The 55,875-nt window shown below is 73.8% G+C and carries 55 protein-coding genes and 1 tRNA gene (2 of these 56 cut by a window edge); 17 read left to right on the plus strand and 39 right to left on the minus strand.

The window, feature by feature from the left end:
* The 3 genes from ACLQ2V_RS04620 to ACLQ2V_RS04630 all read left to right on the plus strand — a co-directional run.
* Nucleotides 1-420 carry the 3' portion of an osmoprotectant NAGGN system M42 family peptidase gene (locus ACLQ2V_RS04620; RefSeq protein ID WP_425717105.1) on the plus strand. Its footprint begins 771 nt before the window's first position, so 420 of the gene's 1,191 nt are visible here — the last part of the coding sequence; its start codon lies beyond the left edge, outside the window; its stop codon occupies nucleotides 418-420.
* 377 nt (nucleotides 421-797) lie between these two features.
* Nucleotides 798-1,727: a ribonuclease Z gene (locus tag ACLQ2V_RS04625; RefSeq protein ID WP_425717720.1), complete on the plus strand. Its 930-nt coding sequence runs from the start codon at nucleotides 798-800 to the stop codon at nucleotides 1,725-1,727.
* Nucleotides 1,724-2,236, plus strand: a complete 513-nt coding sequence (locus tag ACLQ2V_RS04630; protein WP_425717106.1) for a GNAT family N-acetyltransferase — start codon at nucleotides 1,724-1,726, stop codon at nucleotides 2,234-2,236. The genes ACLQ2V_RS04625 and ACLQ2V_RS04630 overlap by 4 nt, the downstream gene beginning before the upstream one ends.
* Nucleotides 2,237-2,292: 56 nt before the next feature.
* On the opposite strand, the gene ACLQ2V_RS04635 is transcribed toward ACLQ2V_RS04630, so the two are convergent.
* Nucleotides 2,293-3,663 carry a cystathionine beta-synthase gene (locus ACLQ2V_RS04635; RefSeq protein WP_425717107.1) on the minus strand — a complete coding sequence of 457 codons (1,371 nt, stop codon included), beginning with the start codon at nucleotides 3,661-3,663 and terminating at the stop codon, nucleotides 2,293-2,295.
* A gap of 77 nt (nucleotides 3,664-3,740) precedes the next feature.
* Nucleotides 3,741-4,097 carry a YkvA family protein gene (locus ACLQ2V_RS04640; RefSeq protein WP_425717108.1) on the minus strand — a complete coding sequence of 119 codons (357 nt, stop codon included), beginning with the start codon at nucleotides 4,095-4,097 and terminating at the stop codon, nucleotides 3,741-3,743.
* Between the two features lie 130 nt (nucleotides 4,098-4,227).
* Here ACLQ2V_RS04640 and ACLQ2V_RS04645 point away from each other — a divergent pair, with 130 nt between their 5' ends.
* The 3 genes from ACLQ2V_RS04645 (at nucleotide 4,228) to ACLQ2V_RS04655 (ending at nucleotide 7,615) form a co-directional block, all read left to right on the plus strand.
* Nucleotides 4,228-5,280, plus strand: coding sequence for an SGNH/GDSL hydrolase family protein (locus ACLQ2V_RS04645; RefSeq protein ID WP_425717109.1), 1,053 nt, complete (start codon nucleotides 4,228-4,230; stop codon nucleotides 5,278-5,280).
* Nucleotides 5,277-6,086: an SGNH/GDSL hydrolase family protein gene (locus ACLQ2V_RS04650; protein ID WP_425717110.1), complete on the plus strand. Its 810-nt coding sequence runs from the start codon at nucleotides 5,277-5,279 to the stop codon at nucleotides 6,084-6,086. The genes ACLQ2V_RS04645 and ACLQ2V_RS04650 overlap by 4 nt, the downstream gene beginning before the upstream one ends.
* Before the next feature lie 266 nt (nucleotides 6,087-6,352).
* A complete protein-coding gene (locus tag ACLQ2V_RS04655; protein ID WP_425717111.1) occupies nucleotides 6,353-7,615 on the plus strand; it encodes an acetyl-CoA C-acetyltransferase in 1,263 nt (420 codons plus the stop codon).
* Between the two features lie 144 nt (nucleotides 7,616-7,759).
* Here ACLQ2V_RS04655 and ACLQ2V_RS04660 read toward each other — a convergent pair whose 3' ends face one another.
* The 5 genes from ACLQ2V_RS04660 to ACLQ2V_RS04680 form a co-directional block, all read right to left on the minus strand.
* Entirely contained in the window at nucleotides 7,760-8,080 is a 321-nt protein-coding gene (locus ACLQ2V_RS04660) for a hypothetical protein (protein ID WP_425717112.1), read from the minus strand.
* A gap of 82 nt (nucleotides 8,081-8,162) precedes the next feature.
* Nucleotides 8,163-8,921: a Bax inhibitor-1/YccA family protein gene (locus ACLQ2V_RS04665; RefSeq protein WP_425717113.1), complete on the minus strand. Its 759-nt coding sequence runs from the start codon at nucleotides 8,919-8,921 to the stop codon at nucleotides 8,163-8,165.
* 159 nt (nucleotides 8,922-9,080) lie between these two features.
* A complete protein-coding gene (locus tag ACLQ2V_RS04670; RefSeq protein WP_425717114.1) occupies nucleotides 9,081-9,899 on the minus strand; it encodes a Bax inhibitor-1/YccA family protein in 819 nt (272 codons plus the stop codon).
* A 116-nt stretch (nucleotides 9,900-10,015) separates the two neighbouring features.
* A complete protein-coding gene (gene bla, locus ACLQ2V_RS04675; RefSeq protein WP_425717115.1) occupies nucleotides 10,016-10,990 on the minus strand; it encodes a class A beta-lactamase in 975 nt (324 codons plus the stop codon).
* A 1-nt stretch (nucleotide 10,991) separates the two neighbouring features.
* Nucleotides 10,992-11,072 (minus strand) — tRNA-Leu (locus ACLQ2V_RS04680).
* Nucleotides 11,073-11,170: 98 nt separating this feature from the next.
* Here ACLQ2V_RS04680 and ACLQ2V_RS04685 point away from each other — a divergent pair.
* Nucleotides 11,171-13,066, plus strand: coding sequence for a hypothetical protein (locus tag ACLQ2V_RS04685; protein WP_425717116.1), 1,896 nt, complete (start codon nucleotides 11,171-11,173; stop codon nucleotides 13,064-13,066).
* Between the two features lie 19 nt (nucleotides 13,067-13,085).
* On the opposite strand, the gene ACLQ2V_RS04690 is transcribed toward ACLQ2V_RS04685, so the two are convergent.
* The 12 genes from ACLQ2V_RS04690 to eccB all read right to left on the minus strand — a co-directional run bounded on the left by ACLQ2V_RS04690 (nucleotide 13,086) and on the right by eccB (nucleotide 24,614).
* Nucleotides 13,086-14,414: an NAD(P)/FAD-dependent oxidoreductase gene (locus tag ACLQ2V_RS04690; RefSeq protein ID WP_425717117.1), complete on the minus strand. Its 1,329-nt coding sequence runs from the start codon at nucleotides 14,412-14,414 to the stop codon at nucleotides 13,086-13,088.
* A gap of 102 nt (nucleotides 14,415-14,516) precedes the next feature.
* Nucleotides 14,517-15,086, minus strand: coding sequence for a hypothetical protein (locus tag ACLQ2V_RS04695; RefSeq protein WP_425717118.1), 570 nt, complete (start codon nucleotides 15,084-15,086; stop codon nucleotides 14,517-14,519).
* Between the two features lie 85 nt (nucleotides 15,087-15,171).
* Nucleotides 15,172-16,572: a DUF58 domain-containing protein gene (locus tag ACLQ2V_RS04700; RefSeq protein WP_425717721.1), complete on the minus strand. Its 1,401-nt coding sequence runs from the start codon at nucleotides 16,570-16,572 to the stop codon at nucleotides 15,172-15,174.
* The gene (locus ACLQ2V_RS04705; protein WP_425717119.1) at nucleotides 16,569-17,576 is read right to left on the minus strand and encodes an AAA family ATPase; all 1,008 of its coding nucleotides are present in this window, start codon (nucleotides 17,574-17,576) and stop codon (nucleotides 16,569-16,571) included. Before ACLQ2V_RS04705 ends, ACLQ2V_RS04700 begins: the two co-directional genes overlap by 4 nt.
* Nucleotides 17,576-18,157 carry a hypothetical protein gene (locus ACLQ2V_RS04710; protein ID WP_425717120.1) on the minus strand — a complete coding sequence of 194 codons (582 nt, stop codon included), beginning with the start codon at nucleotides 18,155-18,157 and terminating at the stop codon, nucleotides 17,576-17,578. Before ACLQ2V_RS04710 ends, ACLQ2V_RS04705 begins: the two co-directional genes overlap by 1 nt.
* Nucleotides 18,154-18,906 carry a DUF4129 domain-containing protein gene (locus ACLQ2V_RS04715; protein ID WP_425717121.1) on the minus strand — a complete coding sequence of 251 codons (753 nt, stop codon included), beginning with the start codon at nucleotides 18,904-18,906 and terminating at the stop codon, nucleotides 18,154-18,156. Before ACLQ2V_RS04715 ends, ACLQ2V_RS04710 begins: the two co-directional genes overlap by 4 nt.
* Nucleotides 18,907-18,918: 12 nt before the next feature.
* Entirely contained in the window at nucleotides 18,919-19,632 is a 714-nt protein-coding gene (locus ACLQ2V_RS04720; protein WP_425717722.1) for a uracil-DNA glycosylase, read from the minus strand.
* Between the two features lie 19 nt (nucleotides 19,633-19,651).
* Nucleotides 19,652-20,332 (minus strand): dienelactone hydrolase family protein, encoded by a 681-nt coding sequence (locus ACLQ2V_RS04725; RefSeq protein ID WP_425717122.1) that lies wholly within the window; start codon nucleotides 20,330-20,332, stop codon nucleotides 19,652-19,654.
* Between the two features lie 188 nt (nucleotides 20,333-20,520).
* Nucleotides 20,521-21,138 carry an LppU/SCO3897 family protein gene (locus tag ACLQ2V_RS04730; protein WP_425717123.1) on the minus strand — a complete coding sequence of 206 codons (618 nt, stop codon included), beginning with the start codon at nucleotides 21,136-21,138 and terminating at the stop codon, nucleotides 20,521-20,523.
* A gap of 154 nt (nucleotides 21,139-21,292) precedes the next feature.
* Nucleotides 21,293-22,570 (minus strand): WXG100 family type VII secretion target, encoded by a 1,278-nt coding sequence (locus ACLQ2V_RS04735; RefSeq protein ID WP_425717124.1) that lies wholly within the window; start codon nucleotides 22,568-22,570, stop codon nucleotides 21,293-21,295.
* Nucleotides 22,563-22,931 (minus strand): hypothetical protein, encoded by a 369-nt coding sequence (locus ACLQ2V_RS04740; protein ID WP_425717125.1) that lies wholly within the window; start codon nucleotides 22,929-22,931, stop codon nucleotides 22,563-22,565. Before ACLQ2V_RS04740 ends, ACLQ2V_RS04735 begins: the two co-directional genes overlap by 8 nt.
* A gap of 81 nt (nucleotides 22,932-23,012) precedes the next feature.
* Nucleotides 23,013-24,614, minus strand: a complete 1,602-nt coding sequence (eccB, locus tag ACLQ2V_RS04745) for a type VII secretion protein EccB (protein ID WP_425717126.1) — start codon at nucleotides 24,612-24,614, stop codon at nucleotides 23,013-23,015.
* Nucleotides 24,615-24,786: 172 nt separating this feature from the next.
* On the opposite strand from eccB, the gene ACLQ2V_RS04750 reads away from it, so the two are divergent.
* Nucleotides 24,787-25,959, plus strand: a complete 1,173-nt coding sequence (locus ACLQ2V_RS04750) for a type VII secretion protein EccE (protein WP_425717127.1) — start codon at nucleotides 24,787-24,789, stop codon at nucleotides 25,957-25,959.
* Here the strand turns inward: ACLQ2V_RS04750 and eccD are convergent.
* Nucleotides 25,949-27,337 (minus strand): type VII secretion integral membrane protein EccD, encoded by a 1,389-nt coding sequence (eccD, locus tag ACLQ2V_RS04755; RefSeq protein ID WP_425717723.1) that lies wholly within the window; start codon nucleotides 27,335-27,337, stop codon nucleotides 25,949-25,951. The two genes, ACLQ2V_RS04750 and eccD, sit on opposite strands and share 11 nt — an antisense overlap.
* Nucleotides 27,338-27,511: 174 nt before the next feature.
* Here eccD and eccCa point away from each other — a divergent pair, with 174 nt between their 5' ends.
* Nucleotides 27,512-31,471 carry a type VII secretion protein EccCa gene (eccCa, locus tag ACLQ2V_RS04760; RefSeq protein ID WP_425717128.1) on the plus strand — a complete coding sequence of 1,320 codons (3,960 nt, stop codon included), beginning with the start codon at nucleotides 27,512-27,514 and terminating at the stop codon, nucleotides 31,469-31,471.
* 330 nt (nucleotides 31,472-31,801) lie between these two features.
* On the opposite strand, the gene ACLQ2V_RS04765 is transcribed toward eccCa, so the two are convergent.
* Genes ACLQ2V_RS04765 through ACLQ2V_RS04780 form a run of 4 tightly spaced genes read right to left on the minus strand, consistent with a single transcriptional unit; the run spans nucleotide 31,802 to nucleotide 33,411 of the window.
* A complete protein-coding gene (locus tag ACLQ2V_RS04765; protein WP_425717129.1) occupies nucleotides 31,802-31,927 on the minus strand; it encodes a hypothetical protein in 126 nt (41 codons plus the stop codon).
* 21 nt (nucleotides 31,928-31,948) lie between these two features.
* Complete coding sequence (locus ACLQ2V_RS04770; RefSeq protein ID WP_425717130.1) at nucleotides 31,949-32,377, minus strand: YbaB/EbfC family nucleoid-associated protein; 429 nt, start codon at nucleotides 32,375-32,377, stop codon at nucleotides 31,949-31,951.
* Nucleotides 32,378-32,412: 35 nt separating this feature from the next.
* Entirely contained in the window at nucleotides 32,413-33,075 is a 663-nt protein-coding gene (locus ACLQ2V_RS04775; protein ID WP_425717131.1) for a WXG100 family type VII secretion target, read from the minus strand.
* 30 nt (nucleotides 33,076-33,105) lie between these two features.
* Entirely contained in the window at nucleotides 33,106-33,411 is a 306-nt protein-coding gene (locus tag ACLQ2V_RS04780; protein WP_425717132.1) for a hypothetical protein, read from the minus strand.
* Between the two features lie 328 nt (nucleotides 33,412-33,739).
* Here ACLQ2V_RS04780 and ACLQ2V_RS04785 point away from each other — a divergent pair, with 328 nt between their 5' ends.
* The 5 genes from ACLQ2V_RS04785 (at nucleotide 33,740) to ACLQ2V_RS04805 (ending at nucleotide 37,912) form a co-directional block, all read left to right on the plus strand.
* Nucleotides 33,740-34,048: a WXG100 family type VII secretion target gene (locus ACLQ2V_RS04785; RefSeq protein WP_320065900.1), complete on the plus strand. Its 309-nt coding sequence runs from the start codon at nucleotides 33,740-33,742 to the stop codon at nucleotides 34,046-34,048.
* A gap of 27 nt (nucleotides 34,049-34,075) precedes the next feature.
* Nucleotides 34,076-34,354, plus strand: coding sequence for a WXG100 family type VII secretion target (locus tag ACLQ2V_RS04790; RefSeq protein ID WP_425717133.1), 279 nt, complete (start codon nucleotides 34,076-34,078; stop codon nucleotides 34,352-34,354).
* 84 nt (nucleotides 34,355-34,438) lie between these two features.
* Entirely contained in the window at nucleotides 34,439-35,956 is a 1,518-nt protein-coding gene (locus tag ACLQ2V_RS04795; protein ID WP_425717134.1) for a S8 family serine peptidase, read from the plus strand.
* Between the two features lie 48 nt (nucleotides 35,957-36,004).
* Nucleotides 36,005-36,565: a hypothetical protein gene (locus ACLQ2V_RS04800; RefSeq protein ID WP_425717135.1), complete on the plus strand. Its 561-nt coding sequence runs from the start codon at nucleotides 36,005-36,007 to the stop codon at nucleotides 36,563-36,565.
* Between the two features lie 15 nt (nucleotides 36,566-36,580).
* Nucleotides 36,581-37,912, plus strand: coding sequence for a WXG100 family type VII secretion target (locus tag ACLQ2V_RS04805; protein ID WP_425717136.1), 1,332 nt, complete (start codon nucleotides 36,581-36,583; stop codon nucleotides 37,910-37,912).
* Between the two features lie 56 nt (nucleotides 37,913-37,968).
* Here ACLQ2V_RS04805 and mycP (ACLQ2V_RS04810) read toward each other — a convergent pair whose 3' ends face one another.
* On the minus strand, nucleotides 37,969-39,156 hold the full coding sequence (gene mycP, locus ACLQ2V_RS04810; RefSeq protein ID WP_425717137.1) for a type VII secretion-associated serine protease mycosin: 1,188 nt from the start codon (nucleotides 39,154-39,156) through the stop codon (nucleotides 37,969-37,971).
* 233 nt (nucleotides 39,157-39,389) lie between these two features.
* On the opposite strand from mycP (ACLQ2V_RS04810), the gene mycP (ACLQ2V_RS04815) reads away from it, so the two are divergent.
* Nucleotides 39,390-40,547 carry a type VII secretion-associated serine protease mycosin gene (gene mycP / locus ACLQ2V_RS04815; RefSeq protein ID WP_425717138.1) on the plus strand — a complete coding sequence of 386 codons (1,158 nt, stop codon included), beginning with the start codon at nucleotides 39,390-39,392 and terminating at the stop codon, nucleotides 40,545-40,547.
* A 19-nt stretch (nucleotides 40,548-40,566) separates the two neighbouring features.
* Here the strand turns inward: mycP (ACLQ2V_RS04815) and ACLQ2V_RS04820 are convergent, their stop codons facing one another.
* From ACLQ2V_RS04820 to ACLQ2V_RS04850, 7 genes are all read right to left on the minus strand, one after another.
* Nucleotides 40,567-42,057, minus strand: coding sequence for a hypothetical protein (locus ACLQ2V_RS04820; protein WP_425717139.1), 1,491 nt, complete (start codon nucleotides 42,055-42,057; stop codon nucleotides 40,567-40,569).
* 111 nt (nucleotides 42,058-42,168) lie between these two features.
* Nucleotides 42,169-43,251 carry a glycoside hydrolase family 26 protein gene (locus ACLQ2V_RS04825; RefSeq protein WP_425717140.1) on the minus strand — a complete coding sequence of 361 codons (1,083 nt, stop codon included), beginning with the start codon at nucleotides 43,249-43,251 and terminating at the stop codon, nucleotides 42,169-42,171.
* The gene (locus ACLQ2V_RS04830; RefSeq protein ID WP_425717141.1) at nucleotides 43,244-44,569 is read right to left on the minus strand and encodes a glycosyltransferase family 2 protein; all 1,326 of its coding nucleotides are present in this window, start codon (nucleotides 44,567-44,569) and stop codon (nucleotides 43,244-43,246) included. Before ACLQ2V_RS04830 ends, ACLQ2V_RS04825 begins: the two co-directional genes overlap by 8 nt.
* Nucleotides 44,570-44,609: 40 nt before the next feature.
* Nucleotides 44,610-46,169 carry a glycosyltransferase family 39 protein gene (locus tag ACLQ2V_RS04835; RefSeq protein ID WP_425717142.1) on the minus strand — a complete coding sequence of 520 codons (1,560 nt, stop codon included), beginning with the start codon at nucleotides 46,167-46,169 and terminating at the stop codon, nucleotides 44,610-44,612.
* 290 nt (nucleotides 46,170-46,459) lie between these two features.
* Entirely contained in the window at nucleotides 46,460-47,509 is a 1,050-nt protein-coding gene (locus ACLQ2V_RS04840; RefSeq protein ID WP_425717143.1) for an HAAS signaling domain-containing protein, read from the minus strand.
* Nucleotides 47,506-47,838 carry a PadR family transcriptional regulator gene (locus tag ACLQ2V_RS04845; RefSeq protein ID WP_425717144.1) on the minus strand — a complete coding sequence of 111 codons (333 nt, stop codon included), beginning with the start codon at nucleotides 47,836-47,838 and terminating at the stop codon, nucleotides 47,506-47,508. The genes ACLQ2V_RS04840 and ACLQ2V_RS04845 overlap by 4 nt, the downstream gene beginning before the upstream one ends.
* Nucleotides 47,839-47,920: 82 nt before the next feature.
* The gene (locus ACLQ2V_RS04850) at nucleotides 47,921-48,205 is read right to left on the minus strand and encodes a hypothetical protein (protein WP_425717145.1); all 285 of its coding nucleotides are present in this window, start codon (nucleotides 48,203-48,205) and stop codon (nucleotides 47,921-47,923) included.
* A gap of 192 nt (nucleotides 48,206-48,397) precedes the next feature.
* Between ACLQ2V_RS04850 and ACLQ2V_RS04855 the strand changes: the two genes are divergently transcribed.
* On the plus strand, nucleotides 48,398-48,595 hold the full coding sequence (locus ACLQ2V_RS04855; RefSeq protein ID WP_425717146.1) for a hypothetical protein: 198 nt from the start codon (nucleotides 48,398-48,400) through the stop codon (nucleotides 48,593-48,595).
* Nucleotides 48,596-48,699: 104 nt separating this feature from the next.
* On the opposite strand, the gene ACLQ2V_RS04860 is transcribed toward ACLQ2V_RS04855, so the two are convergent.
* From ACLQ2V_RS04860 to eno, 6 genes are all read right to left on the minus strand, one after another.
* A complete protein-coding gene (locus ACLQ2V_RS04860; protein ID WP_425717724.1) occupies nucleotides 48,700-49,641 on the minus strand; it encodes an exopolyphosphatase in 942 nt (313 codons plus the stop codon).
* Nucleotides 49,642-49,649: 8 nt separating this feature from the next.
* Nucleotides 49,650-50,945: a hypothetical protein gene (locus tag ACLQ2V_RS04865; protein ID WP_425717147.1), complete on the minus strand. Its 1,296-nt coding sequence runs from the start codon at nucleotides 50,943-50,945 to the stop codon at nucleotides 49,650-49,652.
* A 237-nt stretch (nucleotides 50,946-51,182) separates the two neighbouring features.
* Nucleotides 51,183-51,695 (minus strand): amino-acid N-acetyltransferase, encoded by a 513-nt coding sequence (locus ACLQ2V_RS04870; RefSeq protein WP_425717725.1) that lies wholly within the window; start codon nucleotides 51,693-51,695, stop codon nucleotides 51,183-51,185.
* 2 nt (nucleotides 51,696-51,697) lie between these two features.
* Nucleotides 51,698-52,303, minus strand: coding sequence for a DUF501 domain-containing protein (locus ACLQ2V_RS04875; protein ID WP_425717148.1), 606 nt, complete (start codon nucleotides 52,301-52,303; stop codon nucleotides 51,698-51,700).
* Between the two features lie 61 nt (nucleotides 52,304-52,364).
* Nucleotides 52,365-52,997, minus strand: coding sequence for an FtsB family cell division protein (locus ACLQ2V_RS04880; protein ID WP_425717149.1), 633 nt, complete (start codon nucleotides 52,995-52,997; stop codon nucleotides 52,365-52,367).
* 40 nt (nucleotides 52,998-53,037) lie between these two features.
* Nucleotides 53,038-54,321 carry a phosphopyruvate hydratase gene (eno, locus tag ACLQ2V_RS04885; protein WP_425717150.1) on the minus strand — a complete coding sequence of 428 codons (1,284 nt, stop codon included), beginning with the start codon at nucleotides 54,319-54,321 and terminating at the stop codon, nucleotides 53,038-53,040.
* Between the two features lie 210 nt (nucleotides 54,322-54,531).
* On the opposite strand from eno, the gene ACLQ2V_RS04890 reads away from it, so the two are divergent.
* Complete coding sequence (locus ACLQ2V_RS04890; RefSeq protein ID WP_425717151.1) at nucleotides 54,532-55,224, plus strand: hypothetical protein; 693 nt, start codon at nucleotides 54,532-54,534, stop codon at nucleotides 55,222-55,224.
* An 18-nt stretch (nucleotides 55,225-55,242) separates the two neighbouring features.
* Here the strand turns inward: ACLQ2V_RS04890 and ACLQ2V_RS04895 are convergent, their stop codons facing one another.
* On the minus strand, nucleotides 55,243-55,875 hold the 3' portion of the coding sequence (locus ACLQ2V_RS04895; RefSeq protein ID WP_425717152.1) for a DUF885 domain-containing protein. It continues 987 nt past the right edge of the window; the window shows 633 of its 1,620 coding nt (coding positions 988-1,620); the start codon falls outside the window, past its right edge — the gene reads right to left on this strand; it ends in the stop codon at nucleotides 55,243-55,245.

Here is a 55,875-nt window from a genome sequence, read left to right on the forward strand (position 1 = left end):
CCCGGCCAGCAGTCCCGGGAGAACGCGGCCACCCTGGCGATGGGCGACGGCGTCGGCCCGTTCGACTACCACCTCACCCGCAACCTCGCCGCGATCGCCCGCGAGCACGACATCGACCTGGTCCGCGACGTCTTCGAGTTCTACCGCTCGGACGTGGCGGCGGCGGTCGAGGCGGGCGCGCACGCCCGGGTGGCCCTGCTCGGCTTCGGGGTGGACGCCACCCACGGCCACGAGCGCACCCACCTCGACGGGCTCAGCCAGCTCACCCAGCTGCTCTGCCTGTACCTGCAGAGCGACCTCGTCTTCCCCGAGTGGGACGCCGAGCCGGAGGGCGACCTGGCCGACTTCCCGTCGCTGGCGGTGCAGCCGGCCAGCGACGAGGGCCCCCGCGAGGGCCCGATCGGCATCGCCGACGCGTAACCGCCCGCACTGGTCCCGACCGCCGCCGGCCCTCGCGCCCCACGGCCGGGCCGAGTCCGGCACCGGCCGCGCGGGGTTGTGATCGAAATCCGTTGCCGAGGGGCCGTGGAAGTGGTTAACGTGGCGGTACACGTGAAGGGAGGTGGTCCAGACTTGTATAGCAATCGGACTCGTGAGGTGGCTGTCCGCTAGCCGCTGTCCTCGACAGTGAAAACTCGTCCGCCGCGAGGCGGACATGCACGATCGTCGAGACCGTGTGGCAGCGGTGCGGCGAATCCACGACAGCCACCCGACCCCCGGGGTGCCGGCCAAGTCCAGCCGGCCCGCGCGCGAGCGCGGAGAACCCCGGGGGTCGCTCCATGCTCACCGGGGGCACCGTGTCGATGCGCGAACTGGTGGTCCTCGGGACGGCCAGCCAGACGCCGACCCGGGCCCGCAACCACAACGGGTACGTGCTGCGCTGGGACGACGAGGTGATCCTCTTCGACCCGGGCGAGGGCAGTCAGCGCCAGCTCCTGCACACCGGCGTCACCGCCACCGACCTGACCCGCATCTGCGTCACCCACTTCCACGGCGACCACTGCCTCGGCCTGCCCGGCACCATCCAGCGGCTCTCCCTGGACCGGGTGCCGCGCCCGGTGGCGGTGCACTTCCCGGCCGGCGGGGCGGAGTACTTCGCCCGGCTGCGGCACGCGTCGAGCTTCCACGAGACCGCCGAGCTGGCCGTCGAGCCGATCAGCGCCGACGGGCAGCGGATCGCCCTGGGCGTCGGCACGCTGGAGGCCCGCCGGCTGCGGCACCCCATCGAGACGTACGGCTATCGGCTGGTCGAGCCGGACGGCTGCCGGATGCTGCCGGAGCGGCTGGCCGCGTACGGCGTCGCCGGGCCGGCCGTCGGGGAGCTGCTGCGCGTCGGCCACCTGGACGTCGGCGGGCGGCGCGTGACCCGCGAGGAGGTGAGCGTGCCCCGGCCGGGGCAGCGGTTCGCGTTCGTGATGGACACGGGGCTCTGCGACGGGGTGTACGCCCTCGCCGAGCGCGCCGACCTGCTGGTCATCGAGTCGACGTTCCTGGCCTCGGAGGCCGCGCTCGCCGCCGAGGTCGGGCACCTCACGGCCGGCCAGGCCGCGCGGGTGGCGGCCGAGTCGGGGGTACGCACGCTGGTGCTCACCCACTTCTCCCAGCGGTACGCCGACGCCCGGCGCTTCGCCGACGAGGCCCGCGAGCACTTCGACGGCGACCTGGTGATCGCCGAGGATCTGGCCACCGTGCCGGTCCCGCCCCGGCGGGTAGCCTCGGGCGGGTGACGATCATCCTCCGGCGGGCGACCGTCGACGACCTGCACGCGGTGGGGGCGCTGCACCAGCGTTCCCGGGTGGCGGCGTACTCGTCGTTCCTGCCGCCGCAGGCCCTGGCCGATCCGACGCCGGAGGCGATGGGGGCCTACTGGGCGGAGCGGTGGGGCTGGGAGCGCGACGACCACGTGATGACCGTCGTCGAGCGGGACGGCCGGCTGGTCGGGTTCAGCTACGTCGGCCCGGACGACGGCGACGACCCGGCGACCGGCCTGCTCAACGCCATCCACCTCGAGCCGACCGAGCGGGGCCGGGGCACCGGCCGGGCGCTGATGGCCGACGCGCTGGCCACGATGCGGGGCCGGGGCTGGCGTCGGGGGGTGCTCTGGGTGCTGGAGCGCAACACGGCGGCGCGGGGGTTCTACGAGCACGGCGGCTGGCGACCCACCGGCGAGCGCCGCGACGAGTACATCGGCGCCCACCCCACCCCTCAGCTCCGCTACGCCCGCGAAGTGTCGTGACGACGAAGGGCACCTCACCATCCGAGCCGCGATGGGAGGTGCCCTTCGTTGCCTGCCTAGTGGGAACCGAGGTGGGCCAGCAGGTCCTGGCGGGTCAGCACGCCCTTGGGCTTGCCGTCGACCAGCACCAGCGCCGCGTCGGACTTCTCCAGCATGGCGACCGCCTCGCTGACCGGCTGGCCGCCGCCGATCATCGGCAGCGGCTCGGCCATGTGCCGCTCGATGGTGTCGTGCAGGTGCGCCTGGCCGGTGAAGAGGGCGTCGAGCAGGTCCCGCTCGGCGATCGAGCCGGCCACCTCGCCGGTCACCACGGGCGGCTCGGCCTTCAGCACGGGGAGCTGGGAGACGCCGTACTCGCGCATGTAGTCGATGGCGTCGCGGACCGTCTCGGTCGGGTGCACGTGCACCAGCTCGGGCAGCCCGCCCGGCTTGCCGGCGAGGGCGTCGGCGACGGTCGGCTCGCTGCCGGAGTTGTCCAGGAAGCCGTACCGGGCCATCCAGGTGTCGTTGAAGATCTTCGACAGGTAGCCCTTGCCGCTGTCGGGCAGCAGCACCACGATCACGTCCTCCGGGGCGGCCCGGCGGGCCACCTCCAGGGCGGCCACCACGGCCATCCCGCAGGAGCCGCCGACCAGCAGCCCCTCCTCGCGGGCCAGCCGCCGGGTCATCTCGAACGACGCCTTGTCGGAGACCTCCACGATCTCGTCGGCGACGCTGCGGTCGTACGTCTCGGGCCAGAAGTCCTCGCCGACCCCCTCGACCAGGTACGGCCGGCCGGTGCCGCCGGAGTAGACCGAGCCCTCCGGGTCGGCGCCGACGATCTTCACCCGCCCCGCGGAGGCCTCCTTGAGGTACCGGCCGATGCCGGAGATCGTGCCGCCGGTGCCCACCCCGGTCACGAAGTGGGTGAGCTCGCCGCCGGTCTGCTCCCACAGCTCCGGGCCGGTGGTCTCGTAGTGCGAGCGCGGGTTGGCCGGGTTGCTGTACTGGTCGGGCTTCCACGCCCCGGGGATCTCCCGGGCCAGCCGGTTGGAGACGTTGTAGTAGGAGCGCGGGTCCTCCGGCGCGACGGCGGTCGGGCAGACCACCACCTCCGCGCCGTACGCCCGCAGCACGTCCTGCTTGTCCTGGCTGACCTTGTCGGGGCAGACGAACACGCACCGGTAGCCCTTGAGCTGGGCCACCAGGGCCAGCCCGACGCCGGTGTTGCCGCTGGTCGGCTCGACGATGGTGCCGCCGGGCTTCAGGATGCCCGCCTCCTCGGCGTCCTCGACCATCCGCAGCGCGATGCGGTCCTTGACCGACCCGCCCGGGTTGAGGTATTCCACCTTCGCGAGCACGGTCGCCCGGATGCCCTCGGTGACGTTGCGCAGCCGTACCAGCGGGGTGTTGCCGATCATCTCGACGACGTTGTCGTAGTACTGCACCTCGTTGTGCCCTTCGTTGCGGCACCGGCGGCGGGGCGGCCGGGCAGACGGTCGGTCGACGCTCAGGGTACGTGTCGTCAGGGCGTCACATGCCCGGGGATGACGGACGCGCGACGCCGTTCCCACTCCAGGAACCGCTCGGTCTCCGCCAGCACGCTGCCGGCCAGCCAGGTGACCATGACGGCGTCGTCGGCCAGGCCGAAGAGCGCCAGCGGGATCTCCGGCAGCAGGTCGATCGGGGAGACGATGTACGCCGTCGCCGCGGTCATCAGCGCCAGCCGGAGGCCGCCGTCGTACTCGCCCTTGGTGGTGGCCCTGATCATGCGGGGCAGCGCCGCCAGCCGGGTGCCCAGCGACGGCCCGCCCCGCGCCCCGGCGGTCAGCGCCCGGGCCAGCGCCGTGAAGGCCGCGCCGCGTTTCAGTGATTTCCCCATGTCCGGTTCCCCTCGTCGCCCGCCAGCGTGCGGTGTCGACGCAAGTGGTACCCGAAACGGTCGACTTCCAGCCCTTCCCCGGCCGTCACGACGACAGCGCCATGTCGGTGCGGCGCGATAATCTCGCAGTATGGGGGTCGCTGTTTCCGTCGCACCGGTTGGTTCGCGCTGGCAGCACGCCCGGCGGGTCGCCCGCCTGGCGGCGATCGGCACGGGCGCCACCGCCGCTGCCGCCGTGGCCACCGGCGGCGTGCTGCTCGGCCAGGCCCGGCAGGCCCGGCGCACCATTCCGGCGGCCGAGGCGCCACCGCCGCGCTGCGACGGCGTCTACGGCGCGAAGCTCCCCGGCCGGGCCCTGACCATGGTCGTGCTCGGTGACTCCGTGGCCGCCGGGTACGGCGTGCACCGCCGCCGCGAGACCCCCGGCTCGCTGCTGGCCACCGGGCTGTCCCGCCGGCTGCACCGGCCGGTGCGGTTGCGCCGCTTCGCCGTGGTGGGCGCCATCTCCCCCGGCCTGCGGCCGCAGGTGGAGTCGGCGCTGGAGTTCGAGCCCGACGTGGCGGTCATCCTGATCGGCGGCAACGACGTCACCAACCGCACCCCGCCGGCGCTGGCGGTGCGTTACCTGGTCGACGCGGTCCGGGCGCTGCGCGCCGCCGGCTGCGAGGTGGTGGTCGGCACCTGCCCCGACCTGGGGGCGATCCAGCCGATCCGGCCGCCGCTGCGCTGGCTGGCCCGGCGGTGGAGCCGGCAGCTCGCGGCCGCGCAGACGGTGGCGGTGGTCGAGGCCGGCGGCTGGACGGTCTCCCTCGGCGACCTGCTCGGCCCCCGGTTCGTCGCCGAGCCGACGCGGATGTTCGCCTGGGACCGGTTCCACCCCTCCGCGGAGGGGTATGCGATGGCCGCCGCCGCGCTGCTGCCGACGGTGCTCTCCGCGATCGGCGCGGGGGCCGAGAACCGCCCTGGCCTCGACCGCGTCCAGGGCGTACGGTCGCTGCCCGAGGCCGCCCAGGAAGCGGCCCGCAACGCCGGCACGGAGGTCAGCGCCACCCGGGTGCGCGGGCGCGACCGCGGTCCGGCCGGCCGGTGGGCGCAGCTGCGTCGACGGGCCTTCTTCGGCGTCGGCGCGGTGCCGCAATCCGGCCCGACCGCCGACACACCCACCCTGGAGGGACGGCCATGACCGAGCAGAGTGGCAGCCACGACATGGGGTTCGCCGTCCGGCTGGGCCGGGCGGCGGCCCTGTCCCTGATCGCCGGGACGATCGGCGGCGCGGCCGTCCTGGCCGGTGAGGCGTTCGTCGCCCGCCACCGCCCGTATGCCCAGCCGGAGCTGGGGTTGGCCCTGCGCGCCACGGTGGGGCGGGCCGGTGCGCCGCCGCTGCGGCTGGTGCTGCTCGGCGACTCGTCCGCCCTCGGGGTGGGGGTGGCCCGGCTCGGCGACACGGTCGGCGGGCACCTCGCCCGCCTGCTGGCCGAGGGGCCGGCCGGCCGCCAGGTGCACCTGACCAGCGTGGGTGTCTCCGGTTCCCGCTCGGTCGACCTGGCCACCCAGGTGGCGCGGGCCCTGCTGGGGCCGCGCCCCGACGTGGCGGTGATCCTGATCGGTGCGAACGACGCCACCGGGCTGCGCCGGCCGGCGGAGGCCGGGGGTTACCTCGGGGCGGCCGTGCGGCGGCTGCGCGAGGCGGGCGTCGAGGTGGTCGTGGGCACCTGCCCCGACCTGGGGGCGGTCCGGGCGATCGCCCCGCCGCTGCGGCACCTGGTCGGCTGGTCGGGCCGGCGGATCGCCCGCACGCAGACCGCCGCCGTGCTCGAGGCCGGGGGCACGGTCGTCGACCTCTGCGCCGAGACCGGCCCGGTGTTCCGGGCCGACGCCGGCACCTTCTGCCACGACGGCTTCCACCCGTCGGCCGACGGGTACCGGGTGTGGGCGCACGCACTGATCCCGGCGGTCGCCGCCGCCGCCAACGCCACCTCCCGCCACTGACCCACCCCACCCACCCCCCACCCCACCCCACCCCACCCACCCCGCCCACCCCGCCCACCCCGCCCGGCCCACCCCACCCACCCCGCCCCCCGCGTCGATCAAGAGGTTTGCGTCAGCCGGACGCCGTTTCTTGACACAAACCTCTTGATCGACGCGGGGGTGGGGGTGGGGTGGGGTGGGGTGGGGTGGGGTGGGGTGGGGTGGGGTGATATTTCCCGGGGGGCTGGCGCTTCCGCGCGAAGTTACCGGCGAGTTAACGTGGGGTCATGCCGACCGAGTCGTCCCGCGACGCCGTCATCGTCGCCACCGCCCGCTCCCCCATCGGCCGGGCGCACAAGGGTTCCCTGCGTGAGCTCCGCCCCGACGACCTCGCCGCCACCATCGTCCGGGCGGCCCTGGACAAGGTCCCCCAGCTCGACCCGACCGAGATCGACGACTTCTACCTGGGCTGCGGCCTGCCCGGCGGCGAGCAGGGCTTCAACATGGCCCGGGTGGTCGCCACCCTGATGGGCCTGGACGGCCTGCCCGGCGCCACGGTGACCCGCTACTGCTCGTCCTCGTTGCAGACCACCCGGATGGCGATGCACGCGATCCGGGCCGGCGAGGGCGACGTCTTCATCTCCGCCGGCGTCGAGATGGTCTCCCGGTACGCCCGGGGCAACTCCGACGGGCTGCCGCCGGAGGCGCAGGCGCTGGTGGGTGGCGGCTGGGAGAACCCCCGCTTCGCCGCCGCGCGGGAACGCTCCGCGCAGCGCGCCCAGGGCGGCGGGCAGGAGTGGACCGACCCGCGCGCCGCCGGCGAACTGCCCGACATCTACCTGACCATGGGGCAGACCGCCGAGAACCTGGCCCAGGTGCACGACGTGAGCCGCGCCGACATGGACGCCTTCGGCGTACGCAGCCAGAACCTCGCCGAGAAGGCGATCGCCGACGGCTTCTGGGCCCGGGAGATCACCCCGGTCACCACGCCCGACGGCACCGTGGTCGGCACCGACGACGGCCCCCGGGCCGGGGTGACCCTGGAGGGCGTGGCCGGGCTCAAGCCGGTGTTCCGCCCCGACGGCCGGGTCACCGCCGGCAACTGCTGCCCGCTCAACGACGGCGCGGCGGCCGTGGTGATCATGAGCGCCCAGCGCGCCCGGGACCTCGGTCTGACCCCGCTGGCCCGGATCGTCTCCACCGGCGTCACCGCCCTCTCCCCCGAGATCATGGGGCTCGGCCCGGTCGAGGCGTCCAAGCAGGCGCTCGCACGGGCCGGCATGAGCATCGACGACGTCGACCTGGTCGAGATCAACGAGGCGTTCGCCGCCCAGGTGATCCCCTCCTACCGGCAGCTCGGCATCCCCGAGGAGAAGCTGAACGTGATGGGCGGGGCGATCGCCATCGGCCACCCGTTCGGCATGACCGGGGCCCGGATCACCGGCACCCTGCTCAACGCCCTCGACTGGCACGACAAGACCATCGGTCTGGAGACCATGTGCGTCGGCGGCGGCCAGGGCATGGCCATGGTCCTGGAGCGCCTGAGCTGAACCCGGGTGCCGCAGCCGGGCCGGGTTCCTCGCCGGCCCGGCTGCGGCGCACCCGGCTGCCGGGTGGCGGTCGAAGCGCGCCGGCCGTCCGCTGCGGGGCCGACGCGCGCCGCCGGCCCCGCAGCGGCGCCGACGCGCGAGAAGTCAGAGGGCGGCGCGGGTCGCCGTCACCTCGGCGGCGGCGCGGGCCAGCGCCTCGGCGGGCGGGTCGGCGGCCAGCAGGTCGGCGGTGACCACCCGGAGCTGGTCAGGCAGGGCGAGGTCGTTGTCGAGGCGGGGCACCGTGCGCCGGGGCCGGCCCTCGGCGTCCGCGCCGAGGTTGGCGAGCTCCTGCACCAGCCGATGCACCAGGTCGGCCCGGGACACGTTGCCGCCACCGGCCGTCGCCGCCCAGCGCGGCTGCTGCCAGTGCCCGACCTGGCCGACCAGCAGTTCCACCGACCGACCCAGTTCCGCTGCGCTCACCGCCTGAGTCTACGAAAGCGCCGCCGGAGTCCGGGTAAGCCCGCCCGAGCCCACGAAAGCGCCGCCGGAGTCCGCGAGACCGTCAGCGGCGCAGGTAGCTGAGCAGCCGCAGCAGCTGCCAGTAGAGGAAGACCAGCCCGGCGAGCAGCCCGAACGCGCAGTACCAGGCGTACCGGCGGGGCAGGCCGGCGCGCACCGAGCGCTCGACCAGGTCGAAGTCGAGGATGAAGCTGAACGCGCCGGCCAGGATCGCCACCACCGAGAAGACGTACGGCAGCCAGCCCACCTCGGCGGTCAGGCTGTACACCTCCAGCCCCTGCCGGCCGGTGACCAGGTAGGCGACCAGGTTGACCACGCTGATCGCGAGAATCCCGATCAGGGCGCCGCCGACCAGCCGGGCCAGCCGGGGGGTGGCCCGCACCACCCGGGAGCCGTAGAGCAGGGCCATGCCGAGGAAGACGCCGAAGGTGCCCGCCACGGCCTGCACCACGATCCCCGGGTAGACCAGCTCGAACGCCCGGCTGGCCACCCCGAGCAGCAGCCCCTGCAGCACCGCGTACCCGGCGATCAGCACCGGGTTGGTGCTCCCGCGCAGGGAGATGACCAGCGCCAGGGCGATCGTCGCCAGGGCGGAGCCGGCCAGTGCGGCGGAGATCCATACCGCCTGCGGGACGACGAACCAGGCCACCGCCGCCGTGGCGGCCGTGAGCAGCAGCAGCCCGACGGTGCGGGCCACCACGTCCGCGACGGTCATCGGCTCGTCGCCGGCCGCCCCGAGCACCTGACGTTCCCGGCGGCGGGTGTCGTCCAGCCGGGTCAGCACCGGGTTCGCACTGCGCACCGTCACCTCCTGGCCGACGTACCCCTCGCAGTCACTCTGCCCCGGCGGGGCCGGCGGCGGCGGGCAAACGCCGACCCCGCTGCGGCGCGGGCGGGCCCGGAGACGACGGCGCCCGCCGCCGCGGGTCGCGGGGGCGGGCGCAGTCGTCGGCGGCGCAGGTCAGTCGTCGCCCTGGAAGTAGCTCAGCAGGCGCAGGATCTCGATGTAGAGCCAGACCAGGTTGACCAGGATGCCGAACGCGGCGGTCCAGGAGTAGCGCCGGGGCAGGCCCATCCGGATGCCGCGCTCGATCTCGTCGAAGCTGAGCACGAAGCTCAGCGACGCGACCACGATGCAGACCAGGCTGAAGCCGATGGCCAGCGGGCTGCCGTCGCGCAGGCCGGTGTTGACGCCGAAGAGCGCCAGCACCAGGTTGACCAGCATCACCGCGAAGAGGCCGACCATCGCCGCGACCACGCCGCGGACGAACTTCGGCGTCGCCCGGATGACCCGGGCCCGGTAGAGCATGGCCATCAGGAAGAAGACGCCGAAGCTGGCCACCACGGCCTGGAGCACGATGCCGTCGTATAGCGAGTTGAACGCCTTGCTCACCATGCCGACGAAGACGCCCTCGACGACGGCGTACGTGACGACCAGCGCCGGGTTCGCCATCCGGGAGAACGAGATGATCAGGCCGAGCACGAGGCCGACCACCGCCGCGCCGATCCAGGCGACGCTGAGCAGCCGGTCCGGGACGAGCACCCAGGCGGCGGCGGCGGAGACGCCGAGGATGCCCAGCAGGGCGACGGTCTTGACCACCACGTCGTCGATCGTCATCGGCGTCACGGTGGGCGGCGCGGCCGGGTAGCCCGGCGCGCCAGGGTACTGCTGCTGCGGATAGCCGGGCTGCCCGTAGGGCCCGGCCGGGGCGTACCCGGCGGACCGCTCCCGCTCGGCCGCTTGGCCGAGCCGGGCGAGCACCGGGTTCGAGGTCTTCACTGTCTGGCCTCCCTCAGGGGGTCGTCGCACGTCTACGTGCCCTCCCAGGGTACGGCCCAGGGCCGGGTCGCCGCCGATCACCAAGCTGAAGGGAAGCTGAGAGTGTCCGGCGGGGGCTACGGGCGCAGGGCGGCGACCGTCAGCTCCGTGGCCCGGGAGAGCAGCTTCTCGTCGTACTTGGCGTCGGGCTCGTCGCGGCTGGAGAGCAGCGCGATGACGATGGGCGCGCCGCCGGGGGGCCAGACGACGGCGATGTCGTTGCGGCTGCCGTACCCGCCGGAGCCGGTCTTGTCGCCGACCTGCCAGCCGGCCGGGACGCCGGCCCGGACGAGCCCGTCCCCGGTCGTGTTCGTCTTGAGCCACCCGATGAGCAGCGCGCGGTCGTCGTCGGCGAGCGCGTCGCCGAGGACGTACGCCCGCAGGTCGGTGGCGAGCGCCCGGGGGCTGCTCGTGTCGCGCTCGTCGCCCGGGGTCGCCTCGTTGAGGTCGGTCTCGATGCGCACCGGGTTGGTCACCTGGTCGCCGAGGCCGCGCAGCGCCCGCGCGAAGCCGGCCGGGCCGCCGAGCCGCGCCAGCAGCAGGTTGCCGGCGGTGTTGTCGCTGTAGCGCACGGCGGCCTCGGCCAGGTCGCGCAGGGGCATCCCCTGCCCCGCGTGCCGCTCGGTGATCGGCGAGTACTGCACCAGGTCGGCCTTGGTGTAGCGGACCACCCGGTCCAGCTCGGCGGGGGTGGTCGCCGCCAGCACCGCCGCGGCGGCGAGCGCCTTGAACGTCGAGGCGTAGGCGAAGCGCTCGTCGGCGCGGTGCTCCACGGTGGCGCCGGTGCCGGTGTCGACGGCGTAGACGCCGAGCCGGGCGTCGAATTCCGCCTCCAACGCGGTGAAGTCCGGCTGTGCCACGGGCGTCGGCGCGGCACCGGACGCGGCGGGACTCGTCGGCTCGGTCGGTGCCCCGGGGGAGTTGGTCGACGGCGAGCAGGCGGCGAGCCCGGCGAGCACCAGCAGGGCGGCGACCGCCCGCCGGAGCCCGGTGCTGCGGCCCGGACGCCCCGGCCCGACGCTTCGATGATCTCGTTGGAAGGGTGACGTCATGTGCCCGGGGCGGGGGTCGAACCCGCACGCCTTGCGGCAGCCGCTTTTAAGGCGGCCGTGTCTGCCTTTCCACCACCCGGGCGGGCGGCCCGCGCGCCGGCCTTCGGCGTGCAGTGCCACCGTAGCGGTTCCATGACGTCCCGGCGTACCCCGATGGCACCCCCGCACTAGGGTCGAGGCGTGAGCAGCGCAGCCCCCACGGCCCCCGACGCCGCCCCCGGTCAGGCCCCCCGCGCGCAGGCCCCGGCCCCGACCGGTGCCCGGTGGGCGCGGCTGCGGCGGGCCGCCGCGCGGCACCGGTACGACCTGCTGGTGGGGCTGCTCTGCACCGCCCTCGCGGGGTGGCTCACCCACGGGCTGTGGCCGGACCCGTCCGGCCGGGTGCTGGCGCTCAACCCGGCCGACCAGGCCCTCTACGAGTGGTTCCTGGCCGTCGACGCGCGGGCCCTGCTCGGCGACTTCGGCCTGCTCAGCGACCGGCTCAACGCCCCGGACGGGGTGAACATGATGGCCAACACGACGGTCATCGCGCTCGGCGTCCTCTTCGCCCCGGTGACCCTGCTGCTCGGTGCGCCGGTCACGTTCGCCCTGCTCGCCGGGCTCAACCTCGCCGGCACCGCCATGGCCTGGTACCTGCTCTTCACCCGGCTCCTGCGGGCCCACCCGGCGGCGGCCGCGCTCGGCGCCGGGCTCTGCGGCTTCGGCCCCGGGATGGTCGCGCAGACCAACAGCCACCTGCACATGACCGCGCAGTGGCTGGTGCCGGTGATCGTCTGGCTGGTGGTCCGGCTGCTGCGCGCCGCCGACCCGCTGGCCGGGCCGGCCGCCCCGGGCCGCGCCGGGGGCCGCTCCCCGGGCCGCGCCGAAGGCGGCACCGGGGGCCGCGCCGACCAGCGGCGGATGCTCACCTCCGCCCTCGGCCTCGCCGCCGTGGTCTGCGTGCAGGTCTTCGTCGGCGAGGAGGTGCTGTTCCTCTGCGCGCTGACGCTGCTGGTGATGGCCGTCGCGTACGCCGTGGCCGACCGGGAGCTGCTGCGTCGGGCGTTGCCCGGCTTCGCCGGGGGGATGCTGCTGGCCACCGGGCTGGCCCTGATCGTGCTGGCGTACCCGCTGTGGTTCCAGTTCGCCGGGCCGCTGGGCGTCGCCGACGGGATGTTCAGCCCGGCGTACTTCTCCGCCGACCTGCGCAGCTGGTGGAGCCGCTCCCCGCTGTCGATCCTCGGCGACGACGCCGCCGCCGGGCTCACCACCGGCCCGGCGGAGTACAACGCGTTCCTCGGCTGGCCGCTGCTGCTGGTGACCCTGGGCTGCGCGGTCTGGCTGGGCCGCCGCCCGCTGGTGCTCGCCTGCGCGGCCGGCGCGCTGGCCATGGGGGCGCTCTCCCTCGGCCCGACCGTGATCCTCGACGGCCAACCGACCACCGTGGCCGGCCCGTACCGCCTCTTCGAGGGCCTGCCGGTGGTGGACGGGGCGCTACCGATGCGCTTCGCCCTGGCGGCGCTGCCCGCGCTCGCCACGCTGCTGGTGCTGGCGGTGGACCGGGCGCTGCGCGGCACCGGGATCGCCCGCCGGCTGGTCCCGGCGGCGGTCGGGGTGGCGCTGCTGCCGGTCGTCCCGGCGCCGCTGCCCACCGCCGACCGGCCGGCGCTGCCGCAGTTCGTCACCGCCGGGCACTGGCGGGAGTGCGTCCACCCCGGCGGGGTGCTGGTGCCGGTGCCCCTGCCCACCCCGCAGGAGCCCTGGCCGATGCGCTGGGCCACCGCCGCCGACGCGGCCTTCGGCCTGCCGGAGGGCTTCTTCATCGGCCCGTACGGGCGCGACGGCACCGCCGCCATGGGCACCTGGAAGCGGCCCACGTCGGCGCTGCTCACGGACGTGGGCCGCCACGGCGGCCGGCCCATCGTCGGCGAGGCGGAGCGCCGGCAGGCCGACCGGGACGCCGACCACTGGGGCGCGTCCTGCTTCGCCCTGGCCGAGGGCACCCCGCACGCCGAGGACCTGCGGGCCACCCTGGACCAGCTCTACGGCCCGGCCACCCGCGTCGCCGACGCCTGGGTCTGGCGGCACCGCGCCTGACGCGCGGTGCCGCGCCAGCTCAGCTGCGCGGGGCCGCCGGCAGGGAGGCCTCGACGAACTCCTCGCGCGGGTCGTGCAGCTGGCCGAGGGCGACCACCTCACGCTTGAGGAAGAACGCCAGCGTCCAGTCGACCAAAACCCGGACCTTGCGGTTGAACGACGGGATCCGGCTCATGTGGTACGTCCGGTGCATGAACCACGCCGGCAGGCCGGTCATCTTGATGCCGTAGACCTGCGCGACGCCCTTGTAGAGGCCGAGGCTGGCCACGCTGCCCGCGTGCTTGTGCTTGTACTGCACCGGCTCGCCGCCACGGATCACGTTGGCGATGTTGTCGGCCATCCGGGCGGCCTGGCGCACCGCGTGCTGGGCGCTCGGCGAGCAGAAGTTGCCCGGCTCCTTGGTCAGGTCCGGCACCGCCGCGCAGTCGCCGGCGCTCCACGCCCCCTCGACCACCCGGTCGCCGTCGACGACCTGGAGGGTGGGCAGGCAGGTGACCCGGCGGCGGTCGTCGCGGGGCAGGTCGGTGGCGTCCAGCATCGGCGACGGCTTCACGCCGGCCGTCCAGACGATGGTGTCGGAGCGGAAGCTCTCGCCGTCGGAGAGCTTGACCACCCCATCGACGCAGGACTCCAGGCGGGTGTCCAGCCGCAGGTCCATGTTGCGCTTGAGCAGCTGCTGCACCGTGTAGGCGCCCATGTCCCGGTCGACCTCGGGCAGCACCCGCTGGGTCGCCTCGACCAGCACCCAGCGCATGTCCTCCGGCTTGAGCTCCGGGTAGTACCGCAGGGCGTCGCGGGCCATGTCCTCCATCTCGGCCAGCGCCTCGATGCCCGCGTACCCGCCGCCGACGAAGGTGAAGGTCAACGCGCTGCGCCGGACCTCCGGGTCCGGGGTGGCCGCCGCCACGTCCAGCCGGTCCAGCACGTGGTTGCGCAGGTAGATCGCCTCACCGATGGTCTTGAAGCCGATGCCCCGCTCCAGCAGCCCGGGGATCGGCAGCGTCCGGGAGACCGCGCCGGGGGCCACGATCACGTGGTCGTAGGCGAACTCCGTGGCCGGGCCGCTGATCGGCTGCACCGTGGCCACCTTGCGGCCGTGCTCGATCCGGGTGACCGTGCCCGCGACCACCCGGCACTTGCGCAACTCCCGGCGCAGCGGCACCACGGAGTGCCGGGGCGAGATGTTGCCCGCCGCCGCCTCCGGCAGGAACGGCTGGTAGGTCATGTGGGGCTGCGGGTCGACGACGACGACCTCGGCCTCACGCGAGGAGAGCTTCTTCGACAGGCGCAGGGCGGCGTAGAGACCGACGTGCCCGGCACCGACGACAAGGATCCGCTTCGGATTCACGTCGTCTATCTTTCCCCGGCCGGCTCGGCTAATCCCGTCCGAGACCCTCTTCTGTGATGGAGCACAACCGCTGTGAACTGCGCGACGTGTCCGCCGTCGGCGCTATTTGCGACGTATCAGCCAAGCCAGCAGCGCGCTGAGCGCCACCGCGACCAGCAGCCCCACCACGGTCAGGGCGAGCAGGCCGCGGTCCCCGCCGACGGCGGAGACCTGCACCAGGAGCACCCCGAACACCGCCGAGGCCCCCAGCACCCCACCGGCGCGGGTGAGCCAGCGCACGATCAGCTCCGGGTCCACCACCGCGTCGTACGGCAGCAGGGCGGCCAGCGCGCAGAGCGAGTGGGTTAGGTAGAGGGCCGCCGCCACGGCCAGCAGCCGCCACAACGCGATCGGCCGGTCGTACCCCTCGGTGGCCAGCAGCCAGCCGCCCACGGTGACCAGGGCGGCGAAGGTCGGCCAGACCCGGCGCGGCCCGATCGCCGGCAGCAGCGCCACCAGCGCCAGCGCGGCCAGCGGCCGACCGATGAGCAACTGCACCGGGTACGCCAGCAGCAGGCCGACCAGCACCGTGCCGAAGATCCCGGCGCGGACCAGCAGCGGGGCCAGGCTCACCCGCAGCACCGCCGTCCGCACCGAGCGGGCGCGGTTGGTCACCACCTCGACCGGATTCACCCGTTCCGCCCTCCCGTCCCCGCCGTGGCCGCCGCGTGCCCACCCGGTCGCGCCGTCCCGGGCCGACCCACCGTCGTCGCGGCCGTCACCGGCCACGCGCCCGAGGTGCGGAGGCCAGCCGGGAGACGTCCCGCAGGACCTGGTCGAGGCTGCCCGCGCCGGCCCACGCGACCACCGGCACCCCGTGCTCACGAAGCTGACTGATCATCGTGGCCCGGTCCAGCCGCCACAGCCGGAAGGCCACCTCCGCCCAGCCCCGACCCCGGCCAGGGGGCGCGATGTCGGTCGGCAGGGTGTCCACCGCCACCACGAACCGCCCGGAGCGGGCCATCCGGGCCAGCATCTGCGCGGACCGCTCGTCCAGCAGCGGGGTGAGCACCACCACCAGCGCGTCCGAGGAGAGCACCTGCGGGCCGAAGACCTGGTCGTACGGCTCGTGCGGGGACGCCTCGGCCCGCACGTCGAGCAGCCACTCCAAGAGCGTGAGGTACTGCCGGCGGCCGGAGGCCGGGCGCAGCCGGCGGGCCGCCGGACCGTACTCCAGCATCGCCACCCGGTCGCCCCGGTGCAGGTAGTGCTCGCCGATCGCGGCGGCGGCCCGGACCGTGGTGTCCAGCACCGACGCGGCCCCGCCGACCCCGCCGGAGCGCCCGGCCTCGGCCAGCACGTCCAGCAGGATCACCACCTCGGCGTCGCGGTCCGACAGGGTGGCCGCGACGTGCAGCTGCCGGGCCCGCAGCGACACCCGCCAGTCGATGCGGCGCAGCCGGTCACCGGGGCCGAAGACGCGCACCCCGGCCAGTTCGCCGCCCTCGCCGGGGCGGCGGGAGTGGTGCGCGCCGACCAGGCCGGCCGCCCGGGGCATCGCCTCCACCGCCTCGAACGGCTCCGTCCTCGGGTACACCCCCACGCTGACCCGCTCGGTGAGCACCGACCGGGAGACCAGCAGGCCACCGGCGGCGGCCACCCGGGCACCGGCCGGGCCGACCGGGTGCCGGCCCCAGCGCCGGGCCTTACCGGTGAGCTCCAGGTCCACGGCGGTGCCGGTGTCGACGACCGTCACGAAGGGCCGGTCCACCCCGGTGCGGGACAGGTCCACCCGGGCCCCGCCGACCTGGGCGCGCTCGACCAGCAGCCAGGGCGAGACGCGGGTCCGCACCACCGCCACGTCGTAGCCCACCGTGTCCGGGTTGCCGATGCTCACCGAGCCGGCGAAGTCGCCCCCCTCCACCAGGTGCTCGCCGTCGGCGGTGATCCAGAGCTGCGGGCCCGCGGTGGGCCGGCGGCGCAGCGCGTACGCGGTGCCCAGCGCGAACGGGGCGGCCAGCACCACCAGGTCGACCCGGCCCAGCAGCACCCCGGTGATCAGCAGCAGGCCGGTGAGCAGTACCGCCCGGCCGAGCGCCCAGGTCGGCGTCCAGCCCGCCGCCGGCTGCTGCCCCTCGGCCTCCGGCTGGTGGCCCTGCGGGTCCGGCACGGCCGTCAGCGCCCCGGCCGTCCGGCGGCGTGGCTGGGCAGCGCGCCGCTGGCCGGGGCCGGGGTCTGGTCGAGCACCTCACCGACGACGAAGGACGGGTCGACCCGGCGCAGCCACATCTCCGGGCGCAGCGTGATCCGGTGGGCCAGGGCCGGCACGGCCACCTCCTTGACGTCCTCCGGCACCACGAAGTCCCGGCCGGCGAAGACCGCCCGCACGCGGGCCAGCAGCAGCAGCGCCAGCGAGCCGCGCGGCGACGCCCCGACCAGCACCGACGGGTGCTCCCGGGTGGCGGCGGTCAACTGCACGATGTACCGGCCGACGGAGTCCTCCACCACCACGTCCTCCAGCGCGGCCTGCATGGCGAGCAGGGTGGCGGCGTCGACGACCGGCTTGATCTCCGCCTCCTCGCGACGACGGGCGATCCGGCGGCGCAGCACCTCCCACTCCTCGTCGTGGTCGGGGTAGCCGAACGACACCCGCAGCAGGAACCGGTCGAGCTGCGCCTCCGGCAGCGGGTACGTCCCCTCGTACTCGATGGGGTTGGCGGTGGCCAGCACGTGGAACGGCGGGTCCAGCCGGTATGTGACGCCCTCCACCGAGACCTGCTTCTCCTGCATCGCCTCCAGCAGCGCCGACTGGGTCTTCGGCGGCGTCCGGTTGATCTCGTCGGCGAGCAGCAGGTTGGTGAAGAGCGGGCCGGCGCGGAACGAGAAGTCGCCGCTGCGCTGGTCGTACAGGAACGAGCCGGTGACGTCGGCGGGGAGCAGGTCGGGGGTGAACTGCAGGCGGCGGAAGTCCAGCCCGAGGGCCTGGGCGAAGCAGCGGGCGGTCAGCGTCTTGCCCAGGCCGGGCAGGTCCTCCAGCAGCACGTGGCCGCCGGCCAGGATGCCGGCGAGGACCAACTCCAGCGCGTCCCGCTTGCCGACCACGACCGAGCCGACCGCGTCCAGCACCGATCTGGCCAGGCGGCCGACCTCGGCGGCGGAGACCGTGCGGTCCACGTCCTTCATCAGATCTTCTCCAGTTCGGCGACGATCGCCGCGAGCGTGCGCGGCGACGGGGTACGGCGGGGCGGGGTGTCGAGGAACGTCGAGAGCTGCTCCCCCAGCAGGGCACGGGCGCGGGCCGGGTCGGACTCGCGGGTCACGCCGTGGCGCTGGCGCAGCCGCTCGTCGGCCAGCTCGCCCAGGCGGGGCAGGATGCGGCCGGCGAAGCGCTCGGGGTTGCCCGCCGACCAGTCCAGCGGCCGTTCCCAGCCGTTGATCGCGGCGCGCAGCGCGTCCCGGGCGGCCCAGTGGTACTGGCCGTCCTCCTCGCCGGCGGGCATCGCGGCCCCGGACCGCGGGCGCGGCGGCGGGGTGAGCGCGGTGGTGACCCGGCGGACGGCCAGCAGCGCCAGGACCCCGGCGACGACCACCCAGAGCGAGACCTGCAGACCGACTGTGCGCAGCCCGACCAGCACCACCGCGGTCAGCGCCCCGGCCGAGGCGAGGGCCTTCAACACCCCCCGGACCCGGCTGCCCCGGGCGGCGCCCGCCTGGATGGGCTGCTCCTCCTCGAAGGTGAGCAGGTCGTCGATGCTGGCGCTCACGCCGACGCCTCCTCGGCCGGGCGGGCGGCCACGGCGGTCAGCTCGCCGCGCAGCCGGCCCAGCGCGGCCCGCGCCTGGTCGCGGGTGCGCTCGTCGACCGGGCGGGTGGCGTACCGGGCCTCGCGGTAGACATGGGCGAACTCGGCCAGCACGTCGGCGCTGGCGATCGCCGGCACCCCGGCGGCGGGGTCGCCGCGCAGCAGGCGGGTGACCAGGTCGGTGGGGGTATCCCCGGTCCGCCGGGCCACGCCGACCGCCTCCGCGGCCTCCTCCAGCCGCACCCAGCAGGCGATCACTGCGGTACGCGGGTCGACGTCGGCGTCGTCCAGCTCGACCAGGCCGGCGTCGAGCGCGGCGACGACCTCGCGGGCGGTCCCCTGGGCGCTGCGCCGGGCCCGGCCGGCGGGCAACGCCCGGGTGGTGCGCCGGGCCACCCCCCGGATCAGGGTCCAGGCCAGGTAGCCCAGCGCCACGGCGATGGCGAGGCCGAGCAGGACCACCGCCACGGTGCCGAGCCATTCGGGGATGTGCGCCTGGGTCGGCTCGCCCGCGTCGCGCGGCTCGACCGGGATCGAGGGCGGCGGCTGCACCGACGGGTACTCCGGCACGTACGGGATGTTCTCGCCGGCGGGCGGGATGCGGCTGGCGCCCAGCGTCGAATGGCCGGCGGCGAGGGCCGCAGCGGCCAGCAGGGCGCTCACCGCCCCGATCGGCCACCACCTGCGCAGCACGCTGAGGTCCACTGCCACCGCCCCACGCCGTCAGTCCACTCCGGCCATCTGCTTCGCCCGGGAGAGCACGTCGTCCAGCATTCCCGGCGTCAGCCGCCCGGTGAAGGTGTTCTGCTGGCTGACGTGGTAACACCCCAGCAGTGCCGGTGCGGCCGTGCCGGACCAGTGTGCCCCATGGCCGAACGTCGGTCGCGGGCTGGGCGGGCGGATGTCGTACACCTGCCGAAGGGTCGGCCACCACGCGGCCCAGGCGAACGCGCCGAGCGCCACCACCACCCGCAGGGTGGGCTGGATCAATGTGACCTCGCGGTGCAGCCACGGCGCGCAGGTGTCCCGCTCCGCCGGGGTGGGCTTGTTCTCCGGCGGGGCGCAGCGCACGGCCGCGAAGATCCGGGTGGCGCGCAGGGCGAGCCCGTCGTCGGCGGCGACGCTGGTGGGCTGGTTGGCCAGCCCGGCCCGGTGCAGCGCGGCGAAGAGCACGTCGCCGGAGCGGTCCCCGGTGAAGATCCGCCCGGTGCGGTTGCCGCCGTGCGCGGCGGGGGCCAGGCCGAGGATCCCGATCCGCGCGTCGGCCGGGCCGAAGCCGGGCACCGGCCGGCCCCGGTACTCCTGGTCGCGGAACGCCGCCCGCCGCGTCCGGGCGACCTCCTCGCGCCAGTCGACCAGGCGTGGGCAGGCGAAGCAGTCGACGACCGCGCCGTCGAGGTCGGCGAGGTCGGTCGCCCGCGCGGCGCGGGCGACCACCTCGACGGGGGTACGGGCCTCAGCCAAGCTTCGCTCGGAACAGCTCGAGGGTGCGGGCCCAGGCGCTGGCCGAGGCCCGCTGGTCGAAGGCCTCCGGCCGGTCGTCGTCGAAGAAGGAGTGCGCGGTGCCCGGGTAGTCGTGCAGGGCGCAACTGCCGCCGGCCGCCTCGATCGCCCTCCGGGCGGCCTGCACCCCCTCGGCGGCGGAGGCGCCGTCCGCCTCCGCGCAGTGGACGACCGCGCTCTTGCCGGCGTAGTCGTTCCACTCGGGGCGCATCCGCGCCCAGGGGAGCACGGGGTAGAAGCCGACCGTGGCGACGATCCGGTCGGAGCTGGTGGCCGACCAGAGCGCCAGGCTGCCCCCGGCGCGGAACCCGACGCAGCCGAGCTTGCCGGCGACCTCGGAGCGGCCGGCGAGGTAGTCGGCGGCGGCGGCGATCTCGGCCGCCGCCTCGTCCATCCGTGCCGCCGTCATCGTCGTCTCGTCGATGGCCTCGGCCGGCGCGCCGTGGCCGAGATCCGGTGCGAGGGCGACGAACCCGGCCTCGGCGAACCGATCCGCCACGCCGGTGATGTGCGGGACGAGATTCCAACGCTCCGCGATGACGATGACCGCCGGGTTGGTCGCACCGCCCGAGGGTATCGCGAGATAACCCGCGCTCGTCGCACCGTCGCGGCGGTAGCTCACCGTCTCGCCCATGGCCGTCCTCCTAGCGGTCAGTCATCGTTGGCTGTTCGCGCTGTTACCTGGCGGTAGCCTGCCATGCGGCGGGCGGCTCGGGGAAGACGCGCGGAGAGTGGCATTCACCTCCCGTTCACGGGGATTCGCCGGAGCCCGTCGCCCCCTGCCCGGCCCATCGGCGTCGGCGGCAGCCGGATCCGGCCGGGTCAGCCCCGGGGGGCCAGGCAGAGCAGGTACCCGGTCCCGTCGGCCGGGACGCTGCTGTAGGTGTAGTAGGCGCCGCCCCGGGCGACGAAGGGCTCGCACTGCCGGCCGTCACGGGCCTGCTGCTCGCTCTGCCCGTCGAGCCGCCCGACCACGTCATAGGCGGCCTCCGGGGAGGAGCAGTCGACCACCTGCGCCGTCGCCGCCCGGCGCTGCCCGCTGTCGGCGACGTCGGGCAGGCGGCCCAGGCAGTCCCCCACCGCAGCGGAGGCCGTCCGGTCGGGCGTCAGCAGCCGGCCCGCCACGTCGTACCGCAGCCCGAGCACGACCAGCGCCCCCACCAGCACGGCCACCCCGCCGAGCACGGTCAGCATCCGCGCCAGCGGGCTCCAGCCACCGGCCTCGGGGTCGCCGCCGTCGGGGTCGGCGGTGTCGTCGGGGTCGCTGTCGCCGTCCGGCGCGCTGCCGGCAGCGCCGTCGTCAGCACCGCCGCCCCGCCGGTCGCCGTCGGCGTCTCCGGTCGTCGGGGCATCCGCCGGCGATGCCGTGCCGGTCTCCGCCGACCCCCCGATGGCGGTCTCGGTCTCGGCCGGATCGAGGGTGCTGACCTGCTTGTCCACGTACTGTCCTTCCGGGGCGCTTAAACAGCGCAAACCTAGCGACGAGCCATCCCTCGCGCTGCCCCCTCGGACGTGACGTCCGTCCCTGATGGATCGCGACACGACACCTAGCGCGCCACCGGAGTCCGGTGGCGCGCTCGGTGTCGTCGGTCTTTCAGCGGCCGTCGAGGACGGGCGGGGTGTCGGCCGCGCCGGCCTTCCAGTCCATGTCGTCCTCGGTCAGCCAGGTGCTCCGGCTCGCCGTCTCGTCGTCGGCCGCGCCGTGCCCGGGGGCACCGCCACCGAGCACCCCGGGGCGCATCGTCCCGGCCGCACCCGGACGACCGCCAGCCGAACGGCCGCCGGCCGCCGACCGGTCACCCGCGCCCGGCCGGTTCGCGTCGACCCGGCTGGTGCTGGTCGCGGCCCGACCGTCCATCCCCGCACCAGCGGCGGCGGGACGGCCCACCGGGGCGGAACCGGACCCGCCGGCCCCGGCGGCCAGCGCGGCCGTACCGAGCACCCCGCCGATCGGCACCGCCGTCGAGAAGCCCGACTTCGGGCTGGCGCTGGCGGTCTTGCCGCCCCGGGCCGCGCTGGCGACCACTCCGCCGGCACCGGCGGCCCACCCGCCGAGCAGCGTGCCGGCACCCAGCGCGCCGGTCCCGGCCAGCGAGGTGCCCGAGTCGGTGGTGGGGATCGGGTCGGCGAAGTGCTGTTCGACCGGCTCTCCCAACGGCTCGTCCTCGATGAACGAGGCATGGATCCCGCCGGTCGGCTTGTCGATCCCGCTGGTGCCGGTGTGCGCCGGGGCACCGCCGCCGGGCAGCTTGCCGGGGGCGTTCGCGCCCGGCCCGCCCTGCGGAGCGGCTGAGTCGTCGCTCACCCCGCCCGGAGTGCCGGGCGGGGGCGGCTCCGGCGGGACCCACCGGTCGAAGGCCGAGACGTCGTAGCTGGCGGCCAGCTCGGCCACCACCTTCACCATCCGCTGGTGCGCCTTCTCCTTCTCCTCCTCGTCCTGCTGGTGTCCGGCGATTCCGCCGACGACGGCACCGACCGGGCCCAGGAGCGAACCCGCTGCGGCACCGCCGATGGCCTTGTCGTGGTCGTCGGTCTCGTCCGGGCTCTCGGCTTCCTTCTTCGCCGAGCGCAGCGGACCCGACATCAGCGACAGTCCCTGGTGGACCGCGCCCATTCCCTTGGCCAGGCTGCCGGAATACTGCACCACCAGGCTGACCCGCTGCTGGAACTCGTCGCCGGCGTCGCTGACCCAGCTCTGCCGCAGGGCGCTGAGATCCTTGCGCAGGGCACGGCCGAGCTCGTCGACGGTGTCCTTCAGGGAGCTCCACTCGGCGGCGAGGGTGTCGATCTGCTCCGGCCGGCCCGCCTGCACACCCTGGTAGAGCTGCTCGTGGCTGACCGGCTGGTAGCGCTGCACGTACTCGTCAGACACGGGGGCTCCCTTCCAGAGCGAGCGGATCGTCGATGCCACCGAGCACGCGGGCGATGTCGTCGGCGTTGGCCGCGTTGCGCGCCTCGGTCGTGCGGTAGTTGTCGAGGATCTTCTGCGTCGCCTCTTGGACCGCCAGCAGCGACTTCCGGAGACGGGTGACCCGGTCGACGTAGCGGTCGTGCAGGGCGGTGTACTGCTGGGTGTTGCTCACCGCGTCCTTGAACGAGCCGAGCGCGGGCGGGCGGCACTGCAGTTCGGTGTTGAGCTTCTTGAGCAGGTGGTCGGCCTCGGTGATCCGGGCGGCCAGCCGCTGATGGAAATCCTCCAAGGACAGTACGTCGACGCTGGTCTTCGCACCCATTAGCATCCCCGTGGTCGTCGTGGCACTGGTCGCGGGCTTCAGACTAATGGAACCGCGCAAGCCCGGCGACCCGGCGATCGATCAACTGCCGGCCCCACCCGACGTTCCGTCCACATTGGGCGCGGCTGGTCCTTCCGGACCGGGCTGGCCGGACGCGGTCGGCCCGGGTCCGGCTGGTCCGGCGCTTCCCGTCGGCTCCGGCCCGCCGCTCGACGCCGGCCCGGGAGAGCCCGACGGAACGGGTTGCCCGGACCGCGCGGCGGCCGGCGAGCCGGGGTCGAAGTAGTTGCGCGCGGCCTCCGGCTCCAGGGTCGGCCCCGTCGGGATCAGCGCCAGCAGCGACGCCGGGACGGCCAGCGGAGTGACCCCGCCGTAGCCCAGGGCCGCCGCCGCGTCGCCCGAGCGGGTGCCGAGCGGGTAGCGGACGCCCTGCGAGGTGATCAGGTAGACGGTGGAGGCGGTCGTCGACTGCCCGCCCTCGCCGACACCGGGCATGGCCTTCACCAGGGCGCCCTTGCCGCCCGGCACGACCACCCGCTCGGCGGTGCGGACGCTGTCCCGCCCGTTCTGGCGTACCTCGATCGAGCCGGGCGCGGTCGGCGACAGCTCCGGCGGCGTCCGGTCGAAGACCTCGATCGTCGTCGTCGGAGGGCCGCCCGCCGAGCCCGCCCGGTACGTCGCGCAGACCGACGCCCGCCCCGGCCCCGCCTGGCGCACCTCCGGCAGCTTCTGCGGAATGCCCTCGTCCTCGATGCGCTTCTCGCTGAGCACCCGGCCCGCCTGCTCGGGGGTGATGTCCTTGACCCCGCCGCCGTCGCGCCGCAGCAGCAGCGCGGTGATCTCACCGATCGACACCAGGCCGTCGCGCGTCAGCACGTAGTGCTGGTCGGCGGCGCGGAAGATCTGCCCGACCCAGGCCGGCCCGGTGCCGACCGAGAGCTGGCTGCGCTCCTTGTCGCCGGGGATGAAGGGCTCCTTCAGCCGCGGCCCGGCCGGCACCGCGTTGATCAACTGCTGGCCGACCTCGATCGGGCGGACCGAGGCCATCTTCAGCGCGGCGATCGCCGTGCCGCCGCCGAGCACCTGCATCCGGGTGTTGCCGGCCAGCAGGTACCGCTGCTCGCCGACCGCCACCAGCAGCGCCTGGTCGCCCAGCGCCGAGCCGCCGGAGAGGGCCTGGTCGATCACCAGCCGGGTGGCCGACCGGCGCGGGTCCACCGGGTCCGGGGTGTTGCAGACCGACCACGGTAGACCGACCAGCGCCGACCGGTCGGGCAGGTCGTCGGGGGCGCCGACGATGCCCACCGTCCGGCCCCGGGGCCGCTGGAGGATGGACGCCTGCGACATCGACCGCACCGCCGGGGTCTCCTCGCCGAGGATCAGCCGGGCCGAGGCGTAGTTCAGCGTCGGATACAGCCGGCCGTCGACGAAGACGTAGGTCGCCCCGGTCTCCTTCTCGATCACGAGGGTGTTCGCCTCCAATGGGGATCCACCCTTGGTGACCAGGCCGTACACCCCCGCTCCCGCGAGGACGAGGGTCGCGACCATGGCGCTGCCGAAGATCGCCAGGCCCAGCCGCCGCATCGGCAGATCGGTGGTCTCCGGATCGCCCGACAGCAACGCCGAGACGATGCGGCGGGTGACGAACCGGTACGCCTGAACCTGGTCACGGCGGGTCCGCATGCACTACCTCCGGCGGGGTGAGGGGTTCCGGGACGAACGGCTCGGCCGGGCGTCTCGGGTTTCTCTACGATAAGGGGCCCCCGGCGACCCGCCGCCCGCCGCCCGGCGGCGGACGCCGGGCGAACCCGCCCATCGACGTCGGGCGGCCCCGTCCAGAGGAGGAAGCTCAGCGATGACCCAGATTCAGGCGACCCGCGGTCGCGAGGTGGTCGCGCCGGCCGGTGCACGGGTCGACCGGCGTCGCCGGGGCCGGCTCGGCCCGGTGGCCGTCGGCCAGCTCGTCGTCCTCGAGGTCGGCGTGTTGGCGGTGGGCGCGGCCTCGGACAAGCCGATCTGGGTGGTCGGCGCCGTCGGCGCGCTGGCGCTGATCGTGGTGCTGGCGACCTTCGCCCGGCGGGGCGGCCGCTGGTGGTACGAGGATCTGGCCCTGCGCCGCCGACTCAAGCGGCGCGGCCACGCGGCCCGCCGGGCCGCCCTCTCCCCCGGCGCGGCCGACCCACGGCTGGCCGCGCTGGCCCCGCAGCTGACCATCGACGGGTTCGACGACCGGGGCAACCGGCTGGGCCTGGGGCAGGACGACCAGGGCTGGTTCGTCGCCTGCGTGGTGACCGCTGCGGACGGATCCGCCGGCCCGCTGCCCGGCGCGGCGATCGACGAGGTGGTGCGGGTGCTGGCCGGCTTCACCGGGCCGGCCTCGTTCACGCAGGTGGTCGCGCGGAGCCTGGTCTGGTACCCGAATCCCGCCGCGCCGGCCGCCTTCCGCCGCGACGTCTGGGTGGCCGCCCGGCTCTCCGCCACCGACGCCCGGACCGAGGCGGTGAACCGGGGCGGGGGGCTCGACGGCGTCCGCCGGACCATGGCGGCGGTCGCCGGCCGGCTCGGCAAGGCGCTGACCACCGCCGGGCTGTCCTACCGGATGCTCGACCCGGACGAGTTGTCGGCGGCCGTGTTCACCGCCGCGGGGCTCGAGGTGACCGCCCAGTCACAGGTGGAGGGCTGGACGGGCCTCGCGGGCAGCGGCTGGACCCAGTGCTGCCTGGAGCTGCGCAACCGGCCGGGCGCGCCGGTCGGCGGGCTCACCGACGCGGTGACCGCGATCCCGGTGCTGTCGCACACCGTCTCCGTGCTGGTCGCGGCAGGCGGTCGGGTGGGTGCGCCCCTGCTGCGCCTCGCCGCCCCGGAGAACCGGCTGGCCGACCAACTGGCGCGGGTGCAGGACGTGGCCCAGCGGTACTCGTACGTGGCCCGGCGGCTCGACGGGCGACACGGGCCGGCGGTCTACGCCTGCGCGCCGGTCGCGGTGGCGGGCACCACGACCGGCACGCCGGCACTCGTCACGGGTTGATGTTGGCGATCCAGCCGTAGAGGCCGCAGACCCAGGCGGCCAGCGGCACCACCGCGACGATCAGCAGGATCTCCAGGATGTCCAGGACGCGGCCCCAGACCGGGGAGATGTTCTTGCCGGCCACGGTCAGCCCGTAGACCAGGCTGATCACCGCCATCAGCGCCAGCCCGCCGAGCAGCGCCCCCAGGCGCAGCAGCACCGGCAGCCCGGTGAAGACCGCCGCCGTGGCCAGCGCCAGGCCGACGGAGCCGGCCAGCAGCACCGGGGTCCGCTGCGCCCGGCTGGCCAGCGGCCGGGCGCGCAGCAGGAGCAGCAGGGCCAGCACCGCGCAGAGCAGCACGGCCGGCAGCCGACCGTCGAGGGCGAGGACCACCTCTCCACCGAGGACGATGACCGAGACCGTCCAGAGCAGGCCGGTGAGGAACTGGTCGGCCCGGTCGCTGAGGGAGAGCAGTTGCCGGCTGTCGAAGGTCTCGTCGTCGGACTTCAGGTCCTCCGGGCCGGTCGGGATGGAGGGGATCGGCAAGCGGGCCAGCCGGTAGGCCGTCATCGGCAACGCGGGCAGCACCCCGAAGGCGATCGTCGTCAGCAGGGCGGCCGACGCGGCGGCGTCCACGCCGAAGGCGAGGCAGACCACCGCGGCCAGCCCGAGGGCGGCGCCGATCACCGTGGTGCCGAGGAACAGCGGCGCCCGGTCGCCCACCGCCAGCGCCGCCACCGCGCCGAACACGAGCAGCCCGGTGGCGGCCAGCAGCACGTGCGGGGTGCCCAGTTCGGTGAGCTGCCGGTCCCCGCCGAGCAGCAGCAGACCACCCGTCGCGGCGTACACCAGGCTCACCAGGGCCAGGGCGGAGCCCGTCGAGCTGTCCCCCATCGCCCGGGAGAGCACGGCCGCGGTGACCAGGGTGACGACCGCCAGCAGCAGGGCCACCAGCGCCCCCGGCAGGTGCGGCGGCCCCGCCAGGAGCGCCACGGCCGCGCCGCCGAGCAGCGCCGCCGAGGCGAACAGGACCGAGAACCGGCGGGTGGTGGCGAGCTGCCAGCCGCCCGGCCTCCGGTTGGTGGCGGTCGCCACCGCGTCCACCACGTCGTCGAAGACGACGTCCGGGGTCACCGCGTCGCGCGGGTTGAAGTACAGCACCTCGCCGTCGCGTACCCCGAGCTGCCCGGCCGTCTGCCCGCCGTCCAGCGGTGGGCCGCCCAGCCGGGCCAGGCTCCATCCACCGTGGACCACGCCCTGGTCGGCGAGGTCCTCGCCGGCGTACCGCAGCAGGGTGGGCAGCAGGTCGGCAAGGGGCACATCGGACGGTAGGGCGAGATCCATCCGGGTTCTCGGTGCCACGATGGTGACCCGGCTCAGTTCGCCGGTCCCCGTCATCGTCACCAGGGCCTCCCTTGCACTCGCTCGTAACCGGCGGTGGCCGGCGGACGGTGCCGCCGGGTCGCACCATGCCCACGGGAGATTACCTACGTCGGGCGGCACGTACGATGCCCCCTGACGGGTCCCGTCGGCGGATAGCCGGATGTCATGCGCGATCGGGGGAGTAACGACGTGAGTACGGTGGTCTTCCGACGGCCCCCACGACAGCCCGGCCCCGCGCTGCCGCGCGGCGAGGTGCTCCTGGAGACGCCGCCGGAGCTGCCGGAGCAGCTGCCCCGGGGGATGGGCCAGCTGCTGATGATCCTGCCGATGCTCTGCGGCGTCGGCGCGATGGCCTTCCTCTACGCCGGGCGCCAGGGCGGGACGATGACGTACGTCGCCGGCGGCCTCTTCGGCGTCTCGATGCTCGGCATGTTCGTCGGCTCCATGATGGGCAGCGGCGGCAACGAGAAGGCGGAGCTGAACGCCGAGCGGCGCGACTACATGCGGTACCTGACCCAGGTGCGCCGCAAGACCCGCCGGGCGGCGGAGCAGCAGCGGGCCGCGATGCGCTGGCGGCACCCCGAGCCGGACGCGCTCTGGTCCATCGCGGCCTCCCGGCGGCTCTGGGAACGCCGCACCACCGAGGACGACTTCGGTGAGGCCCGGATCGCCACCGGGGCGCAGCGGCTGGCCGTGGAGATCGTCCCGCCGGAGACCAAGCCGGTGGAGGACCTGGAGCCGATGAGCGCGGTCGCGCTGCGCCGCTTCGTGCGTACCCACTCGACCGTGCCGGAGCTGCCCACGGCGCTCTCGGTGCGGTCGTTCAGCCGGGTGGCGCTGCGCGGCGGGCGCGAGGCGGTGCTGGGGCTGACCCGGGCGATGCTGGCCCAGTTGGCGACGTTCCACGCCCCCGACGACCTGATCCTGGTGGTGGTCGCGGCGGCCGACCGGCACCCGGCCTGGGGCTGGGTCAAGTGGCTGCCGCACGCGCAGCACCACAGCCGCACCGACGCGGCCGGGTCGCGCCGGCTGGTCTTCGCCAGCCTCGCCGACGCCGAGCAGGCGCTGACCAACGAGTTGTCCGGCCGTCCCCGCTACAGCCGGGAGGCCAAGCCGTTCGCCAACGGGCCGCACGTGGTGGTGGTCCTGGACGGCGGCGAGGTCCCGGCGAGCTGCCAGTTGATCGGGGCCGGGCTGCTCGGCACCACCGTCATCGACCTCTCCGGCGTGGTGCCCCGCGACGTCGGCCGCTGGCTGATCTGCCTGGACGTCACCGACGGCACCGCGTTGCAGCTGGTACAGGGCAAGTCCACCTCGCCGCTGGGCCGCCCGGACCAGCTCGGCGCCGCCGCGGCGGAGGGGCTGGCCCGCCAGCTCTCGCCGTACCGGCTGTCCCGGCAGACGGTCAGCGAGGAGCCGCTGGCCCGCAGCACGGAGCTGCCCGACCTGTTGGGCATCGGCGACGCCGCCGCGGTGGACGTCCGGCGGACGTGGCAGCCCCGGTCGCAGCGCGAGCGGCTGCGCATCCCGCTCGGGCTCGGGCCGGACGGCAACGTGGTGGAGGTCGACTTCAAGGAGTCGGCCCACGAGGGCATGGGGCCGCACGGGCTGGTCATCGGCGCGACGGGTTCGGGCAAGAGCGAGCTGCTGCGCACCGTGGTGGCCGCCCTGGCGGTCACCCACTCGTCGGAGGAGCTCAACTTCGTCCTGGTCGACTTCAAGGGCGGGGCCACCTTCGCCTCCCTCGACGCCCTCCCGCACACCAGCGCCGTGATCACCAACCTGGCCGACGAGCTGCCGCTGGTCGACCGGATGCGCGACGCCCTCGCCGGTGAGATGAACCGCCGCCAGGAGGTGCTGCGCGCGGCGGGCAACTACATCTCGCGGTACGAGTACGAGAAGGCCCGCGCCGCCGGTGAGCCGCTGCCGGCGATGCCCAGCCTCATGATCATCTGCGACGAGTTCAGCGAGCTGTTGGCCGCCAAGCCGGACTTCATCGACCTCTTCGTGATGATCGGTCGGCTCGGTCGTTCGCTCGGCGTCCACCTCCTGCTGGCCAGCCAGCGGTTGGAGGAGGGCAAGCTGCGCGGGCTGGACACCCACCTGTCGTACCGGATCGGTCTGCGCACCTTCTCGGCGGTGGAGAGCCGGATCGTGCTCGGCGTGCCCGACGCCTACGAGCTGCCCAGCGCGCCCGGCCACGGGTACCTGAAGTCCGACACCTCCACCATGCTGCGGTTCCGGGCCGCCTACGTCTCCGGCCAGTACCGGGCGGCGGGTCGCCGCAGCGGCGCCAGCCAGGCCGCGCTGCAGCGCAGCATCGTGCCGTACGGGATCGACTTCGTGCCCGCCGAGCGGGTCGAGACCCCGACGCAGCCGGACGCGGCGCAGGAGCCGGCCGAGTCGGGCAAGGTCACCACCATGCTCGACGTGATCACCGAGCGGCTGCGGGGGCAGGGCACCCCGGCACACCAGGTGTGGCTGCCGCCACTGGGGGCCCCGCCCAGCCTGGGCGAGCTCTTCGGCCCGCTGACGACCGACCCGACGCTCGGGCTGACGGTGCCCGGCTGGCCGGGTCGCGGGCAGCTCACCGTGCCGGTCGGCGTGGTGGACCGGCCGTACGAGCAGCGCCGCGACGCGATGATGGTCGAGCTGGCCGGCTCCGGCGGCAACGTGGTGATCGTGGGTGCGCCGCTGAGCGGCAAGAGCACCATGCTGCGCTCGATGCTGGCGTCGCTGGCCCTCAGCCACACCCCCCGCGAGGTGCAGTTCTTCTGCCTCGACTTCGGTGGCGGGGCGCTGCGCAGCCTGATCCGGCTGCCGCACATGGCCGGCGTCGCGCGTCGCCGCGACACCGAGGCGGTCCGCCGGACGGTCGCCGAGGTGGTCTCCATCATCGACGAGCGCGAGGCGCGCTTCGCCCAGCACGGCATCGACTCGGTGGCCAGCTACCGTCGCCGCCGGGCCGCCGGCGAGTTCGCCGACGACCCGTTCGGCGACGTCTTCCTGGTCGTCGACGGCTGGCACATCCTGCGCCAGGAGTACGAGGAGCTGGAGCAGACCATCACCAACCTCGCCGGCCAGGGGCTCGGCTTCGGCGTGCACGTGGTGCTCACCGCCGCCCGCTGGGCGGAGATCCGCATCAACATGCGCGACCTGCTGGGCACGAAGCTGGAGCTGCGGCTGGGCGACCCGACCGAGTCCGAGATCGACCGGCGGGCGGCGGTCAACGTGCCGCCGAAGGCGCCCGGCCGGGGCCTGACCCCCAACAAGCTGCACTTCCTCGCCGCGGTGTCCCGGATCGACGGCAGCAACGCCATCGACGACCTGGCCGAGGCGTCGACCGCGCTGGCCGAGCAGGTCGCGGCGGCCTGGCCCTCGGCGCCCGCCCCGAAGGTGCGGCTGCTGCCCCGCAAGCTGCCGGTCACCGAGCTGGCCCGGCTGGTCGACCGCGCCGCGCCGGGCCTGCCGATCGGCGTCAACGAGTCGGCGCTGGCCCCGGTCTACCTGGACCTGGCCGGCGAGCCGCACCTGACCATCTTCGGCGACGCCGAGTGCGGCAAGACCAACCTGCTGCGCCTGATCGCCCGGGGCATCGTCGAGCGGTACACCCCGGCGCAGGCCCGGCTGGTGATCGCCGACTACCGCCGGGGCCTGCTCGGCGCCGTCGAGGGCGACCACCTGCTCGAGTTCGCCCCCTCCAACCAGGTCTTCGCCCAGGGGCTCGGGTCGATCCGCAGCGCGTTGCAGAACCGGCTGCCCGACGGCAACGTCACCACCGCCCAGCTGCGCGACCGGAGCTGGTGGCACGGGCCGGAGCTCTACATCCTGGTCGACGACTACGACCTGGTGGCCTCCGGCGGCAACAACCCCCTCAGCGCCCTGCACGAGCTGTTGCCGCAGGCCCGCGACATCGGCCTGCACCTGATCGTCACCCGCCGGGCCGGTGGGCTGGGGCGGGCCCTCTACGAGCCGGTCCTGCAACGCCTGCGGGAGCTGGACTCGCCGGGCCTCCTGATGTCCGGCAACCGCGAGGAGGGTGCGGTCTTCGGGACGCTGCGCCCGAGCCCGCAGCCGCCGGGCCGGGGCACCCTGGTCCGCCGGCGCGACGGTCAGCAGCTGATCCAGACCGCCTGGTCGGAGCCGTGATCGATCGCCCGGAGCCGGGACGACGTCGGGGCGGGCCCACCGCTTGGTGGACCCGCCCCGACATCACGATTCGCTTGGCACCGACCCCCGGCGTCGACTGACCGACGCTGTGGCGACGACTACTTCCGCCCCTTACCCTTCGGCTTCCGGTACACCCACCACCAACCGAGCGCAATAAGGAAAAACCAGAGAAGTCCCCACAGCCCCATGAGCAGCAGGTCGCCAAAACCCATTGGATCTCTCCCCGCCGCTTAGCGCCGGCCGTTGAAGCGGCTGGCCTGGACGATGGCATCGTTGACCGAGCGCGACTGGGCGGCGCTGCGACGGCGGCTACTTCCGCCGCGGGCCCTTGCCCTTCGGCTTCGAGTCGCGACGCCACCACCACCACATGACCCAGAGCAGCACCCACCCGACAAGGAGGTAGAGCACCACGAGCAGCCCTTCACCAAGCCCCATCGGAATCCTCTCCTCCGCCGGTCAGCGCCGGCCCTTGAAGCGGCTGGCCTGCACGATCGCGTCGTTGACCGACTGCGACACCGTCTCCAGCACGCCGTCCATGCTCTTACGCAAGTCCCGCGCCTCACCGAGCACGTCACCGAGGTCGTCACCGCCGAGCGTATCGGACATGGCCCGGGAGACCGCCTCCTGCAGGCCCTGCTGCGCGCCGTTGAACGCCTCGGTGATCAGCTCGGCGAGGGTGTAGGAGTCCAGCCGCATGGCCCGGGGGTTGATCTCCAACTCCCGGAGCGTGCCGTCCGCGCCGAGCTCGACGGCGACCATTCCGTCCTCGGTGGCGTGGCGGCTGGTGACCTCGGCGAGCAGGGTCTCCACCTCTGACAACTGCTGCATCCGCTGCTCGCTGTCGCGCAGGATGCGCTCCAGGTCCGCCACGTTCGGGTCGCTCATCTCAGACTCTCCGCTGTCGCTGGTGGTGGTTCACGTCAGCCGCCCTGGACCTCGAAGCGCCGCGGCGCCTCGTAGTCGATCCGGATCTGCTCGAAGTCGGGCGCGCTGGGGATGCTCTTGTTCCGCGAGCTCACGTTGATCCACCCGTAGGCGACGGCGGCGAACATCGCCGCCACGGCCGCCGTCAGGCTGCTGAGCAGGACGGCGATCTTGGCGGAGAGCGCGGCCAGGACCGCCCCGACCCCCTCGATCGCCACCCGTGCGGCGGCCGAGGTGTACGGGATGAACAGGAGCACCAGCAGGCCGAGCAGGATGGCCAGGCAGGCCCCGGCGAACGCGATCAGCGCAACGAACGACACCACGTAGGCGTTGGAGACCATCTCCAGCGTGCCCGCGATGTCGCCCACCGAGCTCTTGAACTGCTCGATCTCGCCCTTGAAGTTGGTGATGGAGGCGGCGAACGCGTCCTTGTCGTCGGCCGTCCAGTCGTCGCCCTTGCCGAGCGCGCCGTCCAGGTGGTTGGCGAACGTGCCGAGATCGTTCGCCATCTCCTTCCAGGCCGTCGCCGCATCGGACATCTCGAACGGATTGGCCGCCATGCTGCCCACCGCGACCACCGCGATGAGGGCGGCCTTCGCGATCTTCGCGTTCGCCTCGACCATCGCCTTGACGGCCGCGAACATCACGGCGTTGCCCACGCTGACCATGCTCAGTCCCCGTTCCTTCTGCTAGCTCGTCACCACGGTGTTGGCGTCCTCCGCCTTGATCCAGGTCTCCCGCGCGGTGGCCAGCTCGTCGAGGTAGTCCTGGACGCTCTCGCGGAGCTCGTCGAGCGCGGTCGCGGCCTTCTCCCGGGTGTCCCCGTAGGTCAGGGCGAGCGCAGTGCCGATCACGCCGAAGTGTGGAAAGGGAATCTCGGTGTCCGGAAGCTTGGCCTTGATCGCGTCGATTCCGTTCGGCCCGGAAAGGGCGTTCTTCTGGAGATGTTCCCGAATCGCCTCGATCGCTTCGGACGAGATGTGCTTGCTAACCATCCGGGATCAGCGCTCCTTCGTCGACGGGCCACGGGCGACATCCGGCCGAACTGTAGCAAAGACGCTCGTCGGCGCCGGGCCCCGCGTGATCGACGAACCGACTGTCCCACAACACGTTGCCGGGTCACGTCCGCACGCACTGTCTTCCTGCGGTTACCGACCGCCCACAGTGGTATCGCGCCGCCCTGGACGCATCGACTCAGGACTGCGTGGGTTGGACCTCGTGGGTTACCGTCAGGACGAAAGTTTCCGTCGGTGGGGTGTGACCGCTTCACCGCGGGGGAATCGCGGCGCGTCAGCCGCCACAAAAGACGGAAGGGTGTGAAGCATGGCGTTCGAGGTCGAAGCTGGAACCCTGCATACCGCCGCAGGTGACGTACGGTCCACGCGCAGCGAGGTCGACGGCGAGCTCAAGAAGCTGTGGGGCGTGGTCGACGACCTCGCCATCGCGTGGAAGGGCTCGGCGTCCACGGGCTTCCAGCAGCTGATGCAGCGTTGGAACGAGGACACCAGCAAGCTGCTGACGGCGATGGACAACATCGCCGACCTGCTCGACAAGTCGGGCACCACGCACCAGGTGAACGACGAAGAGCAGCAGCAGATGCTGGACAAGTTCCACTCTGCCCTCAACCCGTGACCGTAGGCGACAGCAGAGGAAGACATCGTGACGATCAAGGTTGACTACGCGGTCCTCGAGGCCAGCAACGCGCAGATGCAGAGCATCTCGAAGACCATCGACGGCAAGCTCGACACGCTCCGGCAGATGCTGTCCAAGCTCCAGTGGGACGGTGAGGACCGGGCCGCCTACGAGCAGCATCAGACCCAGTGGGACACCGCCGTGCGGGACATCAACAAGATCCTGAACGAGATCGGCGGCGCGGTGGGCATCGCCCGCGAGAACTACGTCTCCACCGAGATGAGCAACTCGAAGATGTGGGGCTGAGATAATCGCCAGAACGGCTCCGGTCCGGTCCGACCGGCCGGAGCCGTTCTGTGTCGAGAGTCGCCGGCGGGTCATGGGAGAGCGATGCGTAGGAGAGACGGCTTCCGCGCGGGCCGACGGCCCGGGGCGGCGCTGCTGGCCATTTTGGTCGCCACCGGCGCCGGCCTGCTGACCACTGCCGCGCCGGCGCGCGCCGAGACCGTGCGGGGATACCAGTGGTATCTGGACACGCTGCGGATCTCCCAGGCGCACAAGCTCGCCAAGGGCGGCGGCGTCACCGTCGCGGTGATCGACGGCGGGGTGGACGCCACCCACCCGGACCTGCGCGGCCAGGTGCTGCCCGGGCATGGGCTCGGCAGTGACGCCGCCGCCGACGGTCGCCGGGACAGCGACGACATCGGGCACGGCACGGCCATGGCGGCGCTGATCGCCGGCCGGGGCGGGGGCGAGGACCGGCTCCTGGGCATCGCCCCGGCCGCGAAGATCCTGCCGGTCTCGGTCGGCGCGGGATTCAACCCGGGTGAGCTGCCCACCGCGATCCGCTGGGCGGTGGCCCACGGTGCCGACGTGATCAACCTGTCGCTCGGCGCACGCGGCCAGGCCGACCAGGCCCAGGTCGACGCGATCCGGCACGCGTTGGAGAACGACGTGGTGGTGGTCGCCTCGGCCGGCAACCGGGAGCAGGGCGACCTGACCGTGGTGGCACCGGCCAACATCCCGGGGGTCGTCGCGGTCTCCGGCCTTGCCCGCACCGGCGATCATTTCAGCGGATCCGTAGGCGGACCGGAGGTGGTGCTGGCCGCCCCGCAGGAGCGCATCATCAGCTCTGTCCCGTATTCGGTCTCCAAGAACGGCTACGGCCTCTCCGACGGCACCAGTGACTCCGCCGCGATCGTCTCCGGGGTGGCCGCGCTGGTGCGCTCCCGGTACCCGGACCTCGACGCGGCCAACGTCATCAACCGGTTGATCCGGACCGCCGACGACGAGGGCCGGTCGGGCCGCGACGACGTCTTCGGCTTCGGTGCCGTGAACCCGGTCGCCGCGCTGAGCGGCAAGGTGCCGGCGGTCAGTGGCAACCCGCTGGTGGCGGCGGAGCCGGCGGACCCGCCGGCCGACGAGGCCGACGACTCGGACAAGAGCCGCGCCATCGAGTTCGGCGTGACCAACAAGGCCGGCGCGGCGATCCAGGTCGGGCTCTGCCTGGCGGTGGTCGTCGGCGCGATCGTCCTCATCGTGCTGGCGATCCGTCGGTCGACGCGGCGCCGGTCCCAGACCGGTCCGCCCGGCGCTGCCCCGCCGCCCGGCGGTTGGCCACCGCCCGGCGGTTGGCCGCCGCCCCCCGGTCACCCCCCGGCCGGTCCGCAGTGGCACCCCCCGTCGGGGCGGTATCCGGGGCACCCGCCACCGCCGGGACAGCAGCCGGGCTACCCGCCGCAGCCGGGCTACCCGCCGCCGGGCGTCCACCCGGGTCCGGGCGTCCACCCTGGTCCGGGCGTCCACCCTGGTCCGGGCGCTCCGCCGACGCCCGGGGCCGCCCGGCCGGGCGCCGCCGGGCCACCGGCCCCGCCCGCGCCGCCGCGCGCCGACCCGGACCGCTCCTAGCGGCCACCGCCGATCGCCACGACACGCCAGCCCACGGGGAGGACACGGATGACTGACAGAACCTCACAGCCGGACAAAATCGAGGTGGAGACCCCACACATCCCGCTCGGCCCACCGGCCACCGGGGTCAGCTTCAACGGCTTCGGCATGGACAACGTCAACCATGCCCAGACGCCGTCGGACCTGGTCGCCGGCCCGAACGAGGCCGGTGTCAAGACCGAGTGGGACGCCTCCACCCTGCAGGGGGCGATCCAGTGGCTGGAGGCGCACGCCTCCTACCTGCGCCGGCTCTACCACAACATGGCCGACATCCAGGACCTGATGGGCGGCAAGGGCGCCGCTGCCGCCGCCGGTATGCCGTCGGGCATGGGCCAGAAGAGCCCGCTGGGGGGATTCGCCTGGGCGGGCCGGCTGACCGAGAAGCACGCCGCCCTCTACAGCGGCACCGAGGCGGGGGTGCTCGAGCTGGCCAAGCAGCTGGACGCCGCGGTCGAGGTGCTGCGCAAGGTCAAGGACAACTACGACACGGCGGAGAAGGCGAACGAGATGACCGCCGAGCAGATCAATCGCATCTTCGCGGGAGCCGCCAACGGCGGCGGCGAGAGCTAGGGCGGGAGCGGCCTGATGGGTGCCAGTTGGGAAGAGATGTGTCAGCAGGTCGTCATCGACGGCCGGCCCGGTGACGTGGCCAGTGCCGCCCTCGGGTGGAGCGAGCTGCTGAAGAACCTGCGCAGCGTCAAGGAGAGCCTGGAGAAGAACACCGCGGACCTGGGTACGGTCTGGAAGGGGCCCGCGTTCGACTCGTTCAAGACCCACATCGACGGGATCGCCAAGAGCAGCGGGCGGCTGATCGAGGAGGCCGAGAAGGACGACGGCATCGTCCACTCCCTGAACGCCGCCGCCGACCGGCTGACCGAGGCGCAGCAGGACTTCCCGATCCCGGCCAAGTGCGTCAACGACGTGTTGGAGGCCCGCAACGGGCACCTCACCCTCGGCGTCGGCTTCTTCGAGGCGAAGGTCGGCCCGGACTTCCTCGGCCTGCTGGACCCGATCACCGGCCTCGCCGACTGGCTCAACGACAAGACCGACGAGGCCGCCAAGGTCTACAACCGGGTCGACAACCAGTACCAGGGCCAGGCCCCCACCATGCCGGGGCAGCCCGGCGAGGTGCCCATCAAACGCCGCAACGCGCTGGACACGCCGAATCTGAACACCGGCGGGGCGGGCGGCGGCGCCCCGGGCGGCGTCCCCACGCTGCCCGCCTCCGCCACCCCCGGCGGTGGGGGCGCGCCGGAACTCCCCCCGACGAAGAACTTCGGCCCGCCGTCCACCTCCCACCAGGACCCGCCGACCTACGGCAACGTTCCCGAGCCCACCACCAACACCACCCCGCCCGACTTCGGCAACCCGCAGACCGGCTCGGGTGGTGGCCCCAAGGGCGGGGAGTACGGTTCCGGCCTGGCCAGTGCCGCCCCCCTCCCCGGGGCCGGAGGTGGCGGCCTGCCCGGCACGTCCGGCCTCGGTGCCGGCGGCGGCCTGGGCGGTGGTGCCGGTGCCGGCTCGATCCCCGGTGGCGGCGCGCTCGGCCGCCCGGTGGCGCCGGTGATGCCGCCGATGATGGGCGGTGCCGGTGGTGCGGGCGCCGGCCGAGGCGCGGGTGGCCGGGGTGCCGGCGGCCGGGGCCTGGCTGCGGGTGGCCGGATGGCCGGCGGGGCACCGGGCATGCTCGGCGGAGCCGGCGGCGCGGCCGGTGCCGGCCGGGGGGCCGGCGCGGGGCGCGGTGCCGGCGGCCCGGGGGCGGCCCGCGGTGGGGTCGGCGGCCGGGGTGGCCTGGTCGGTGCCGGTGGCACCGGGGCCGGCTACGGCGACGACGAGGCGAACCGGACCACCTGGCTCGACGAGGACGAGGACGTCTGGGGCGCGGACGGCGACAGCTCGCCGGGCGTCCTGCGCTGAACTGCCCACCGGGGCCCGACCACCGCATGCCGGTTGGTCGGGCCCCGGCCCGTTGTTCAGGCCCCGGCGGGTCCGGCCGGTCGGGGCCGGGTGCTGTTCGGGGTGTCGAGCGGACGCCGGCCGGGGCGCCAACCCCGCTGTCGGCCCCGCCGGATGACCGGCCGTGCCACCAGCAGGGCGAGCGCCAGGAACCCGCCGACGATCGCCGCCCAGATCGCCACGACCCGTTCCCGGGCCCACGGGTCGGGCACAGGCACCGGCTTGGCCATCGCCCCCAGCGGCGGGTTGGCGCGGGTGCCGAGCAGGTTGGTGACCGCCCGGTACGGATTGACCACCCCGTAGCCGACCTCCGCGTCCCGACCATGGGGCGGGCTGTCGGCGGTGTCGGTCAACCGGTCGGCGACCTGCGCCGGGGTGAGGTCGGGGTACGCCGCGCAGACCAACGCCGCCACGCCGGAGACGTACGCCGCCGCGAAGCTGGTGCCGCCCTCCGGCTCGGTGAGCCAGCCGTCGCCGCCCGGCGCCGGGGCGACGATGTTGTGTCCGGGCGCGGCGATGTCGACGAAGTTGCCGCTGATCGAGGTGCCGACGTGCCCACCCTGCTCGTCGACGCCGGCGACGGCGATGACACCGGGGTATCCGGCCGGGTAGGCGGGCTGGTCCCGCTGCTGCTGCTGGTTGCCGGCGGCGGCGACCACCACGACCCGCTTGGCCAGCGCGTACTCGATGGCGGCGGCCAGCTCGGGCCGGGGCAGGGTCTCCAGCGAGAGGTTGATGACCTTGGCGTCGTTGTCGACCGCGTACCGGATGGCCTGGGCGATCTGGCCGGGCAGGCTCTCGTCGTTGGTGCGTCGGGTGTCCGGCAGCACCCGGATCGGCAGGATCCGGGCGGCCGGCGCGACGCCGCTGAACGGCACCCCGGTCTCCGGCCGACCGGCGATGATGCCCGCCACCATCGTCCCGTGCCCGGCCTCGTCGCACTGGCCCTGGCGCTGCATCAGGCCGTTGAAGTCGCGGCCGGCGCGGACCTGCCCGCGCAGCACCGGGTGGATGGCGGAGACGCCGGAGTCGATGACGGCCACGATGACCCCGCCGCCCCGGGTCAGCCGCCAGGCCGCCGAGGGCTCCAGCCGGCGCAGCGGCCAGGGGGTCGCGGTGGGGGCCGGATCACCGGCCGGGCCGCACCGGGGCGCGGCGCGCACCGGCGTCGGGGGTACGACGACGGTGGTCAGCAGCGCGGCCACCACTCCACAGAGGACCGCCCGCCGCCGGGCCGGCCCTCTCGCGTGACCCGCCCGGATCGGGCGGTCGTTCCCGGGGCGTTCGTGCACGCCGCCCAGGTTACCGAGCCGACGCCCGACGTGGAGCGCCGGGCGGGCACCGCCCACGGCACGCGGCACGCGGCGGGGCAGGATTGCCGGTCACCGTCCGATAGGGTCGCCTCGACCGGGTGTGCCGAGGTGATGAGGAGAGACGGATGAGTACGCCGCTGGCGGCCCTGCGCCGAGGTGTCCTGGCGGTCGCGGTCGGGATCCCGCTGGTCGCCGTCGGGATGCCCGCACCCGCCCTGGCCGCCGCGCCCCCGTTGAAACGCCAGTGGCACCTGGACGCGTTGCGGGTCACCGAGGCGCACAAGATCTCCACCGGCGAGGGGGTCATCGTCGCGGTGGTCGACACGGGCGTCTACGCGGCCCACCCGGACCTGGCCGGCCGGGTCCTCGACGGCAAGCGGCTGATCGGCCGCGACGACAAGGGCAAGGTCGACGAGCACAACCACGGGACCGGGGTGGCCGGGCTGATCGCCGCCCGGGGCGGGGGCCGGGGTCACGCCCTGGGCATCGCCCCGAAGGCGCGCATCCTGCCGGTGACCATCGCGACCAACACCTTCGCCGGCAGCAACCTGCCGGAGGGCATCCGGTACGCGGTCGACCGCGGCGCGAAGGTGATCAACATTTCCAACGGCGGCCCCAAGACCAACACTGCCCTCAACGAGGCCGTGCGCTACGCGCAGTCCATGGACGTGGTGGTGGTCGCCGCCGCCGGCAACGCCGACCAGGGCGACGCGGGGGTGATCTATCCGGCGCGGCTGCCCGGGGTGATCGCGGTGGCCGCGACCGACCGGGACGGCAAGCCGTGGTCGGGGGGGACCCGGGGCGAGCAGGTCGCCATCACCGCCCCCGGGGTGGACATCTCCACCACCGCCGGTCTTTGGTCCGACCTGACCGAGGGCGGTTACGTCACCGTGGACGGCGGCACCTCCGCCGCCGCGCCGCTGGTCGCCGGGGCGGCGGCGCTGATCCGGGCCCGCTACCCGAAGGCGAGCGCGGCGGAGGTGGTCAACCGGCTGGTCTCGACCGCCCAGGACGCCGGGGCGCCCGGCCGGGACGACCGGTACGGCTTCGGTCGGCTCGACCTGGTCCGGGCGTTGACCGCCGAGGTGCCCCCGGTCGACGCGAACCCGCTGGGGGCCGTGCCGGCGGCGGTCGATGAGGACACGGCCGACCCGGGCGACGGCGGCACCGACCTGCGTTGGCTCGTACCGGTCCTGATCGGGCTGGTGGCGATGGTGACCATCGTGGTGCTGCTCGTGGTGCTGCTGGTGGTCCGGCGGACCAACCGCCCGGCACGTCGCTAGCCCCTCAACCGGTTCGGGCTCACTTCACCGGGGTCAGCACGAGCAGCGACATGGCGTTCGGCCCCAGCTCGAAGTTGGTGCTGATCGCGTCGGCGGTCTCCACGGTGTACCGCTGCACCCGTTGCAGTGACGCCTTCGCCGGGTCGTGCGCGTAGTTGCTGGTCACCTTGTCGACGAGGTACCGCTCGACCCGGATGCGCCGGTCGGCGAACTCCGCCGGCAGGTTGCCGACGTTCACGGTGACCCCGTGGGTGACGTTGCGGTCGGTCCACTGGTAGTTGGTGGTGAGCACGGCCACCCCGGAGGCGTCCCGGGTGGCCAGCGCGTTCACGCCCAGCCCCTTCGGGGTGAGCGCGTCCGAGCCGGCGGAGACCCGGATCTTCTTCAGCATCCGCTGCATCCGGACCAGGTTGTAGTACGGGTACACCGCGCCGTCGACGCCGTCGACGAACATCGACTTGCGGTCGTTGCTGCTGTGGTTGAACACCCAGTGCATCGGCACGTCCGTGCCGCCCTCGACGTAGAAGTAGCCGAGGGTGGCCATGGCCGCCGCGTGGGTGAGCAGGTCCGCCGCGAAGGAGGGGCCGGTGTTCGCGCCGGGGAAGACGCCGTACTCGGTGACGTAGGTGGGGATCTTCTCGGGCAGGCCGCGCTCGCGCAGCCAGCCCCGGACGGTGGCCTTCTCGCCGGCGACGGCGGCCGGGTCGTCGCGCCGCTGGTACTGGTGGTACGACAGGAAGTCCAGCCGCTTGGTCGGGTCGGGGTCGTCGCGGTAGAGGTCGAGGAACTCCCGCAGGTACGGCTCGTTGAAGCTGTACGTGGCGGGGCCGCCGACGCGCAGCGGGTGCTTCGGCCGCAGCTCGGCGTTGACCTCGCCGACGATCTGGTAGCCGATCCGGTACCACTCGTAGTACTCGGCCGCCGACATGGCCCGCGCCTCGTCGGCCCGGGTCTCCCAGGGGCGGTCGGGCTCGTTGAAGACCTCGACGTAGCGCAGGGCCGGGTAGCGCTGCTTGTAGTGCCGGATGCCGTTCTTGAGCACCTCCCGGCAGCGCTGCGGGGTGGCCGTCGTCATCAGCTGCTGTTCGCACTGGTCGACGTTCATCAGGATCCGGCCGGAGTGGGCGGTCGCCTGGTCCAGGTAGCCGTACACGGTGCCGCCGTCGGGAGCGACGGGGTCGTAGTCGTACCGGTCGGTGGCGGGGTCGTGGTAGGCGCCCGGCGCCGACCAGACCCGGGTGAGCGCGGGCTTGAGGTCGCGGACCAGCCGGGCGTCGGCCGGGCCGAGCGGGGCGGACGGCCCGGCCTGGTTCTGGTACGCCGCCGGGTTGTTGAGCATCCCCCGGGTCACCCCGGCGTCCACCGTGACCAGTGCCGTCTCGTACGTCGCGGCGCGGCCGGTCGGGTCCTCGGCCGGCTCGGCGTGCTGGCGCAGCGCCGCCAGCGAGGCGAACAGGCTCACCATGATCATGAAGCCGGCCAGCAGGCCGAGTCGGATCGAGACCCTCATCGCGGCTCCTCCTTGCGGTCTCGCCCCGCGCGCCGTCGGCGGGGCGGGTCGGGCCGGCGGGCGGCCCTCGGCGGTGCTCAGCGCGGCGGCACTGCTCAGCGCGGCGCAGTCTCAGCGGGGCGGCGGGGCCAGTTTCAGCCGGGCGAGACCGGTCCGGAAGGCCTTGGTCACGGTGGGTTCGGTGGTGAAGCGCCAGTCGCCGGTGCCGCCGTCGGCCCGGTCGTACTCGAACCAGATGAACCCGACCACGTCCTTGCGGTCGCCTATCCAGACGAACAGGTCGCGGATCCAGGGCAGGCGGTAGCTCCCCGGCCGGCTGCCGGTCTCGGTGATCAGCACCGGGCGGTCGGTGAACGCACGCAGCCGGCGCAGGGTCGGCCCGAAGAGCTGGTTGGCGGTCCGCTCGCCGGTGGAGTAGCCCACCATCCCGATCCAGTCGACGTACCGGTCACCGGGGTAGAGCGCCTTCAGGCTGACCCCCGGCACCGGCCGGATGATGTTCGGGCTCCAGATCCAGATGACGTTGGTCGCCCCGACCTTGGTGAAGATGTCGTGCACGTGCCGCCATGCCTTGACGTACTCGCCGGAGCGGTTGCCCGAGCGGGTCTCCGACCACGGGTACCAGGCCCCGTTCATCTCGTGCGCGAAGCGCATCCCGATCGGCCACCGGTGGGCCCGCACCGCCGTGGCGAAGCGCACCAGGTACTCGTCGTGCTCCCCGGCGATGATCCGCTTCAGCGCGTACTGCGGCTGGTCCATGCCCTGCTTGACGCCGTTCCACGGCTCCCAGGAGATCACCGGGACGCCGCCGTTGCGGTAGGCCGCGTCGACGCCCTCGGGCCGGAAGTCGTCGGTCCACTTGACGAAGTACTGCAGCAGGGTGGGGCGGGCCCCGGCCTTCGTCGCGATGTCGTCGATCTCCGACCGGGACCAGGGCACCCGGGGGGCGCTCAGCCCGAACCGGTAGCCGGTCGTCGACATGACGGTCTGCTTGGTGGGGATCCGGGTGACCGACGTCCCGTCGTCGGCCGCCCCCGCCACACTGGACGGTGGCGCGCCGGCCGGCGGCACGGAGGTGGGCGGGGCGCCGAGGGCCCGGTGCACCACCCAGCCGCTGAGCAGGACGAGCACCACCGTGTTGGCGGCCATCCAGAGGTGGAACTGGCCCTTACCGGTCCGCGTGTGCTCAGACACCGAGCAGCACCGACGCCACGAGCATCGTTCCCCCCAGCAGGTACGGCACCAGCACCAGCGGGTTGCGCCGGCGCTCGCCCTGGAAGCCGCCGGCCCGGGTGCCCCACCCGGCGTTGTGGGCCATCCGGAAGAAGCCCACCACCCGCACCGGCATCAGCACCAGCGTGTTGATCATCATGAAGGCCGGCAGGTAGACCAGGTCGCGGGGCCGGAAGGCGAAGTGCCGGGCGAAGCGGATCATCAGCGACAGCATGGTCATCGCCGCGCTGAGCGCCAGGATCACCGCGATGACCTGCCAGCCGACCAGGTTGCCGGGCAGCCGCAACTCGTCGTAGATGGTGACGGTCTCGCCGACGGCCAGCGAGATCGCCCAGGAGAGGTACGAGCCGACCAGCACGAACGGCACCATGATGTCCGCCACGTAGAAGGCGGCGAGCACCGGCGTGCGCCGGGTCATCCAGCCCAGCATCCGCAGGGTGTTGTACTGCGAGCCGCGGGCCCAGCGGTACTGCTGCTTGACCAGTTTGCGCAGCTCCAGCGGCGCGTCGGTGTAGACCAGCGAGGTGGACTGGTAGACCGTGCGGAAGCCGGCCTGCAACGTGTAGTTCGTCAGCGTCCGGTCGTCGCTGACCTCCAGGAAGACCCCGAGGAAGCGCTCGGAGAGGAACCGCTCCATGTTGCGTACCAGGATGAACCGGCGGAAGGCGATGGTCCGGCCGGGCAGGCAGCCCACCGTGCCGAGCACGCTCATGGCCGGCATCGAGTACTCGTTGCGGACGTTCTCCAGCCAGTCCGCCCACCGGGTCAGCACCGTGCGCTCCGGGTTGAGGATCCGCTGCCGGGTGGTGACCCCGCCGATCCGGGGGTCCCGGAACGGTTTGATCAGCTCCACCAGGGTGTTGCGGGTCCAGATGGTGTCCGAGTCGACGAGCACGGCGATGTCCCCCGTCGCCATGCCCACCCCCACCTGGAGGGCGTTGCGCTTGCCGGCGATCTCCGTCCACGCCCAACGCACCCCGAGCTCCGCGCAGATCTTCTCCAGGGTGGTGTTGCGCGGCCCGTTGATGACCACGATCACCTCGGTCGGCCGCTGCTCCAGGATGCGGTCCAGCACCGACCGGAACAGCTCCTCCTCCTCGTCCACCACCGGGATGATCACCGAGGTGCTGGTCTCGTACGGGGCCGTCCAGGGCCGGTACGACGACGACAGCACGACCCGCATCAGCCACAACGCCCAGATCATCATCATGAAGAGGGCGAACAGGTACAGCTGCCCCTTGCTCAGCCAGGAGTTCACCTGGAGCAGGAACGCCAGCATGTCTGCTCTCCCGTAACGCTCGACAACGAAATCTCCCCGGTCAGCGCACCGGCGGTTGCTCGGTCGCCACCGCCCGGCGCACCAGCAGCGCGACCGAGAAGCCGGTGGGCTTGAAGAGCCGGTCGACGTCGTACTGGCTGCGCAGCAGGGGCTCCTTCGGGTCCCCGAGGCCGCGCAGCGGGTCGTCGAACCGGCCCGTGCGGATCACCCAGATCCGGCGCGGCTGACCGAGGCAGGTGGCGACCTGCTCGCACTCGCGGGCCGTGAACGACCCCCCGGTGCGGGCGGCCTGCGCCTGGAGCGCGTCCTTGGGGCGGTTGGTCGCCGGGGTGTACCGGGCCACCGCGTCCCGGGCGACCCGCTGGTCACCGCCGACGTTGCCGCCGTAGACGGCGACGTCGCCGGCCTCGCCCTCCTCCACCAGCAGCGCGCCCAGGTCCCGGCTGGCCTGGGTGTGCCCGTCGGTGTCGCGCAGTTGCAGGTGGCTGGGGAGCGCCACCACGGCCGCCACCACCACGACGGCCAGCCCGCGCAGCACCGGTGCCCGCCCCAGCGCGGTGGCGGCCAGCAGCGCGAAGGCGGGCAGCACGAAGAGCAGGTAACGCGGCAGCCAGAGCGGGGTGACCTGGCTGACCAGGTAGAGCCCGAGCACGGGCACGAAGGCCCACGCCGTGTAGACCACCGCCGGGCGGCGCAGCGACATCCCGACCAGCGCCAGGGCCAGCACCAACCCGCCCAGCAGGGGGTCGCCGGTCAGCCCGCCGGGCAGGTCGGCCACCCGGTCGAGGCTCGCCGCCGGGATCCAGGACACCTGCGTCTGCTGGGACCGGGCCAGGTAGACCACCGGCAGCGCGGGCAGCACCCCGACCACCGCCGCCACCAGCCACCCCCACGTCGCGCGGGGCCGCATGAGCAGGACCACCAGCGCGTGCCCGGCCAGCAGCAGCAGCCCGACGAACTGGCCGAGGCCGAGCAGGGCGACCGCGCCCGCGTACGGCACCCAGCGGGCCGCGCCGGGGCGGTCGATCGCCCGGACCAGCAGCCAGGTGGCCAGCACCGCGGCGAAGACCGCGATCGCGTACGGCCGGGCCTCGTGGGCGTAGCGGGAGGTGCTCGGCAGCACCGCGAAGATCAGGCCGGCGGTCAGCCCGACGCGAGGGCTGGCCAGCCGGGTGCCCAACGCGCCGACGAGGCCGGCCGCCCCGGCCATGGCGAGCATCGACGGCAGCCGCAGGACCAGCTCCGAGTCCCCGAACAGGCCGGTCACCACGTGCATCAGCGCGTAGTAGGGGCCGATCGCGGCATCGAAGTTCTGCACCACCGCCCAGAGCTCGCCCCACGAGACGCCGGCCATCCCCCAGGTCGCCAGCTCGTCGCCCCAGAGCGCCGGCCAGGTGAGCCGGGCCAGCCCGAGCAGGCCCATCAGCAGGGTCGGCGCGATCCAGGCGAGCCGCCCGAGCGAGCGCCCGGCCCGGTCGCCGGGGTTGTCCGGGTCGGCCGCCGCGCCCTCCTCCCAGCCGTCGCGGGCGGGAACCTCGGCAGGGGTTTCCGCCGCCCGCACGCGGGGAATGATCAGGGTGCGCTCTCTGTCGTCCACCATGGGCTCTCGAGGGGAGGGGCATAGGGCCAGCGCCAGGGTACTCGACCTGACTCGCGCAAAGTTCGCTGCCCGCGCCAGCGCGGGACGCCCACCACCACCGCCGTCCCGACGCCCTCAGCCCTCGTTGGGGGCGCTCGACGCCCCTTGATCGACTTCATGTGCCGCATGTGGCGCCTATATGACGACGGGTAGGCACCATGTGCCGCACATGAAGTCGATCAACGTCGGGATGCCCGGCGATCCGGGCACCCCGACGTGCGGTTCGCTCATCGCTCACGAGGACGCACGCCTCAGGAGGACGTGGGGCTCGGGGTCGGCGGCGGGGTGGTCGGGGCGGGCGTCGTCGGCAGCGGCGGGAGCGTCGGCGCCGTCGGCCTCGGGGCCGGGTCGACCGACGCGCCCCCGGACGGCGTCGGCGCGGGGCCGCCCGCCGGGTCCCCGGTCGCCGGCGGGGTTCCGTTCGGCGCGGCGGTCGTCGGGCGCACACCGAGCGGCCCGGACCGGAACGGCGCCAACTCCGGGCAGTACGGGTACACGGGCGCGACCGGCTTCGCGGCGATCAGCCCGTCGGTGTCGCAGTCCGGATAGCCGAGCCGGATCGGGTTGCCGTACTGGTCGAAGAGCCGGGCGTTCTCCACCAGCCGCCCCTCGCTGTCGTAGACGAAGACGTCGCGGACGTTGGACGTCTGCTCCGAGGTGGGCTGGTAGCCGGACTCGTTCCAGCCCAGCCGGTCGTCGGCGTCGACGAAACCGACGAACGCGAAGACGAGCAGGACCGCCGTGCCGGCGCGCACCGCGATGCGGGGCCACCGCGTCAGCTGTGGGTTGCGCCGGCCCAGCCACACCGAGGCGGCGACGCAGACGGCGAGGAGCAGCAGCGCGGCCAGCGTGCTGCCGCCCAGCCTCGGCAGCAGCCCGAACGGCGCACCCGTGGTGACCACGGTGATCAGCATCGCGATCAGGTAACCCCGCAGCAGCCACCAGGCGGGGCGGAGCAGCCGCAGGTATTCGCTCGCCGAGGCGTACCCGAGGATCGGGCCGATGTGGGTGTCGGCGCCGCGCAGCCGGGCGCGGAGCCCGGCCGCGACGGCGGCGGCCCGCTGGTCCAGGGTGCGCGCGGCGGCCGGCCCCCGCGCGCCCGCCGCCACCCGCAGCTCCGCCGCGTACGCCTCGGGCGTGCCCAGCCGGTCGGCCAGCGGCCCGTCCCCCTCGGCGGCGACCTCGGCCAGGTGCTCGGGCAGGTCCTCGGTCAACTCGTCGCGCACGGTCGGCGGCAGGTCGGCCAGCGCCGCCCGGACCCGCGTCACGTACTCCGTGATCTCCTGCTCCATGACGGTCATGCCGTCACCCCCTGATCGTCGAGCAGACTGTCCATGGTGGTGGCGAACGAGCGCCAGAGCTTGCCGGAGCGGGCCAACTGGTCCCGGCCGGCGGCGTTGAGCGAGTAGTACTTGCGGTGCGGGCCGGACTCGCTGGGCACGACGTAGGTGGTCAGCAGGCCGGCGGCGAAGAGCCGGCGCAGCGTGCCGTAGACGGAGGCGTCGCCGACCTCGTCGAGGCCGGCCTCGCGGAGGCGGCGCAGGATGTCGTAACCGTAGCCGTCCTCCTCGCGGAGCACGGCCAGGACCGCGAGATCCAGCACGCCTTTCAAGAGCTGCGTGGTATCCACGCACCGCACAGTACTGTGCAATGCAAACTACCGCAACGACCTGCCTGGACCGGCTGGCCAGCTAGGCGGCGCGGCGCCGGCTTCACCCTGCTCGCGCACGGGAACGGGGCAAGACCGGCCGGTTGCCGACCGGCTGGTTCAGCCACCGCAGTCCGGCCGACATGACGAACAGGGACCGGCGGGCGATCGCGTCCCCGCGCCGGTCGAGCACGTACCCGTCGAGCCACGTCCACCCGTCGTAGGTGAGCGCCTCGTTGGGCGCCTTGGCGAACTCCTTGAGCATGGCCGCGCGGCGCGGGACGCAGGGCCACGGCTCCCGGCACGCGAGACAGGGCCCACCCGGGTACGCCGGCGGATGCTCCTCCATCACCACCGCCCCTCCCCGGCACCCCCGTCACCGGCGTTGGCGACGTGCGGGCGGACAGCCCGAGCTTGGCAGCCATGGCCTGCGGCAACAGTCGGCGTCGTCATTCCCTGATGACGCCCCAGCCGTTGTCATATGTCAGCGTATATAGCCGTTGGAGCTATACAACGACACTGGCCGCCCTACGGTCACGGCATGGATCGGGTTGACTTGGTGGGCGCTGCGGAGATCCGCGTGATGCTCGGCAACGTGTCCCGACAACGCGTCAGCGTCGTCACCAACTCCAAGAGCTTCCCCGACCCGTACCAGGAACTGACCATGGGGAAGGTCTGGCGGCGGACCGACGTCGAAAAGTGGATCAAAGAGCACCGACCGGAACTGGCGACGGACTGAGCGCGGTGTGCCGCCGCCAACGGGTGCGTTTCTTGTCGCCCTGGCGACCATAAACGCACCCGTTGACCTCGGGCGCGGCCGGCGGCGCGACAGCAGCGCGGCAGCTAGCTGCGCGCGGGCTGGAGGCTCCAGGCGATGCCGTCGAGAATGTCGTGCTCCGAGGCGACCACCGAGGGCATCCCGGCGCGCTCCATGATCACCCGCAGCACCAGCGCGCCCGCGCCGATCACGTCGGCCCGGCCCGGGTGCATGACCGGGGTGGCGAGGCGCTGCTCGCGGGTCTTGCCGAGCAGGTCGGCGGTCACCCCCGCCACGGCGTCGTACGACACGCGGGCGTGGTGGATGCGCTCCGGGTCGTACTCGGTCAGGCCCTCGGCCAGGGCCACGACGGTGGTGACCGAGCCGGCGAGCCCGATCAGGGTGGCGGCTTGCCGACCCGGCACCGCCTCCAGCGCCCGGTCCACGGCGGCCGTGATGTCGGCCTGCGCGGCGGCGACCTGCTCGGGGCCGGGCGGGTCGCCGTGCAGGTGCCGCTCGGTCATCCGGACGCAGCCGATGTCCATCGAGATCGCGGCCTCGACGCCGCCGGAGCGGGTGCCGACCACGAACTCGGTGGAGCCGCCGCCGATGTCGATGACCAGGTACGGCTCCTGCGCGTCGGCGGGCAGCCCGCGCACCGCGCCGGTGAACGACAGCCGCGCCTCGTCGTCGCCGGTGACCACCTCGGGGGCCACGCCGAGGGTCCGCTGGACCATGGCCCGGAAGTCGTCGGCGTTGGAGGCGTCCCGCGACGCCGAGGTGGCGCACATCCGCACCCGCTCCGCGCCCAGCTTCTCGATCTCGGCAGCGTAGGAGGCCAACGCGACCCGGGTCCGCTCGATCGCCTCGGGGGCGAGCCGGCCCGTCTTGTCGACCCCCTGGCCGAGCCGGACGATCTCCATCCGGCGGCTCAGGTCGACCAAGGGTGCCTCCGGCCCGGCGGCCGGGTCGGGCAGGTCGGCGACCAGCAGTCGGATCGAGTTGGTGCCGCAGTCGATGGCTGCCACGCGCGTCGTCACGGCAGCAACCCTACGGCAGCCGACGCGCTCCGCTCGGCTCGGCCAAGTCGCCCGCCACGCTCGGTCCGCCGGCGACGGGCCAGGCGGGACAGGTCCGGCAACCACAGGAGCATGCCGACGCCCAGCAGCAGCGCCAGCAGCGGCAGTCGCCACCACCACGCCACGGTCGCCGGGGGCGGGGGCGGTGGGTCGGCCACCCACGGGCGGGCGGTCTTCGCCCAGGCCAGGAAGGCGTCGCCGATCGGCAGGACGCCGAGGGCGTACCGGCGGGTGCGCGGGGTGTCGGCGGGCAGGCCCACCAGGTCGCCGTAGTTGGCCAACGCGCCGGCGAGCGCGGCGTCACCCTGGGCCTGGGCCGCGCCGAGGGCGACCACGGTGGCCGACAGGCTCACCCCGAGCAGCAGCGGCCCGGAGTCCACGTCACCCGGCCCGTCGACCCCGTCCGGGTACTCGCGCACGGCCGGGCCCAGCCCGAGCGGGGTGGCCACGAAGCGGTCGCGGAAGCGCAGGTACTGCTCCCGGGCGAACGCCGGGTCGATGTCGACGAGAAACCGTTGGATCATGGTTTGCGAGGTGGCGCGGGCCACCTCCGTCGGAGCCCCGGTGACCAACTCGACCCGGTGCGGCATCAGCCCGGTGCCGGGGTCGAGGCGCTGCCGCACGTCGTCCAGCCAGCGGCTCACGGTGCCCGCGAAGCGGGGCGGCAGCAGCGCGTCGTGCAGCCGCAGCGAGGCCACCGCCACGGTGGAGTCCACCGGCCACGCCTGCCCCGGGTACGCGGGCAGGAACGGCGAGTCGGACGTGTCGAACGCCCTGCCGATGGCGGCCGACGCCGTGGCGAACCGCGCGGCCTCCGCCGGGTCGCGGCGATCCGCCGGTTGCAGGGCGAGCACGCCGCCGCGCAGCCAGTTCGTCCAGCCCTGCCAGAAGATCCCGTACGCGGGCGTCAGGGCGGCCTGGAACGGCGCGGTGCCGGCCGGCGACTCCAGTCGGGCCAGCGCCCAGCGGGCCTCCCGCAGCGCCTCGGCGCGCTTCCCGGCCGGCTGGCGCATCCCCAACTCGACGCGGGCCAGCCCGTAGAGGGCGTGGGCGAAGAACCACCCCTCGGGAAAGAGCGCCTGGGCGTCGGTGCCCGCGCCGTCGTCGAGGGCGGCACGCAGGAAGGCAAGCTGGCGGGCCACCCCCGGCGGCGCACCCCCCGGACCGCCGGCGGCCGGCACGACCAGGCGTACGGCCCCAAGGAGAGCCAAGCCGCTCAACACCACCGCGCACACCCGACGAAAACTCCTCACCCGGACAGCATGGCCGACGTGACCAAGGCCGCTGAGAAACCCACCCCACCCACCCCACCCACCCCGACCGCCCGGGCCAAGCTCGGGCCAAGGCCGGGCCAAGGCCGGGTTGATCAAGAGGTTTGTGTCAATTCGAAGATCAGAATTGACACAAACCTCTTGATCACCGTGACGGGGTGGGGGGGTGGGGGGTGGGGGGTGGGGGGGTGGGGGGTGGGGGGGTGGGGGGTGGGGGGGTTAGAGGCGGAGGAGCATTCGGGTGTTGCCTAGGGTGTTCGGCTTGACCCGTTCCAGGTCGAGGAACTCCGCGACGCCCTCGTCGTACGAGCGCAGGAGCTGCTCGTAGACCGGCTGCGGCACCGGGGCGCCGTCGATCTCGGTGAAGCCGAACGAGGCGAAGAAGCGGGTCTCGAAGGTGAGCACGAAGATCCGGGCCACCCCGATCTCCCGGGCGGCGGCGATCAGTTCGCCGACGATCCGGTGCCCGAGCCGCCGGCCCCGGCACCGGGGGTCCACGGCCACCGTGCGAATCTCGGCCAGGTCCTCCCACAGGACGTGCAGCGCCCCGCAGCCGAGCACGTTGTCGTCGCCGTCGACGGCGACGCGGAACTCCTGCACGTCCTCGTAGAGGGTGACGGTGGCCTTGCCGAGCAGCCGCCGGTTGCCCGTGTAGGAGTCCACCAGCCGGCGGATGCCGCGCACGTCGCGGGTGCGGGCGCGGCGCACCACCACCTCGTCGCCGACCGGCACGGTCACCCGCCCGCCGGCACGTCCACGCCGGAACCCACCGGCCCGGCCGCGTCGGGGACCGCCGGCACGTCCACGCAGGGGCCGGCGGTCCACCATGGTTCCACCAGCGCCAGCGTCTCGTCGCCGAACGGGTTGACCCCCGGCCCGGCGCCGAGCGCGTGGCCGACGTGCACGTGCAGGCACTTCACCCGGCCGGGCATGCCGCCGGCGGAGATGCCGGCGATCTCCGGCACCTCCCCGATCGCCGCCCGCCGGGCCAGGTAGTCCTCGTGCGCGGCCCGGTACCGGGCGGCCAGCTCCGGGTCGGTGGCCAGCCGCTCGGCCATCTCCTTCATCAGCCCGGCGGACTCCAGCCGGCTGCACGCGGCGGTCGCCCGCGGGCAGGTCAGGTAGAACAGCGTCGGGAAGGGCGTGCCGTCGGCCAGGCGCGGGGTCGTCTCCACCACGTCGGGCAGGCCGCAGGGGCAGCGGTGGGCCACCGCCCGGGTGCCGCGCGGGACGCGCCCGAGCTGGGCGGCCACCGCGGCCAGGTCACGCTCGGTGGCCGGTTGCCGCTCCGGCGGGGGTACGGAGTCCGCCGCCGGCTCCGACGGGGGTACGACAGTCACGGTGCCCATCTTTCGTCGGTGCTCTTCGGGAGGTGGGCGAGACGCCCGTGGCGGGTGCCGTTCACCGGCCGGGCTGGTCGGCGTTCGCGGCCCGCACGCTCGACCAGAGCGTGTCGTACCAGGGGTCGGGGGTCTGCGGTTGGGCGGGCGCCTTCCCGCCGGCCGCGTCGCGGGCCGCGCCGGCCGGGTCGTTCAGGACGATCACCGGGACCTCGCCCGGGTAGACCATGTAGAACCGCTCCCGCGCCTGGATGGCGACGTACTCGTCGTCCTGCCACTTCGCCGCCTCGGCGGCCCGGTCGGCGATCAGCTTGCGCTGGGCGGCCTGGGACGCCTCCATCCGCTCGATGTCGGCCTGCTGGTCCAGGTAGACCCGGACCGGATAGGTGTAGGCGAGGGCGAGCGCGATCAGCACCGCGAGGAGCACGGTGGCCCGCCCGGTCAGGCCTCGGGGATGGGATGCGGTGAGCCGCTTGACCGTGCCACCGGCCGCCGTACGACGGGCGGCGGCGGGGCGGCTCGCGGAGCGCACGCCGTCGGTGGCCCGGACCGAGCCGGACGACCGGCCGGCGGTGCGGGCCTCCGCGCGGACGCCGTCGCGGGTCGACGTCCGGGCGCGGGCACCGCCCGGCCGACCGGACTGACCCGGCCGGCGGGCGGGGCGCTGACCACCCGGTGTGCGGCGCTGCTGCATCGTCACACCCCTCCCCCGAGGCTCTGGCTAGGTGTCTCTCTCAGGCGGAACGGTAACGCGGGAAGGCACCCACCCCGGCGTACCGCGCCGCGTCGGCCAGCTCCTCCTCGATGCGCAGGAGCTGGTTGTACTTGGCGACCCGGTCCGAGCGGGCCGGCGCGCCGGTCTTGATCTGGCCGCAGCCGGTGGCGACCGCCAGGTCGGCGATGGTGGTGTCCTCGGTCTCGCCGGAACGGTGGCTCATCATGCAGGAAAAACCGGCCCGGTGCGCCAGCTCCACCGCGTCGAGGGTCTCGGTCAGCGAACCGATCTGGTTGACCTTCACCAGCACCGCGTTGGCGGAGCGCTCGGCGATGCCCCGGGCGATGCGCTGCGGGTTGGTGACGAAGAGGTCGTCGCCGACGATCTGGATGCGGTCACCGACGGCGGCGGTCAGGGTCGCCCAGCCGCTCCAGTCGTCCTCGGCCAGCGGGTCCTCGATGGAGACGATCGGGTAGTCGCCGATGAGCTTGGTGTAGTAGTTGCTCATCTCCTCGGCGGACTTCGCCGCGCCCTCGAACGTGTAGGTGCCGTTGTCGAAGAACTCGGTGGCGGCGACGTCCAGGGCGAAGACGATGTCGGTGCCCAGCCGGTACCCGGCCTTCTCCACCGCCTCGGCGATCAGGTCCAGCGCGGCGGCGTTGGTGGGCAGGTTCGGGGCGAAGCCGCCCTCGTCGCCGAGCCCGGTGGAGAGGCCCTTCTTCTTCAGCACGGACTTCAGCGCGTGGTAGACCTCCGCGCCGGAGCGCAGCGCCTCGCGGAAGCTCGGCGCGCCGATCGGCGCGACCATGAACTCCTGCACGTCCACGTTGGAGTCCGCGTGCGCCCCGCCGTTGAGGATGTTCATCATCGGCACCGGGAGCAGGTGCGCGTTCGGGCCGCCCAGGTAGCGGAAGAGGCTCAGCTGCGCGCTGCCGGCCGCCGCCTTGGCCACCGCCAGGGAGACGCCCAGGATGGCGTTCGCGCCCAGCTCGCCCTTGTTGTCGGTGCCGTCGATGTCCAGCATCTTCTGGTCGATCAGCCGCTGCTCGCTGGCCTCGTACCCGATGAGCTGGTCGACGATGCGGTCCTCGATGTGCGAGACCGCCTTCTCGACGCCCTTGCCCTGGTAGCGGTCGGCGTCACCGTCGCGCAGCTCGATCGCCTCGAAGGCGCCGGTGGAGGCGCCGGACGGCACCGCGGCGCGGGCGATCGTGCCGTCGTCGAGCCCGACCTCGACCTCGACCGTCGGGTTGCCCCGTGAGTCGAGAATCTCCCGGGCGACGATTCCCTCGATGGTTGCCACTGAGTCGCTCCTCGTATGTGTAATTCCGGTCGGGTGGGCCGCGACGGTGCGGCTGAGGCGGGTGTTGAACTCAGCGTATCGGTCGGCGGTCCAGCCCATCGCGTCGCCCGCCGTCGGCGCCGGGGCCTCAGGTCGGACATTCCCGGATTCTCGCCCCGCAACCGGCAACGGGTTTGCGTGACGTGGACCCGATCGGCAAGGCTGGTCGCCATGCCCGCCGCCTCGACCACGCTCCGCGCGCTCGCCTTCTCGCTCATTGCGTCGCTCTCGGTCACCGGCTGCCAGACCCTCGACGACGCCGGGCGGGCGATCGGCCGGGCGGATCTGGTCAACGACCTCGCCACCCGGCTGGACCGGGCGCTGGAGCTGACCTACTCGGCCGACTACCAGCTCACCGGCGGCCGGGCCGCCGCCATCGTCCAGGCCCAGAAGCCGGCCCGCTCGGCGTACACCTGGCCGGGCGGGAAGCTGACCGTCACCACCGAGGCCACCACCCGGTGCGACACCGGCGGCGCGAAGACCGTCTGCACGCTGCTCGCCCCGCCCGTCGTCACCGCGAAGCCCTCGGTGGCCCTCTTCACCGAGGCCAAGAAGCACGGGCTGATCACCCCGCCGGTGGTGGTCGGGCTGCTCACCGAGGCCGCGCTCGACCCGCAGGCGGTGATCGAGCAGAGCGACACCACGCTCGCCGGGCACCACGCCACCTGCGTGGACGTGCGCCGCTCGACCGGCGACTTCACCGCCTGCGTGACCAGCGAGGGGGTGCTCGGCAGCTTCGCCGGCCGGCTCGACGGCGCAGCGATGGAGCTGGCGCTGACCAGCTACACCGACACGGTCGACGGGGCCAGCTTCGAGGTGCCGGCGGGGGCCGGGATCGTCGACCGCCGCCCCACCGGCACCTGACCGCCCCAGTCGCCCCGGCTAGACGCCCAGCAGGGTGCGCAGGTGACGCGGGGGCGGGCAGTCGTGGGCGAGCATCGCGTCGTGCCAGGCCCGCACCGGCATCCCGGCGGGGCGCAGCGCGGCGATCTCGGCGATCTCGCTGTAGCCCACGAAGTACGTGGAGAGCTGGGTGGAGGTGAGCAGGGCCCGCCGCCACTTGCCGGCCGCCTCGCCCTCCTCCTGGAAGCCCCGGCCGGTCAGCAGCGCCATCGCCTCGGCCTCGGGCAGGTCGTCGCAGTGGGTGAGCTGGTCCAGCAGCGCGTTGATGGTCATTCGCAACTGCATCTTGAGCTGCTGCAACCGCACCGGCAGGCCGCCGAAGCCGAGGCCGGCCATCAGCTCCTCGGCGTAGACGGCCCAGCCCTCCACGAACGGCCCCGAGCGGGCCAGCGCCCGGACCCGGGTGGCACCGGCGTACCGGCGGGCGTGGGCGAGCTGCAGGAAGTGCCCCGGCATCGCCTCGTGCACCGTCAGGTTGCGGATCATGTGGTCGTTGTACTCCCGGTAGAACGACTCCACCCGGGCCGCCGGCCACCCCTGCGGGGCGGGCGCGATGCAGTAGAACGTCGGCACCGGCGCGGTCTCCAGCGGGCCCGGCGCGTCGCAGTACGC

This window comes from Micromonospora sp. DT233 (genome assembly GCF_049841815.1).
Taxonomy (GTDB): domain Bacteria; phylum Actinomycetota; class Actinomycetes; order Mycobacteriales; family Micromonosporaceae; genus Micromonospora.

Bases quoted from the DNA above. Each gene is read 5' to 3' on its own strand.
- ACLQ2V_RS04640 (WP_425717108.1), bottom strand. From the start codon at position 4,097: ATGGGGAAATCACTGAAACGCGGCGCGGCCTTCACGGCGCTGGCCCGG.
- ACLQ2V_RS04645 (WP_425717109.1), top strand. From the start codon at position 4,228: ATGGGGGTCGCTGTTTCCGTCGCACCGGTTGGTTCGCGCTGGCAGCAC.
- ACLQ2V_RS04650 (WP_425717110.1), top strand. From the start codon at position 5,277: ATGACCGAGCAGAGTGGCAGCCACGACATGGGGTTCGCCGTCCGGCTG.
- ACLQ2V_RS04655 (WP_425717111.1), top strand. From the start codon at position 6,353: ATGCCGACCGAGTCGTCCCGCGACGCCGTCATCGTCGCCACCGCCCGC.
- bla (WP_425717115.1), bottom strand. From the start codon at position 10,990: ATGACGTCACCCTTCCAACGAGATCATCGAAGCGTCGGGCCGGGGCGT.
- ACLQ2V_RS04705 (WP_425717119.1), bottom strand. From the start codon at position 17,576: ATGAAGGACGTGGACCGCACGGTCTCCGCCGCCGAGGTCGGCCGCCTG.
- ACLQ2V_RS04725 (WP_425717122.1), bottom strand. From the start codon at position 20,332: ATGGGCGAGACGGTGAGCTACCGCCGCGACGGTGCGACGAGCGCGGGT.
- ACLQ2V_RS04740 (WP_425717125.1), bottom strand. From the start codon at position 22,931: ATGGGTGCGAAGACCAGCGTCGACGTACTGTCCTTGGAGGATTTCCAT.
- eccB (WP_425717126.1), bottom strand. From the start codon at position 24,614: ATGCGGACCCGCCGTGACCAGGTTCAGGCGTACCGGTTCGTCACCCGC.
- ACLQ2V_RS04750 (WP_425717127.1), top strand. From the start codon at position 24,787: ATGACCCAGATTCAGGCGACCCGCGGTCGCGAGGTGGTCGCGCCGGCC.
- eccD (WP_425717723.1), bottom strand. From the start codon at position 27,337: ATGACGGGGACCGGCGAACTGAGCCGGGTCACCATCGTGGCACCGAGA.
- ACLQ2V_RS04765 (WP_425717129.1), bottom strand. From the start codon at position 31,927: ATGGGGCTTGGTGAAGGGCTGCTCGTGGTGCTCTACCTCCTTGTCGGG.
- ACLQ2V_RS04770 (WP_425717130.1), bottom strand. From the start codon at position 32,377: ATGAGCGACCCGAACGTGGCGGACCTGGAGCGCATCCTGCGCGACAGC.
- ACLQ2V_RS04780 (WP_425717132.1), bottom strand. From the start codon at position 33,411: ATGGTTAGCAAGCACATCTCGTCCGAAGCGATCGAGGCGATTCGGGAA.
- ACLQ2V_RS04785 (WP_320065900.1), top strand. From the start codon at position 33,740: ATGGCGTTCGAGGTCGAAGCTGGAACCCTGCATACCGCCGCAGGTGAC.
- ACLQ2V_RS04795 (WP_425717134.1), top strand. From the start codon at position 34,439: ATGCGTAGGAGAGACGGCTTCCGCGCGGGCCGACGGCCCGGGGCGGCG.
- ACLQ2V_RS04800 (WP_425717135.1), top strand. From the start codon at position 36,005: ATGACTGACAGAACCTCACAGCCGGACAAAATCGAGGTGGAGACCCCA.
- ACLQ2V_RS04805 (WP_425717136.1), top strand. From the start codon at position 36,581: ATGGGTGCCAGTTGGGAAGAGATGTGTCAGCAGGTCGTCATCGACGGC.
- mycP (WP_425717138.1), top strand. From the start codon at position 39,390: ATGAGTACGCCGCTGGCGGCCCTGCGCCGAGGTGTCCTGGCGGTCGCG.
- ACLQ2V_RS04820 (WP_425717139.1), bottom strand. From the start codon at position 42,057: ATGAGGGTCTCGATCCGACTCGGCCTGCTGGCCGGCTTCATGATCATG.
- ACLQ2V_RS04830 (WP_425717141.1), bottom strand. From the start codon at position 44,569: ATGCTGGCGTTCCTGCTCCAGGTGAACTCCTGGCTGAGCAAGGGGCAG.
- ACLQ2V_RS04835 (WP_425717142.1), bottom strand. From the start codon at position 46,169: ATGGTGGACGACAGAGAGCGCACCCTGATCATTCCCCGCGTGCGGGCG.
- ACLQ2V_RS04840 (WP_425717143.1), bottom strand. From the start codon at position 47,509: ATGACCGTCATGGAGCAGGAGATCACGGAGTACGTGACGCGGGTCCGG.
- ACLQ2V_RS04850 (WP_425717145.1), bottom strand. From the start codon at position 48,205: ATGGAGGAGCATCCGCCGGCGTACCCGGGTGGGCCCTGTCTCGCGTGC.
- ACLQ2V_RS04855 (WP_425717146.1), top strand. From the start codon at position 48,398: ATGGATCGGGTTGACTTGGTGGGCGCTGCGGAGATCCGCGTGATGCTC.
- ACLQ2V_RS04880 (WP_425717149.1), bottom strand. From the start codon at position 52,997: ATGCAGCAGCGCCGCACACCGGGTGGTCAGCGCCCCGCCCGCCGGCCG.
- ACLQ2V_RS04890 (WP_425717151.1), top strand. From the start codon at position 54,532: ATGCCCGCCGCCTCGACCACGCTCCGCGCGCTCGCCTTCTCGCTCATT.